This window comes from Thermodesulfobacteriota bacterium (assembly GCA_031082315.1).
GTDB lineage: Bacteria > Desulfobacterota > QYQD01 > QYQD01 > QYQD01 > QYQD01.
Genome location: JAVHLC010000014.1, coordinates 1 through 40,704, shown reverse-complemented (window position 1 = coordinate 40,704; position 40,704 = coordinate 1). Strand labels below are relative to the sequence as shown.

General features: G+C 49.5%; 35 protein-coding genes. 15 read left to right on the top strand and 20 right to left on the bottom strand.

The genetic code is table 11. From position 1 onward, the window contains the following. Nucleotides 1-187: 187 nt before the first annotated feature. Both gatC and gatA read left to right on the top strand, forming a co-directional pair. Nucleotides 188-472, top strand: coding sequence for an Asp-tRNA(Asn)/Glu-tRNA(Gln) amidotransferase subunit GatC (gene gatC, locus RDU59_11710; GenBank protein ID MDQ7839142.1), 285 nt, complete (start codon nucleotides 188-190; stop codon nucleotides 470-472). A 9-nt stretch (nucleotides 473-481) separates the two neighbouring features. Next, nucleotides 482-1,945, top strand: coding sequence for an Asp-tRNA(Asn)/Glu-tRNA(Gln) amidotransferase subunit GatA (gene gatA, locus RDU59_11705; protein ID MDQ7839141.1), 1,464 nt, complete (start codon nucleotides 482-484; stop codon nucleotides 1,943-1,945). Nucleotides 1,946-2,058: 113 nt separating this feature from the next. Here gatA and RDU59_11700 read toward each other — a convergent pair whose 3' ends face one another. The 4 genes from RDU59_11700 to RDU59_11685 form a co-directional block, all read right to left on the bottom strand. Then, nucleotides 2,059-2,349, bottom strand: a complete 291-nt coding sequence (locus RDU59_11700; protein ID MDQ7839140.1) for an integration host factor subunit alpha — start codon at nucleotides 2,347-2,349, stop codon at nucleotides 2,059-2,061. A 69-nt stretch (nucleotides 2,350-2,418) separates the two neighbouring features. After that, complete coding sequence (eno, locus tag RDU59_11695; GenBank protein ID MDQ7839139.1) at nucleotides 2,419-3,699, bottom strand: phosphopyruvate hydratase; 1,281 nt, start codon at nucleotides 3,697-3,699, stop codon at nucleotides 2,419-2,421. Between the two features lie 155 nt (nucleotides 3,700-3,854). Beyond that, nucleotides 3,855-4,634 (bottom strand): hypothetical protein, encoded by a 780-nt coding sequence (locus RDU59_11690; GenBank protein ID MDQ7839138.1) that lies wholly within the window; start codon nucleotides 4,632-4,634, stop codon nucleotides 3,855-3,857. 256 nt (nucleotides 4,635-4,890) lie between these two features. Further along, entirely contained in the window at nucleotides 4,891-5,799 is a 909-nt protein-coding gene (locus RDU59_11685; protein MDQ7839137.1) for a hypothetical protein, read from the bottom strand. 248 nt (nucleotides 5,800-6,047) lie between these two features. On the opposite strand from RDU59_11685, the gene RDU59_11680 reads away from it, so the two are divergent. The 7 genes from RDU59_11680 (at nucleotide 6,048) to RDU59_11650 (ending at nucleotide 13,714) form a co-directional block, all read left to right on the top strand. Then, nucleotides 6,048-6,785: an outer membrane lipoprotein-sorting protein gene (locus RDU59_11680; protein MDQ7839136.1), complete on the top strand. Its 738-nt coding sequence runs from the start codon at nucleotides 6,048-6,050 to the stop codon at nucleotides 6,783-6,785. After that, on the top strand, nucleotides 6,751-8,391 hold the full coding sequence (locus RDU59_11675; protein MDQ7839135.1) for a DUF1302 family protein: 1,641 nt from the start codon (nucleotides 6,751-6,753) through the stop codon (nucleotides 8,389-8,391). The genes RDU59_11680 and RDU59_11675 overlap by 35 nt, the downstream gene beginning before the upstream one ends. Before the next feature lie 40 nt (nucleotides 8,392-8,431). Continuing rightward, on the top strand, nucleotides 8,432-10,705 hold the full coding sequence (locus RDU59_11670; protein ID MDQ7839134.1) for an efflux RND transporter permease subunit: 2,274 nt from the start codon (nucleotides 8,432-8,434) through the stop codon (nucleotides 10,703-10,705). Then, on the top strand, nucleotides 10,702-11,580 hold the full coding sequence (locus RDU59_11665; protein MDQ7839133.1) for a ThiF family adenylyltransferase: 879 nt from the start codon (nucleotides 10,702-10,704) through the stop codon (nucleotides 11,578-11,580). Before RDU59_11670 ends, RDU59_11665 begins: the two co-directional genes overlap by 4 nt. A 152-nt stretch (nucleotides 11,581-11,732) precedes the next feature. Further along, complete coding sequence (locus RDU59_11660; GenBank protein ID MDQ7839132.1) at nucleotides 11,733-12,950, top strand: hypothetical protein; 1,218 nt, start codon at nucleotides 11,733-11,735, stop codon at nucleotides 12,948-12,950. Nucleotides 12,951-12,992: 42 nt separating this feature from the next. Then, complete coding sequence (locus RDU59_11655; GenBank protein MDQ7839131.1) at nucleotides 12,993-13,277, top strand: hypothetical protein; 285 nt, start codon at nucleotides 12,993-12,995, stop codon at nucleotides 13,275-13,277. Next, nucleotides 13,274-13,714 (top strand): type II toxin-antitoxin system VapC family toxin, encoded by a 441-nt coding sequence (locus RDU59_11650; GenBank protein ID MDQ7839130.1) that lies wholly within the window; start codon nucleotides 13,274-13,276, stop codon nucleotides 13,712-13,714. The genes RDU59_11655 and RDU59_11650 overlap by 4 nt, the downstream gene beginning before the upstream one ends. Nucleotides 13,715-13,894: 180 nt before the next feature. Here the strand turns inward: RDU59_11650 and RDU59_11645 are convergent, their stop codons facing one another. The 6 genes from RDU59_11645 to RDU59_11620 form a co-directional block, all read right to left on the bottom strand. Then, nucleotides 13,895-14,782 (bottom strand): PEP-CTERM sorting domain-containing protein, encoded by an 888-nt coding sequence (locus RDU59_11645; protein MDQ7839129.1) that lies wholly within the window; start codon nucleotides 14,780-14,782, stop codon nucleotides 13,895-13,897. A 527-nt stretch (nucleotides 14,783-15,309) separates the two neighbouring features. Beyond that, entirely contained in the window at nucleotides 15,310-16,038 is a 729-nt protein-coding gene (locus RDU59_11640) for a choice-of-anchor N protein (protein ID MDQ7839128.1), read from the bottom strand. 405 nt (nucleotides 16,039-16,443) lie between these two features. After that, on the bottom strand, nucleotides 16,444-17,316 hold the full coding sequence (locus RDU59_11635) for a hypothetical protein (GenBank protein ID MDQ7839127.1): 873 nt from the start codon (nucleotides 17,314-17,316) through the stop codon (nucleotides 16,444-16,446). Nucleotides 17,317-17,621: 305 nt separating this feature from the next. Beyond that, entirely contained in the window at nucleotides 17,622-18,341 is a 720-nt protein-coding gene (locus RDU59_11630) for a metal-dependent transcriptional regulator (protein ID MDQ7839126.1), read from the bottom strand. A gap of 154 nt (nucleotides 18,342-18,495) precedes the next feature. Continuing rightward, nucleotides 18,496-20,487, bottom strand: a complete 1,992-nt coding sequence (feoB, locus tag RDU59_11625) for a ferrous iron transport protein B (protein ID MDQ7839125.1) — start codon at nucleotides 20,485-20,487, stop codon at nucleotides 18,496-18,498. After that, nucleotides 20,465-21,037 (bottom strand): transcriptional repressor, encoded by a 573-nt coding sequence (locus RDU59_11620; protein MDQ7839124.1) that lies wholly within the window; start codon nucleotides 21,035-21,037, stop codon nucleotides 20,465-20,467. Before RDU59_11620 ends, feoB begins: the two co-directional genes overlap by 23 nt. Nucleotides 21,038-21,645: 608 nt before the next feature. Between RDU59_11620 and RDU59_11615 the strand changes: the two genes are divergently transcribed. Beyond that, nucleotides 21,646-22,503 (top strand): substrate-binding domain-containing protein, encoded by an 858-nt coding sequence (locus tag RDU59_11615; GenBank protein MDQ7839123.1) that lies wholly within the window; start codon nucleotides 21,646-21,648, stop codon nucleotides 22,501-22,503. An 11-nt stretch (nucleotides 22,504-22,514) separates the two neighbouring features. Here the strand turns inward: RDU59_11615 and RDU59_11610 are convergent, their stop codons facing one another. The 9 genes from RDU59_11610 to xseA all read right to left on the bottom strand — a co-directional run bounded on the left by RDU59_11610 (nucleotide 22,515) and on the right by xseA (nucleotide 31,597). Next, nucleotides 22,515-23,366 carry an HDOD domain-containing protein gene (locus RDU59_11610; GenBank protein ID MDQ7839122.1) on the bottom strand — a complete coding sequence of 284 codons (852 nt, stop codon included), beginning with the start codon at nucleotides 23,364-23,366 and terminating at the stop codon, nucleotides 22,515-22,517. Between the two features lie 15 nt (nucleotides 23,367-23,381). Next, entirely contained in the window at nucleotides 23,382-23,807 is a 426-nt protein-coding gene (locus RDU59_11605; GenBank protein ID MDQ7839121.1) for a hypothetical protein, read from the bottom strand. Nucleotides 23,808-23,923: 116 nt separating this feature from the next. Continuing rightward, the gene (pyrF, locus tag RDU59_11600; GenBank protein ID MDQ7839120.1) at nucleotides 23,924-24,640 is read right to left on the bottom strand and encodes an orotidine-5'-phosphate decarboxylase; all 717 of its coding nucleotides are present in this window, start codon (nucleotides 24,638-24,640) and stop codon (nucleotides 23,924-23,926) included. Further along, nucleotides 24,630-25,430, bottom strand: coding sequence for a TlyA family RNA methyltransferase (locus tag RDU59_11595; GenBank protein MDQ7839119.1), 801 nt, complete (start codon nucleotides 25,428-25,430; stop codon nucleotides 24,630-24,632). The genes pyrF and RDU59_11595 overlap by 11 nt, the downstream gene beginning before the upstream one ends. A gap of 192 nt (nucleotides 25,431-25,622) precedes the next feature. Then, nucleotides 25,623-27,611, bottom strand: a complete 1,989-nt coding sequence (dxs, locus tag RDU59_11590) for a 1-deoxy-D-xylulose-5-phosphate synthase (GenBank protein MDQ7839118.1) — start codon at nucleotides 27,609-27,611, stop codon at nucleotides 25,623-25,625. A gap of 214 nt (nucleotides 27,612-27,825) precedes the next feature. Continuing rightward, entirely contained in the window at nucleotides 27,826-28,716 is an 891-nt protein-coding gene (locus tag RDU59_11585) for a polyprenyl synthetase family protein (protein ID MDQ7839117.1), read from the bottom strand. Then, nucleotides 28,717-28,950: an exodeoxyribonuclease VII small subunit gene (locus tag RDU59_11580; protein MDQ7839116.1), complete on the bottom strand. Its 234-nt coding sequence runs from the start codon at nucleotides 28,948-28,950 to the stop codon at nucleotides 28,717-28,719. Between the two features lie 233 nt (nucleotides 28,951-29,183). Further along, nucleotides 29,184-30,260 (bottom strand): M23 family metallopeptidase, encoded by a 1,077-nt coding sequence (locus tag RDU59_11575; protein ID MDQ7839115.1) that lies wholly within the window; start codon nucleotides 30,258-30,260, stop codon nucleotides 29,184-29,186. Then, nucleotides 30,257-31,597: an exodeoxyribonuclease VII large subunit gene (xseA, locus tag RDU59_11570; protein MDQ7839114.1), complete on the bottom strand. Its 1,341-nt coding sequence runs from the start codon at nucleotides 31,595-31,597 to the stop codon at nucleotides 30,257-30,259. Before xseA ends, RDU59_11575 begins: the two co-directional genes overlap by 4 nt. Before the next feature lie 358 nt (nucleotides 31,598-31,955). Between xseA and RDU59_11565 the strand changes: the two genes are divergently transcribed. From RDU59_11565 to mgtA, 5 genes are all read left to right on the top strand, one after another. Beyond that, entirely contained in the window at nucleotides 31,956-33,032 is a 1,077-nt protein-coding gene (locus RDU59_11565; GenBank protein MDQ7839113.1) for a glucose-1-phosphate thymidylyltransferase, read from the top strand. 109 nt (nucleotides 33,033-33,141) lie between these two features. Then, nucleotides 33,142-33,624 carry a dTDP-4-dehydrorhamnose 3,5-epimerase family protein gene (locus tag RDU59_11560; protein ID MDQ7839112.1) on the top strand — a complete coding sequence of 161 codons (483 nt, stop codon included), beginning with the start codon at nucleotides 33,142-33,144 and terminating at the stop codon, nucleotides 33,622-33,624. Between the two features lie 5 nt (nucleotides 33,625-33,629). After that, the gene (rfbB, locus tag RDU59_11555; GenBank protein MDQ7839111.1) at nucleotides 33,630-34,652 is read left to right on the top strand and encodes a dTDP-glucose 4,6-dehydratase; all 1,023 of its coding nucleotides are present in this window, start codon (nucleotides 33,630-33,632) and stop codon (nucleotides 34,650-34,652) included. Between the two features lie 5 nt (nucleotides 34,653-34,657). Next, complete coding sequence (rfbD, locus tag RDU59_11550) at nucleotides 34,658-35,539, top strand: dTDP-4-dehydrorhamnose reductase (GenBank protein MDQ7839110.1); 882 nt, start codon at nucleotides 34,658-34,660, stop codon at nucleotides 35,537-35,539. A gap of 521 nt (nucleotides 35,540-36,060) precedes the next feature. Further along, entirely contained in the window at nucleotides 36,061-38,553 is a 2,493-nt protein-coding gene (gene mgtA / locus RDU59_11545; protein MDQ7839109.1) for a magnesium-translocating P-type ATPase, read from the top strand. A 194-nt stretch (nucleotides 38,554-38,747) separates the two neighbouring features. Here the strand turns inward: mgtA and lepA are convergent, their stop codons facing one another. Next, a complete protein-coding gene (lepA, locus tag RDU59_11540) occupies nucleotides 38,748-40,544 on the bottom strand; it encodes a translation elongation factor 4 (GenBank protein MDQ7839108.1) in 1,797 nt (598 codons plus the stop codon). Between the last annotated feature and the right edge of the window lie 160 nt (nucleotides 40,545-40,704).

The window sequence follows — 40,704 nt, the reverse complement described above, 5'->3', positions numbered from 1 at the left end:
GAGCAATACGCCGCAAGGAGGAGCGATCGAAGGCAACGCCGCAGATGATGTCTTGCCGGTGGATCAGGGTTAAACTCGAATCTTGTGAAATATACTAAGATATGTTATTAGACAGTGGCTCGCATCTGGCGGGTGAGTCGCTGGAATTGACGCCCCTGACATTTAAATAGCAAAGCGAGGGAAAAACGTGAAGATCAGCCGCGAGGATGTCCAGCATGTGGCCAAGCTGGCCAGGCTTTCTTTCTCCAAGGAAGATATCGAGCTATTTACAAATCAACTGAACCAGATATTGACTTACATGGATAAGTTAAACGAACTGGACACGGCACATGTCGAGCCCACACACCACGCCCTGGCCATCACCAATGCCTTCCGGGAAGATGCGATCCGGCCATCTGTGTCTAACGAAAAAAGTCTGGCCAATGCCCCGGCAAAGGCAGATGGATCATTCACTGTGCCCCGTATCATCTGAGGTCCTGCCATGCAACTCTATGCCCTGACCATCCACGCCTTAAGGGAATTATTACTCAAAAAGGAAGTTACCTCGGTTGAGATAACCGGGTCTGTCCTGGCGCGCATAAAAGAGGTTGACCATAAGGTTCACGCCTATCTTACACTTACACCGGAAGTGGCCCTGGAACAGGCCAGAGAAGCCGACCGCATCCTGCAAAAAGGCGAGGGCGGGCCCTTGACCGGCATCCCCATGTCTATAAAAGATGTTGTCTGTACGGAAGGCATACGCACCACGTGTGGTTCATATATTTTGAAGGACTTTGTCCCCATCTATGACGCTACGGTAATCAGAAGACTAAAAGAGGCCGGAGCCGTACTGCTCGGCAAGGTAAATATGGATGAGTTCGCCATGGGTTCGTCCACGGAAAACTCGGCCTTCCACATAACCAGAAACCCCTGGCGACTTGACTACATACCGGGCGGGTCAAGCGGCGGCTCGGCAGCCGCCGTGGCCGCAGATGAGTGCATAGCCTCCCTTGGGTCTGACACCGGCGGCTCCATCCGGCAGCCGGCAGCGCATTGTGGTGTGGTGGGATTAAAGCCCACCTACGGTACGGTATCGCGTTACGGGCTGGTTGCCTTTGCCTCATCGTTAGATCAGATCGGGCCGCTCACCAAGGATGTCACTGACTGCGCCCTGGTTCTAAATGCCGTTCATGGCCATGATCCCCTGGATTCAACCTCGGCCCCCCGTCCGCGAATGGACTATACAAAGGCGCTGGTTAAAGGAATCAAAGGGATTAAGATCGGCATCCCCAAAGAATACTTCGGCCCCGGCTTATCCCCTGAGGTTGAAAAATCCGTGCGCAATGCTATAGAGACGCTTTCCAGCCTGGGTGCGGAGACCGTAGAGATATCTCTTCCCCACACCGAATACGCGGTGGCTATTTACTATATAATTGCCCCGGCTGAGGCCAGCTCCAACTTGGCCCGCTACGATGGTGTAAAATACGGCTATCGCGATGCTGAGGCCAAGGAACTCCTGGAGATGTATGAGAAGACCCGGTCAGGAGGTTTTGGAGCCGAGGTAAAACGTCGCATCATGCTCGGCACCTATGCCCTCTCCTCCGGTTACTACGATGCCTATTATAAGAAGGCCTCGCAGGTACGCACCCTGATCGCGGAAGACTTCAAAAAGGGCTTTGACCGGTGCGACGTCATATTAACGCCGGTTGCGCCTACGCCACCCTTTAAAATCGGAGAAAAGGTAAACGATCCCTTCCAGATGTATCTATCTGATATTTTCACTGTACCGGCCAACCTGGCCGGGTTGCCCGCCATCTCTGTGCCGTGCGGATTCAGCGCGGAAGGACTGCCGGTTGGGATCCAATTGCTTGGTAATCACTTTGCGGAAGAAAAGATATTGCAGGTGGCCTACAACTTCGAATCAGAGACAGACTTCCATACAAAAAAGCCGGCTCTTTTATCTTGAGCAGTCAGCATTCAGCTCTCAGCTTTCAGGAAATGAAATAGCGCCTTAAACTGACCGCTGATAGCTGATGGCTGATCGCTATAACCCAGCAAATGGACTTTTTTACGAAGCCGTCATATCTTCTTATTATTTATTCTCTGCCGGAGGATGCTGGAAGGCTTAAATGTGACTACCCGCCGGGGGGATAGCATTAATTCCGCACCGGTCTGAGGGTTTCTGCCCCGTCTTTCCTTTTTATTCTTGACGTTAAATTTACCAAAACCGCTGATGAGCACGCTCTCATTACCAGCCAGGGAGGTCTTAATTATTTCTAATAAGGCTTCCATGGCCAGTACGGCTTCAGCCTTGCGAAGCTTGTTTTTTTCATAAATATGATTGACAAGATCAGCCTTAGTCAGGGTCATAAAACTAACCTCCGGGGGTAAATCTATTACTTTGTCAAAAACCAGACATGACGGCCATCCTTGTAACCTCTACCGGGCAAAGCTTCCCCGGCCCATAAACAGCGCCGCAGGGCCCAGTTCCTCTTCGATGCGTAAGAGCTGGTTATACTTGGCCACACGTTCTGAACGCGAAGGGGCGCCGGTCTTGATCTGTCCCGTATTTAAAGCCACGGACAGATCGGCAATAACCGCATCTTCGGTCTCACCTGAACGGTGAGAAATAACGGAACGATACCCGGCCCGATCTGCCATCTGAATGGCTTCTATAGTCTCGGTCAGGGTGCCGATCTGATTCAGTTTAATCAATATGGCGTTTGCCACGCCCTCCTGTATCCCCTTGGATAAGATACTGGTATTGGTAACGAAGATATCATCGCCTACCAGTTGTATCTTGCCGCCTAACTGGCCGGTAAGTTTCTTCCATCCCTTCCAGTCATCTTCAGACAAACCGTCCTCTATGGAAATAATCGGGTATTTTTTCAGCCAGTCTGCATAAAAACCGACCAGCTCGTCTGTATTTTTATTCGGATTTTTCTCAGCAAGCAGCTTATATGTGCCCTTGTCGTAAAATTCGCTGGCAGCGGGATCCAGGGCAATATATATGTCCTTCCCCGGCTTGTAACCGGCCTTCTCGATCCCTTGCAGGATAACCTCCATGGCCTCCTCATTCGACCTTAAGTTTGGGGCAAACCCGCCTTCGTCACCCACGGCCGTCTGATACCCCTTGCCCTTCAAGACACCTTTGAGGGCATGGAAGGTCTCCACGCCCATGCGCATGGCCTCACTAAACGAAGAGGCCCCGCAGGGTACGATCATGAACTCCTGGATATCCACGTTATTATCCGCATGGGCGCCGCCATTCAAAATATTCATCATGGGCACCGGTAGTACGCGGGCGGCAACACCGCCAAGATAGCGATAGAGCGGAATCCCTGATTCTTCTGCCGTAGCCTTGGCTACCGCTAAAGATACGGCCAGAATGGCATTGGCGCCCATCTTACCCTTATTATTTGTCCCGTCCAAGGCTATCATGTTCTTATCGATAAACGCCTGCTCGGAAGACTCAAAACCTATCAACACCGGAGCAATTTTCTCATTGACGTTCTTGACCGCCCTGGAAACGCCTTTACCCATATACTGGGTTTTAATCTTATCGCGGAGTTCCACGGCCTCTTTTTTGCCGGTCGAGGCGCCGGACGGGACGGCGGCCCGCCCCATATAGCCGGATTCCAAATAAACATCAACCTCTACAGTCGGGTTACCCCGGGAATCAAAAATCTGCCTGCCAAGTATATTAATAATTTCGCTCACTTATCCTCCATGGCAAAATAAAAATGAGCTGCCGTTCAGAAAATCTGGGCTAAACATAGCAAAACACAGATACCCTGTCAATACATATATTTAACGATCCAATTGGGCACGGGGGATACTGTATTCTCCAAAGGAAGGGCGGTCTTGTGATGGACCTAACAATAAAGTCTTTTATCAGGCAGGTGATAGAACTGGCGAATTTTCTCCATTGGCCATCCTTTCCTTAAGAAACAGGAAAGCGCCTCGTCGAGAACGATATTCTTTGATATGGTTTGTGAAAAGGGATGTTCCTGTTCACATACGAACCGGTAAAGATGTCTATTTTTTCTGCTTAATCTTTTCTCGAAAGTATGCAGATTTAATCGCTTACCCAGGGCTGGAGAGTTTCTGACACTGGAATAGAGTTTTTCATCACCCAGATGTTCAAATAATAAGACATTCTCGTAAAAAGACTCGTGCTTGGGATGGACAGCGATACAGAAATCATCAATACCCGCACTCCTGGCATAAAAATACACGAGTTTAACTAATGCCAGGAAGATAAACATCCCCTTGCCGCTCAAATCCTCGTGGACTGCCAGGCCGGAAAGCTCTGCCGCTTTTCTTCCATGATATCTCAGGAAGTCCATCTCAATGTTGTATATCTCATCCATGGGCAGTCCTAATAGCGAGTCCGGGATAAGGGTAAGGGTCATTATCACCAAGTCATCCTTCTTGGCGATAAACGTCCGGGTGTCAGGGAGTAAATTATAAATCCCTATTCTCATTTCAGAATGGTGCGGTTTAACATATCCTCGTGTTACATAGGCCTTGTAGATAAGATTATATGACTGCTCCAATTCATCCAGAGTATCAACTACCTTGAATTCTATATCCTCGGCGCTAACCGGGGATTTTGCTGAGACATCATCGTCTAAGATATCTAATGTTATCATAATACAGCCTCACCTATAATTTTTAATATAAGAGATCCTTGCAAAACTCAAGAAAACCGGCCCCCCGCCACCTGCGGCGGATAAACTACAGCGCGGGCCAGAATCTATTCAAAACACCGGATTCTCGCCTTCGCGGGAATGACGCCAGGAGATTTTTGTAAGAGACTTATAGTAAGTATAGCAAAAAAATATAAAAAGTGTGAATTTATTTTAACACTTCTTGTTCCAGCAGGAAGATTTATGCCCTAGTAGAGCACTATCTCGCAGAAAAATATCCGGGGGGAAGTACCTGGGTGAAGTCGTAGTCAGGATAGCATTTCCGGATGTAGGCCAGTTTGTCGTCGTCAATTTCCACAAAGAGATCGGTCTGTTCTACAAAAAAATACCGTATATCCTCCAGGGACATCCTGAGACCGCCAGTGGGATAGGACTTCCCCCATTCTGATTCATCGCCATTATTGGCCGTGAAGAAAAAGGTATAAAGATCACAGTCAAAATCCTCCATATTATAGACATCCGCAAATCGTGCGTGCGCTGTGCGCAGATCCATACGCTCCAAAATGGCCGGCGCATCCTTTACTGACGGGAAATATCTCAACTCTCCGATCGGCTCAAACAAAAGTATATCCTCATAGAAACGGGCATGCTTAGGATTTACGGCGATACAGATGTCGTCGGCCTGCACATACTGAGCGTAGGCGTAAACCACCTTAAAAAGAAGCATGAATATATTACTGCACTTAAATTCCTTTGCGGTGACCAGAGAAGAACCCTCGGATACCAGGCGGCCTTTGTTCCTTAACATATCCAGCTCTTTTTTATATATTGCATCGGATGGCAGTCCCAGGGGAGAATCGATAATAAGGGTGGCGGTGGCAACCGCCCTCCCCTCGGATCTGGCAGTAAATACCCGGGTCGAGGGTAATATATTTTGGATCTTCAGCCTCATCGTCGAAGGATCCGGATCCATGTAACCCAGTTCTACGTATCTATCATGCGCCAGAGAAAAGGCCTCGATCCATTCTTCCCGTGAAGTGGCGGTTTTAATCCGGTAATCAAGGGATTGTCCTACTTCGGTAAGCCGGGACCGCCTCAGTCTTATGGCCCTGCGACTCTCCGGGAGGTATTTTTTCTCTCTCAGAAGTTCTGCGTTTCTTATCAGCATCCGGCTTAACTTCTTTTGTTTAGTTTTTTTTTGTTAACGTTCTTATCGGCCCTATTCCAATTTTGATAAAAACTTCCCATAACGATACGGAACTCCTACAATTAACTTTTTTATTAAAATTGCCGATTGAAAAAGCAGAGATTATCTATTACGATCTTATTATTCTGATCGGAGGCAGAAAAAAGCCCATGTGTATTAAAAATATATGGTGTAAAAAGCTATTAACTTCGTTTCTCGCATTAATCCCTGTGTTATTAATATTAACGGATACATTTGCGGAGCAACAGCCCTCCGCGGAATACATCGCGCAAAGAATCTACGACCGGGATACCGGCCGCGACTCCCATGCCGCCGTACTTATGAAGCTTATTGAAAAAGATGGTCAGAGCCGTGTCAGAGAAATGGAGGTATGGCGAAGGGATTTTGGGGAGTTTAAAAAGACCCTGATCCGTTTTAACAGCCCGGCTGAGATAAGAGGAACGGGGTTCCTGACCTGGGAAAATAAGAGCCGGGACGATGACCAGTACCTGTTTTTACCGGAACTAAGGAGGAGCAGAAGGATTGTCTCAAGCCAGAAGGATCAAAAATTTGTCAACTCAGATTTTACCTATGAAGACATGCAAAGGAGAAGGGTCGAAAAGGATGTCCATCACCTTTTGGGATCGAAAATTCTAAGTGGTTTCAACTGCTGGGTGTTGGAAAGTACCCCAAAACCCTCTGCCGAGTCTCAATACGAAAAGTTCGTAGCCCTTGTGACCAGGGATAGCTATGTGCCTATTCAAATTGACTATTACAAGCATGGCCGGGTAGTGAAACGCTATACGGTGTTCAATCTCCAGAAGATAAGTGGTATATGGACGGATATGGTGGCCGAGATGGCCGACCTCCGTAACCAGCACAGGACAGTGCTTGAAGTCCAGAAAATTTCATATAACGTCAATGTTGACCCAAATGTCTTTACCGTACGCAATCTGGAAAAATATTAAGAAGGACGGCTTCGTAAAAAGTCCATTTGCTGCGTTGCGCGGCATCCTTCGTCACTGCGGCGTAGCTATGGAAATAGTTCACCGTTCACCGTTCACCGTAAGTGCATTGTTTATTGACGGACAACGGTCAACGGTCAACGGACAACGGATAATAGGATTTGCGCGCCTTGCAACTGAAGCTTTTTACTGTGCCGTCCAAACCTTGACTTTCTGCAAGATCATCAAGAAGGGCCGGACCTTATTCCTGCTTTTTGCCCTGGCTGCATTCCTGCGCCCCTTTCCCGCATACACTGCCTCTGCCCAGCTTTTCTCCCTGATCCGAGACTCCAAAGTCAGCGGCAACATATGGGCTCGCGGGACAGAAGACCTGCGGCACGACGAACCTTACGAAGACACACGCACCTTTAGAAACAAGTTATTCCTGGAAGGAAAGGCCCAGATTGAGGAGCATATCAGGATGGTTGCCTCGGTGATGTCGGATTACCTCTGGTTTCACAACGACGGCTCAAGGGATGACCTCAGCACTGAGATGTTTGAGGGTTATGTAGAATTCTCGGAACAAAAGTGGGATATAAGGGCCGGCAACCAGATTGTGCGCTGGGGCAAGGCAGACGAAATAAGTCCGGTGGACAATCTCAATCCGCAGGACCTGCGGGAGAGTATCACGTCAAGGCTGGAAGACAGAAAACTACCCGTATTTATGCTGCGGGCGCGTTATTTCTTGTCCGAAGGCACCATAGAGGGTATATATAAACCACACTTCCGCAGCGCCAAAACCGAGTTCTTTGGCTCAGACTGGGCCACCCTCAAGCACCTCAAAACCCAGGTAAGTCACTCCACGGCATTATCACAGGCGCTTAAAGACTACCTGACCGGCCTGGAGATAAGGGAAAAGGAATACTCCACCGGCCTTGAGAACGGCGAGGCCGGACTGCGGTTTACCGGAACAGTCGGCAACCTCGACTATGGAATCAGCTATCTTTACACAAGAAACCCCTTCCCCTTTATTGAAAGTTTTCCCATTAAAAATATTAATGTCAGCAGCCCATCGGCAGAGGCACTTTTGGGCCAATTGGCACAGGCCCAATTGCTTGACGAGGACATCATCGTAGCCTATGAGAGAAATCAGGTCATCGGGGCCGAAGTCGAGACCACACTGGGCCTCTTCGGTATCCGGGGCGAGGCGGCCTATATGACCGACCAGGTATTTTTAAAAAATGACCTCACCTCTACCGGCAAGCATATACTGCACTACGTCCTTGGCATCGACAGGACCTTTACCAACGACTGGTATGCAAATCTTCAATTATACCAGAGAAAGATATTCAGCTATGATGACAGGATCCTTTTCGACCATGAGTTTGAGTCCGGCCTTTTCCTTCGCATAAACAAAACCCTCTTCCACGACAAATTGCGCCTCAATCTTGATTCATTTTACAACCTTACTGACAACGGCTTCTATCTAAATCCAGAGGTTGAACTGCGTTATGTGGATAATCTATCTATCTTCGCGGGCCTGAATATTTTTGACGGAAAAGCCGATACATTTTTAGGGAACTACGACAGAAATGATCAGGGTTATCTTGCCGTCAGGTTCTCATTTTAACCCTAAAAGCCTTCGGACACTTTAGCGGTAAGCGATCCTTATGGAGAAAATAGCCCGGCTCATATTACGAAAACGCTGGCTGCTTCTGGCAACTCTCTGCCTCCTTACGCTCTTCTTCGCATCCATGATCCCCAGGACGAAGATGGAACATTCTGTAGAGTCTTTTGTCCTCAAAAACGATCCCGATCTCGTCTTCTTTGAAGGATTTAAAAGGCATTTTGGTACAGACGAATTCTTTGTCCTGGCCTTTAAGGATGAAAACATCTTCACCAATGAAATGCTGGCGAAGATCAAAGCGCTTACAGAAAAGCTGGAAACCATAGAAGAGGTGCGGGATGTAGTCAGTCTGACCGATGCCACGGACATCCGGGGCGAACAGGATAATTTTTATGTCCGGTCCCTGGTAGAAAAATTGCCGCTTTCCCCGGATGAACTAAACGCCCTCAGGGGAAAGGCCCTCCTCAACCCTCTTTATGTCAACAGGTTGATCTCCAGAGACGGCCGTACTACAGCCATTATCGTGAAAACCTTTGATCGCCCGGACGATGACCTCTATCGAACCCGTCTGCTCGAAAAGGTGGATGCTGTCATCAACGACGTCTTCCCCCAAGGCCGCCCCAAAATCTACAAGGCCGGCTGGACGGTAACCGATAACACCTTAAGCCGGTATATGATGGGCGATCTCACGACCTTTGTCCCCATCGTCTTACTCCTGATCGCCGCTGCCCTTTATTTGATCTTTAGAAGCCTCTGGATCATGTCCATTGCCACGGTAAATATCATAATCTGCCTTATATGGACCATGGGGTCGTTTCCTCTGGTCAACGCCACCATAAATAATATAACCACCATTACTGCCCCGCTTATCATGACCATCGGCATTGCAGTGGCTATTCATATCATCGATCAGTATCGGGAAGACCTCCCCCGGCTGCCCGATAAAAACTCCGCCCTTATATCTTCCATAAGGCTGGCCATTCTTCCCTGTTTCCTGGCGAGCTTTACCACGGTGGATGGCTTCATCTCGCTGAGCGCCAATGATATCCCGCCCATACGGGACTTTGGCTATGTGTCTTCACTGGGCATATCCTTTTCCTTTTTAGTATCCATAATGTTCATTCCCATTATGCTCTACCTCCTGCGCCATCGCCCCATAAATTTTAAGCCTCACGAAAATACCTCACAGACGAAGATCATTCGCTTTTTTTACACACTTGTGAACAATCATGAAAAAAAGATAATCATTCTTACCCTCTTTATAATGGCACTCTCAGTCTGGGGCGTATCCCGCATAAAAGTAGAGACAAACCTTTTGGAATACTTCAAAAAAGGCAGCGATGTCTATCAGGCCACAGATTTTGTCGAGAAAAATTTGGGTGGTGTAACTACCATCGAGATCTCGGTCAAAACAAAGGAGATGGACGGCATACTTGAACCATCGGCGCTAAAAAAGATAGACTCTGTGGAAGAATTTCTACGCGGGCAGGAAAAGATTGACAGCGTCATTTCTGTTGCAGATTATCTTAAAGACATGAATCAATCCTTCCATAACGAAGACCCGGCTCACTACAGGCTGCCGGCCGGCAAAAATCTGGCTGCCCAGTACATGCTGCTTTACAGCGCCGGGGATATCCGGGATTATATCGACCCTGACTGCAAGACCGCCCGCATCTCTGCCCACTTCAGAGAGCACAATTCAAGGCATATCCGGGCCATGATAGACAAGACCGATGCATTTATTAAACCCTTGCAAGGACCTGATCTTGAAATTCGGGTAACCGGCAAATCCCTGCTTACTGCCAACCTGATCGAGGCCCTGGTAAACGGCCAGATATATAGCCTCTCTCTGGCCATCTTCCTTATCTTCGGCATAATCTTTGTCATCCTCCGGTCGTTTTCCCTCGGATTTATAAGCATTATACCCAATGCTATCCCGCTTCTCATTAACCTCGGCGTGATGGGGTGGCTGGGCATCCCCCTCAATACCTCTACCGCCATGATCTCTACAGTGGCCATAGGTATTGCCGTTGACGATACCATCCACTTTCTCACCCGTTATAAGCACGAGAGAAGAATGGGCAAAGACAACTTCCAGGCCATTGCCATAACCATGCAGTCTAAAGGATCGGCCGTAATTTCCACCTGCATGGTAATTGTGATGGGTTTTGGCATACTGGTATTATCCAATTTTATCCCGACCATCCAATTTGGCTGTCTGACGGCCTTTACCATGTTAATCGCGCTCCTGGTGGAGCTGACCACGCTGCCTATCTTACTAAAAATTGTTAATCCGAGGATAGACAAGAAAAAATGAAAGAGAAGCAGACAAACCTTTGGTCATATGACGAGGCCTTTTGCCGAAACATAGGGCTCATATCTCCTGAAGAACAGCAAAAGATTAAGAAGGCCCGAATAGCCATTGCCGGAGTCGGCGGCGTAGGCGGCCACTACCTCCTCACACTAGCCCGCACTGGCTTCGAACAATTCAATATCGCTGATTTTGACCATTTTGAAGCGGCCAATTTCAACCGGCAGGTGGGAGCTACCATAGAAACCATCGGCATGCATAAGGCCGAGGCCATGAAAAAGATGGCCCTGGCTATAAATCCAGAGGCCGATATAAAAATTTTTGACCAGGGTATAAGCAAGGATAATATCACCGAATTCCTGAAGGACGCAGATGTCGTAGTGGATGGTATAGACTTCTTCAATATAGAAACCCGTCGTTTGCTTTTCAAAGAAGCCGGAGATCGTGGTATTTATGCCATTACCTCAGGGCCCATGGGGTTCAGCGCTACGTTGCATGTCTTTGCGCCCCAGGGTATGGGTTTCGATGAATATTTTGACATTGATGATAACCTGTCTGAAATCGATAAGCTCATAGCCTTTGGCCTGGGTCTGGCGCCAAGGGCCACACATCTTAAATACATTAAGTCATCATCAATAGACCTTACCAAACAAACCGGGCCTTCCTTAGGGCTGGCCTGCCAGCTCTGCAGCGCCCTGGTGGCCACTGAAGTCATAAATATCATCCTGAAAAGGAGAAAAATAAGGGCCGTCCCGCACTATTTTCAATTCGACCCCTATCTTCAGGTCTATAAACAGGGTTATCTACGCTGGGGAAATCGAAATCCTATTCAGCGATTGAAACGGTGGTATGTGAAAAAGTACTTTTTGGGACGCAGATGAACGCCGCAACAGAAAGAAACTTCACCGCAAAGGCGCAAAGGACGCAGAGAGAAGTTTTATTTCGACAGAAAAGGAAAAGAAATCCATCTTTGCGTACTTTGCGTCTTGAGCGACCTAAGGGAGCGGGCGGTGAATAAAGAGAATGTCATAAAATGATTCCAAAAGATATAATTCTCAAAATCGTTGAAGCCGGTACCTGGGCGCCTTCAGGTGACAACTGCCAGCCATGGCGTTTTATATGGGATGGACAAAAGCTCCTTCTCCTTAACGTGCCGGAAAGGGATACATCCCTTTATAATTCAAGACAGCGGGCCTCTCTCATCGCCCACGGCGCTGTCCTGGAAAACATGGACATCGCCGCCCGCTCCTATGGTTATTCCATGTGCCCTACCCTCTTCCCTGAAGGTGAGGGAAACCCGCTTGTGGCTGCCATCGAATTTCAAGAGTGCCCAAGGAAGGATGATCCGCTATTACCCTTTATTACCAAACGTGTCACCAACCGCAATCCGTATAAAAAACGAAAAACTATCGGCAAAGAAGTCATTGCCGCCCTTATGTCAATCCCCGAAAAGATGGATCTTGGGGAGCTATATCTAATCAGCAATAATCTCCCCTCACCCTTCACCCCCGAAATCCCCCCTAGCCCCCCTTTGCAAAAGGGGGGATGGGAGGATTTATATGTCCCCCTTGATAAAGAGGGGCATCCGTTAAGTCCCCCTTTGGAAAAGGGGGATACAGGGGGATTTTCGGGGCAAAGAAAACTCCTGGCCAGGACCGTAGCCACCCACGACCGGATGCTTTTCGAAGACGAAAAACTCCATCATTTCGTCTTCGAACACATCAGATGGTCAGAGAAAGAAAGCTTGCAAACAAAAGACGGCATGCCCATAAAAACCATGGGGCTCAATTCATTACAAATACCGGCCTTCAAACTGCTTAGGAATTGGGGCATGGTCTCTTTTCTGAACATCTTTGGCCTAAGCCACATGCTCCCGTTCCAAAGCTACAAACTCTGCCTCGGTTCTTCAGCCATGGGGCTGATCCAGATGCCGGGAACTACACCAGAGGATTTCGTCCTGGGCGGAAGGCTCCTGCAAAGAGTCTGGTTAACCGCTACAAAACACGGTCTGGCCTTTCATCCTATGACCGGCATTACGTTTCTCATACAGCGCCTCTATCTCGACAGAGAACCAGGTTTTTCAGAAGCCCATAAGAAGCTCCTCGAAAAGGCGTGGGGATACTTACGGAACGTTTTCCCTGTGGACAGATCAAAAGGGATAATAATGCTCTTCCGGCTGGGGTATGCACCACTGCCGTCAACGCGGGCCCCACGCAGAGCGATAAATGACGCCCTTTTTCTTATTGACTAAATCTTTCAAGGTAGCTACAATAGCTACCATAGAGGTGAAAATATGCAACTAGTTGGGATAAAAGAGCTAAAAAACAGGCTAACCTATTATTTAGGGCTCATAAAAGAAGGTGATAATATCATTGTAACTGACAGAGGTGTACCTGTGGCAATACTGCACGATCTTAATACCATTGAAGAAAAGGCCGGCGTCGAAGAACGCCTTGCATCACTGGCCAAAAGAAAATTATTAAGACTTCCGGTTAGAAAGAAAGAACTACACCCGATAGAGAGACTAAAAGTAAAGGGCAAACCGGTGTCCGAGACTATAATAGAGGACAGAAGGTGATATATTTTGACAGCAGCGCCCTGGTAAAGCGGTATGTAGAAGAAACCGGGAGCGATAGAGTAACCTCTATTTTGGCCAATGCCGGCATTATTGCTACATCGAAATTAACCTATCCAGAAATACTTTCTGCTTTTGCGAGAAGACATAAGGTGGGAGAAATTCCCACGAAATGGTACACTAGAGTAATTGAACGATTTGAAACCGAGTGGGAATATTTCCTCATAATAGAATTTCAAAACGAGCTCCTACCGTTCATCAGAAAGACAATAAAAGAACATCAACTCAAGGCCGCGGACAGTGTTCATTTATCATCTGCATTGTGGCTAAGGAATGCCGTTAAAGAAGATGTTATCTTTGTAGCTTCGGATGTAAACTTACTCAATGCGGCACAATCGGAAAGATTACAAATAATAGATCCTCAAAAGGGCGAAAGCTAAATACAGGTCTGCTCCTTAAAAGATAAGACCGGCTGGACATCATATCCCCCTCAAAAAGGAAGGGCGGGGATATTCCCCGCCCTTCCTTTTTTATTTCTGACTCCTGACTTCTTAAGCTTTCAGCCTTCTTGCATTCAGCCCTCCTGCTTTCATTCGGGGCTTTCAGCTCTCTTGCTTTTATTATTTTTTCTTCCCCAACTTCCTCCGTGCAGCCCCAGCGAGACCGATAAGGCCAGTGCCAAAAAGAAGCATGGTACACGGCTCAGGGACTGCGTACCTGGCCGAGCCGTCAACCTGCAGATTCAGATCATAAAGATCACCGCCTACAGTTTGACCCGTGTAACCTGTCCAGTTGCTGGGCAGTACGATATCAGGAACGCCATCACCGTTTATGTCCGCATCACTATTGGAATCCGTGAGGGCCGCCAAGAAAGGAAACGTGGAAAAATCCACACCGTCTTCCGTGAACATATAACCGGATAACACCCATCCGCTCACGAAATCAACATCGATATTCCCATCGAGCGTAGGGAAATTAAAATTTCCCCCCCCGGACATAAGGCCAAACGATGCTATCTGTGTGCCGTCCTTGTAGCCCGATATCGTGCCTCCGCCTAGACCTGGCTGCGCAAACGTTGCCGAATTAGTGTCCAGATAGAAATCAAGCGTCGCAGTGTTGAACACATATTGCGCATTACCTGCGACAACAGCCGTATGTACTCCCGTCATTGTAGCTACACCTGTCAGCTCAAAATCACCGCCACCTATAAAACTCCCGTCGCTGTACTTTATAATCGTACCCGTGGCGTCATTTTGGAGTCCTGAGCTTCCGACCTTAAAAGCCACCACATCCGTAAAAGGATCGCCTCCGTCTAAGCCATTTAGATCGGTATCCGTGATGTTTACATGACTGAGACCCGTGTAGGTCATATAGTCAATAGCCTGCACAGTCTTACCCCCCACCTGTAAACTCCAGTCGTCCAGTATTACAAGTGCCGCCGAAGCCTGAGCCACGTTTAAAGCGAGTACGCCCAGTAAACACAATGCTAAAACAAACCATTTTTTCATCTTCTTCACCTCCCCTCCTTTAAAATTTAAACTCTTTAAAAATCCTTTTCTCATCTTTTTACCTCCTCTTAAAAATAGCGTATAGCGATTAGTGAATAGCGTGTAGCATATAGGGCTTAGCGTTTAGGGTTAAAGATTGAAACTAGAAAAACGCATAGTGAGCCATCATTCACTTTGCCCGTCTGGAATAATTACAAGCAACCTCCATGCCAACAAACCACAAATAGCTTTATAATATGATATTTATAATACTATCCAATAGTTATAATTTTCACAGAACATTGGGCACAAACCGGTTCAGAGTGAAAAGTGGAAGTGAATTTCCACTCAGAGGAAATCTATTTCCACTATGGGTGGTAAAACTTTTCATATCCAAAATCTTTTCACCGTTAAGCACGCAGAGAAGAATTTTCTATTTAACCGGGACGCAGACTTGCGCAGATAAACGCAGATTCTTAAATTTGGAACTCAGGAACTCATGAAAAAAATACTGTTATATTTAAACGCTACACGCTACCTGCTAATCGCTATTTCTTAAACTTTCTCCTGGCTACACAGCCCAAGCTAATCAGGCCGGTTCCTACCAGAAGCATGGTTGCCGGTTCAGGGACACCGCTGCCGCCGCCGTCGTGGGAAAATGGACTAAAGATGCAGTGGGTTTTATGGTTGGCCTGGATATAATGGTCGTACGCCACTATATCGACCCAGGTATATCCATCCGCTGAAATATGAAACTTTTTCGTCTCCCCCTCGGCAAGGTCACCCCATTCATCACCAGGGATGTAATTCTGGACCGTCTCGCCCGTGCCAAAATCACCGATAACATATTCATAATACGAGGTGGGAAATACACCGTGGGGAGGTAATGTGTCGCCATCACCCATGACCGGCGTCCCATAATCGCAAAAAGAAATATAGGGATCAGCGACCCCTTCATCCAGCGTTTCAAAAAAATTCGGCTCTTTCACAATATTCCCATAATCATCAATCAACTGCCCCTTAAGCCAGGTAACATCAATCGTGCCGTTTTCATTAATAGGAACCGCTGCGGCAAACTTTATATCGTAAATATTCAAGTTTGCCCCAACGACCCAAAGGTCGTAGTCATAAGAATATATAGTCCATGTCTCCGTTACCGGGTCGTATGTAGCCCCGGGGATATATATCTGGAGATTGGGCACGGCCTGAACAGGGCCGGCCAGCCCCAGGATCAGTAAGGCTATTGCTATGGATGTGGTGATTGAACGAATATTCATTTCTGTCCTCGTACATTACCACAAGCAATATCTGTACCACTAATTGATTAATAGGTTTTGATTTAAAAAATAATGTGATATATTATATAATTATCTTATACGGGAAATTGACAGCAGGATAAGAAAGAGAAAAGGAATGTCATCTGAATGGAAAAATACTTCCACTATGTGTGTAAAGTTTTTCACATCGAAATTCTCCTGCTCACCGCAAAGAACGCAAAGAAAAAAATCTATCTTTTAAACAAGTTATTTTCATCCAGAAACCCAAAAGTTCTGGATGAGCTCTCAGCACTCAGCTATCAGCGTTCAGCTTAATGTGTTGTTTGTCTTAGTTTTTTGCTGACAGCTAATCGCTGATCGCTGAAAGCGTGAATCCGGAAACAGTAGTTTCCGGATGAACACCGGTTAAAACGAAAACTTCTGTCGCTGATAATGACGGAGGCAGGTCTTAAGGTTGGTGGCCAAGCCCTTTTTGCTGTTTACTATAAAAAGGTTGTGGTTTATGTGAAAAAGTTCTTCCTTGAGCCGCACTACCGGCCTCTGTTTTCTGCCTTCCACCCCGTAAAGACGGCTTATTTCCTCCTCAAAAAGGGGGACAATCTTATCTTTCATACGAAGCTCGGTATCCACCAGAAAGAAAGCCAGATGCGGGGATAAATCCTCCAGGCGTTGATAAAAGGCCCGAACGTCCGCGGCCTCCACGCCCTTCGGCGGAGAGGATTTTACTTCTCCATAGGCCATGCGGTTATCCAGACCGGCAATAACATCATAATCCCCACCATGGGGGGTCTCTCTGAACTTTACACCGTAGATAGCCGGGGCCTCAAATTCCCGGATGAATACCTGGGCCACAAACCATTCGAGGGTGGGGCCTATACTTGATACCGATTTTATGTCCAGGGCATAGCCGCCTCGATCCAGCCTGGTAATGAGTCCTATCTCCTCAAGAAAACGTAGGTAGTCGGCAGCGGTGCGTGGTGAACAATACCGGGTCAGGTCTTTTAAAGTAAAGTGCTTCTGATGCGCTATGAGATCACGCAAAAAAAGCCGGAAGGAGTAACGCCCCATCAGGCGATAAAAATATCCCTCTACCCTGGCATCCGCCTCAGGGGATAATAATAAGCCTCTATCCGGATTATACTGGATCAGGTTAAACCCTTTTTGCCGGAGGATAGAGACCACGGTCACATCCTGGCGGGCCAGACGATGCTCCAGGTGGAGAATTTTATCCTTTAGGCGGGCAATCTCTTTCTTCAGCCGCTCGATTTCTTTTTCCATAATCTCAGCTATCAGCCTTCAGCCTTCAGCCTTCAGCTTTCAGCTTTCAGCACAAACAACCAAAGGCTATATAACGGCATTTAACTACATGAATTCGCAAAATCCCCCTGTATCCCCCTTTTCCAAAGGGGGAAGCGTTTCTCCTCCCTTTGGCAAAGGGAGGTTGGGAGGGATTTAAGAATACTCTTTCAAACAGCTAACCTGATACAAAAGACTAAATATCTCATGGCTGACTTGCTGACTGCAGATCCGCCTTTGGCGTGACCTGCGGCTACCCGCTAATCGCTAAACGCTACTCGCTATACTCACACCGCCTTTACATAAATATCATGTATGATCTCCGGATCGACCGCCACCGTAGTCTCACCCACCTGTATAATAGGGGAAGGCTTCTTCTGCCTCACCTTGATTATACTTCCCGGCGCCACACCCAGGGCGCTCAACTTATCCAGTCTGGCCGGGAAGTTGGTAGAGATGAAGACAATACGCCCTTCGGCGCCCGGATCAAGGTCATTAAGGGGCATAACCAGGGGCTTTACACTCTTTTCAGGGGCTGTGCAGCATTTTCCCGGCGGAATAGGTTTGCCGTGCGGACAGACCGGGGGATGGCCAAGGAAAGTGCAGACACTGTCTGTGACCTCCGGGCTCAAAATATGCTCCAATTTACAGGCCTCTTTTTCTGCCTCCTCCTCCGAAAGTTCAAAGATCTCCATAAGCAGCCGCTCGGTCAGGCGGTGCCTCCTTATAATCTCACGGGCCTTTTCCTCTCCTTTTTCTCTTAGATAGACCTTATCCCCTTCCCTGGCAAAAAGTCCTTCCTGCTCCATGTAGGAGAGTATATTCCTGGCCTCGGGGTCCGATGCCTCGCGCTGGAGATCAGCCACGTCTGAGACCCCATTTTCGCGCAGGTTCCAGATAAATTCCAGCAGTTCATCGATGGCCCGGTCACGGGTTTCTGCCTCCCTGTGACAAAACGGCCCCCGGATATGACAATGTGGTTTTCTCTTTCCCCAGTTAAATTGCATAGGCACCTCCTCCGTATAGCGATTAGCGTATAGCGGGTAGCGTACAATGGTCAGCTATCAGCATTCAGCCGTTAGCTTTTCGGTATTGTTTTGGATTTTGAATCTTAATTTATTAATCGCTGACCGCTGATAGCTGATTGCTGAACGCTTAAAATTATATTTTAAAACCAGTGATTTTTAAAATTAAATTCAGCAGCCCCCCCACAGTAAAAGCCACAGTCAGGATAAAGCCGCTGATGGCCGCACCAATTTTCCAGCCCCTTTCTTTGACAATGACCAGGAAATTCGCCAGACACGGGACGAACAAGGTCATAGTTACCAATGCCACCAGGATCTGCTCGGCGCTCAGCGTATGCGCCCGCGCCAGGGCCAGAAGACCGGCCGCACCATAGTCACGACGCAAAAAACCGATGAGAAAGGCCTGAGTGGTCTCTACCGGAAGTCCTAGTACGCCTTTAATAAGCGGTGAGGCACCCTTTTCGATATTTATCAATATCCCGGTCTTATCCATTATAAAAAGTATGAATGTGCTCAGGGCAAAGAGGGGTACGGCCTCTTTAAGGTACCACTCTATGCGGGACAGGGTCTTAATGAGGATATTCCCGATCCTGGGAAGTCGGATGGGCGGGAGCTCCAGGACAAAATCTGAAGATTCGCCCGGCAGATAGCGGGCCGCCAGGTAGCCGACCACCGCCAGGACAAGACCTACGACCCCGGCCCAGAGCACAACCATCATGGGAGAAAATCCGGAGAGCATGCCGAAAATAACGGCCATCTGCGCCGAACAGGGGACGCCCAGGGCCAGGAGCAGGGTAACGATAATCCTGTCCCGCTTGCTTTCCAGGATGCGGGTCGTAAGCGTAGCCATAGTGGCACACCCCAGCCCCAGAATCATAGGCAGAATGGCCTTACCATTAAGACCGATTAACCGAAATATCTTATTGCTCATGACCGCCAGCCGGGGCAGATAGCCGGAATCCTCCATCAGGCCGAAGGCTATGAAAAAAAAGGTAATAATGGGCAGGATCAGGGCAAAGGCATAGGTCATAGCCATGGTCAGAAGGCCATACTGGCCGACCAGCAGGTCCCTCAGCCAGGCCATCGGCACCAGTCGCCCGGTCCATCTCATGAAAAACGGGTTGATATACTCTCCGAAAACCGTCTTTTCCATAAAGTCAACGGCCACGCCGGCCCCAAAAACGCCGATTACCTGATATAGTAAATAAACCACGCCTATCAGAATAACCACGCCCCAAAACGGATGTACGGATAGTTCGCCAATGCGGGTGGAGAGCCGCTTTCGTTTGATAGGCTTAATCATGGTCACCAGGCGCACAATTTCATCCACCTTTTCCAGGCGGACCTGGTTAATCAGATAGCTTATGGGCTGATCGAATCCGGCCTGGCATGATCTTCGGATCGCCTCGATCTCGTTGATTCTGGATTCCGGCAGGCGTGCATGCAACCATCGTTTAAGGCTTTTATCCCCGGAAAGGAGCATGATAGCGATGGAACGGGGGCTTATATTCTCTTCCGGCAGGAACTCCGCTATCTGAGAGATGGCCTCTTCCAGGGCCGGAGGGTAACTTATGTTCAATGTGGCCTCTCTCAGATCACCAAGCTCTTCCGTTATCTTTTCCAGATTCTTTTTCTGGGTAGCTACGGTGGAAATGACCCTGGCGTCGGTCAGCGAATAAAGCTCCTGATAATTTATTTTGATGCCGCGTTCGCGGGCCTCATCCTCCATATTAAGCACAAGAAGAAAAGGCAACCCCATTTCAGACAATTGGCTGGATATAAGGAGGCTGCGCCGCAGGTTCTTGGCATCAGCCACCTGGACAATCAGGGCATCCTTTTCGTTCAACAGGATATTGCGCGTAACTATCTCATCTTCAGAGGTGGGCAGCAGGCTGTTTACGCCCGGCGTATCCAGCACAGTGATATTTTTACCCCTCCATTTAGTCGTACCATGTGAAACCTCTACGGTCGTCCCCGGATAGTTTGAAACCACGACGTATTTACCGGTCAGGTAGTTGAAGACAACGCTTTTACCGACGTTCGGGTTGCCGACCAGTATTATTTTCTTTGTTGACTTCCGGTTAATATCCTTACTCTCCATGCCCCTATTTTTTCCCCGCTTTCTCATCTGAAAATCCCCCTGTATCCCCCTTTTCCAAAGGGGGAATATGATGGTGCTCCCCTTTTTTCAAAAGGGGAATGGATGGGTTCCCGTCTTTTCCCAAAAGGGGTCTGAACATACTCCCCCCTTTAGTAAAGGGGGGTTGGGGGGGATTTTTCTCTTTTTTCAAGCAATCCGCACATGCACCGTATATCTCTAATCTGTGATCTTTGATAGCGAAATGATGGCGCGCCGCTATCTCCTCCTGCATCTTTTCGATGCGGTTATCCGTGAATTCAAGTATCTTTCCGCAGGAGAGACATATCAGATGGTCATGATGCTCCCCCTGATCAACATTCTCATAACGGGTCTGTCCGTCGGCAAACTTCCTCTCAATCGCCATCCCGCACTCTGTCAGCAGTTTTAGGGTTCGATAGACGGTGGTATAACCTATCCGGGAATTGAAGCGGGCCGCATGCCGGTAAAGCTCATCTAAGTTTACATGGCCCTTCATACTGAAAAAAATCCGGGCTATCTCATCCCGCTGACGTGAAGACTTGAGCTTCTTCTGGGCGATATATCCTCTAAGGATACCCTGCTTTTTATTAACAGCTTTCGTGGAAACGCCCTCCCCTGCTTTTTAGAATCGAACCAGCAGCACCTGCAAGCCTTCCCTTAAAAATGAAAATGAAATTCATTTTCATAATCTATTTAAGACATCCAGCAGGTCTTGTCAAGGGGAATAAGCGCTTTTACCGCAAAGGCCGCCGAGAACGCCGATTAAAGGAATTTGCAACTATTCAGCCACTAAGACACCAAGCCACTAAGAGTATCCCTTTGTGTCTTGGTGCCTTGGTGGCAAAAGTTTATCTCTGCGGACTCTGCGTACTCAGCGGTGAAAAGGCTTTTTTACGAATTGGTCAATCTTGGCTGTTGACTTTTATGCGCAGTTGACTTAGCTATAAGGGCCTATATTGTTACCTTAAATCTCAGACCTAATACCAGGATAAGAAATGCCCTGTAAGACATGCGGCGGCCGGCTCTCCATCGTCAGGACTTGAAAGGATGTAACCCTGCGCTGTAAGGTTTGCGGCCGTAAATACACAGTTAAAGAACTGCTTGGCGAACTGGATGAAGATTTACTGGAGCGGATCGCCATGATCCGGTGCGACCGGGTCTGATTCCATGAACAGCCCGAAGACCAAAAGCAGCCTGCCGGTAATCCCTTCCAATATGGACGGAGATTTGCACCACATGGAAAACCTGCATGGCGCTGATCTGGTACTCTTTGTGGCCGGGAATCAGTTTATGGTCATGCCGGAACTCCTGGCCGCCTTTCAGCAACAATACCCGGAGATAAAAACGATATTTTATGAGACCCTGCCGCCCGGTATGGAACTAAAACAGATACTGGCGGGCGGGGCTATATTCCAGGATAGAGTAATCGATGTTATACCCGACATCTATGCCTCCGTCAATGAAAGTGCTATGCACTCTTTAGAAGAGGCAGACCTTATCGAAAAAGAAAAATATTTTCTCTACTTACACAACCGGATAGTACTTATGGTTCCCGAAGGTAATCCGGCCCGAATTGCCTCTGTCCATGACCTGGGCAGAGATGAGGTCAGGATCTCCCAGCCTAACCCGGAAACCGAGGATATTGCCTTTCACATCATCGGGATGTACCGGGAGGCAGGCGGCGAGAACCTGGTTAAAAGGATCATGGAGGAAAAACGGGCGGAAGGCACTACTATCTTCACGATTGTCCATCACCGGGAAACCCCCTTACGCCTGAAAAAGCGGACGGTGGATGTGGGGCCGGTATGGGCAACCGAATATATAAATGCACGCCGGGAAGGCTTAATGTTCGAGTGTATTGAGCCAGGCCAAGACCTGGATCAGCGAGATAAAATAGATTACTTTATAACTGTGCTAAAAAACGCCCCTAATCCTTCAAATGCCGCAAAATTTCTCGACTTTATAAAATCAGACCTCGCCCGTAATATCTATAAGAAATATGGCTTTGTCCCTCATCCGGCATAATGCCTCCCACATCAGCCGCTAAATGAGCGCAACGCATCCTCAATTTCAGAGAGCAATTTTTCTGTTACCTCTTCCATTCCTTTCTCATCCAACCCGCAAACATCCAGCGATTCCTTATGAAAAACATAGTTAAGCCCGTCCGTCCCGGCCCCGATCCCCAGCATCATAGAAATGGCATCAGCCACGTGCACAATGTGGGCAATCTGCCCGTCATTTTTACATAGAGATGGATTATGGTGGTAACGGATAGCTATGCGCAGGTTATCGGCTAATTTCCATTTGGCGGCAATCTTTTCACCCAGCTCGGTATGGTCAAACCCCAGGACCTTCTGCTCGGCCTCATTAAAGGAAATCTGTTCTTTTTCTACGGCTTCTATTATTTTTTCGAACTCTTCCGATACAAATTGAGCAAGGATCAACTTACCCACATCGTGCAAGAGGCCGCCTGTAAAGGCAGTATCTTTTAAGGCACGATACCTTTTTTCAGCGATAATTCTGGCCCCCAAGGCCGTAGCAACGGAATGTTTGTAGAGTTCCCCACCGTCTAACTGGTAACCATCAACTTTTTTATTCAGGATACCACTTGTCGCCTGGGCAGCGGCAATACCCTGGATGGCTGAAAAACCCAGATATGACGCACCATGTGCTACGGAGGTAATTTCACTCCTTAAACCATAAAAAGGCGAGTTGCATACCCTTAAAATACGCATGACCATCGCCTGGTCCAGGGATATTACATCCACCAGATCTTTCATAGATGCATTGGGTTTTCGGGACAGCTCCACGATTTTCATGAAGGTGGTGGGAAGAGGAGGGAGATCATCTACCCGTCTCACTATCTTATCAATTCTGCTTTCCTCCATTATTATAACCCTCCCCTATATCTTCTTTTCTCCGGATACTGAGACGACCTTCGTCTCTCCACTGGCTAAGACGGTTATAAGTGTCCTTTTCTCCTTCCCGCCCAAATCTTTACCTGAGACCTTAATGCCCATCTGACCACAGGCATCCATTACGCTCTGGCTGATACGGCTACCCATTGCCGATTGAAGAAAATCGGCACCCCCGGCCAGCTTGGCAGAAATACCTCCAGCAGTAGCCCCTTTTTCCTCCATCTTGCCCAGCATATCTTTCATAATTTTCTGGACAACGGGTGGAAGGACAATAACGCTCCCTGTCCCCACCTTTTTTGCCTGGTCAAAAAAGAGAAGACCGACTCCGGCCGTAATATTTGGAATCTTTATGGTATCTGCGACACCTCCAACTACAACCTTGCCCGGCGCATCAACCTCAAGCATGCCCATAAGACCCCTCCCCCTGTATTAAGATTTAAATTCTAAAGGCAGTCTACGGGAAACATCGTCACTATCTTTTAAAAACTTTAGTAAAGGGGAATTTTTATAAGTTGGAGGGCGAAATATCAGCAGACTTGATCCATCTCTTCAATTATACGGCGGGCAGCTTCTATAGGATCTTTAGCGGTTCGGATAGGTCTTCCCACTACTATATAATCGGCGCCGTTAAGGATAGCCTCACGGGGAGTGACAATCCTTCTCTGGTCATCATCGGATGTAACACTCCAGGCCGGCCGTATGCCGGGAGTAACGATGAGAAAATCCCTTCCTAACCGTTCTCTTATAGCCTTAACTTCCTGACCGGAAGATATGACGCCGCTGCATCCCGCTTCTCCGGCTGACATGGCCCTCTGCACCACAAGGCGGGAAACATCATCGATAAACTCCCCGGACAAACCCTGGACAGCTAGATCATCTCTTCCTATACTGGTCAGAAGGGTAACCCCGAGCACCTTTGTCCCGGCGCCCGTAGCTATGGATATGGCCCCGGCCAGACGTCTGCCCGCATCACAGTGAATGGTCACAAAGTCAACGCCGTATCCGGAGATAACGGATAAGGCCCTTTTTACCGTCTCCGGTATGTCGTGGAGTTTCAGGTCGAGAAAGATTCCGGCCTCTGTCTCTTCTTTGATTTTCTTCAGGATAGAAGGGCCTTCCGCGATAAACAACTCCAGCCCGATCTTAAATACACCAACTGTACCGGCAAGAAGACGTACATATGTCGAAGCCTCTTTCCAGGAAGGAAAATCCAGGGGAAATATGAGTCTGTCTTTATCTCTCATATCCCTTCTTCAAATACAGGAGAAATTCTCTATTGCCTTTGGCGCCCAGGATGGGCGACTCAATAAGACCTATGGAGATCAAGCCGATGTCTCCCGCAACTGTCTGTATTTTTTCAGTTGCCTGCGCCTGAAGCGCCGGGTCACGGACTATGCCCCCCTTACCCACCTGTCCTTTTCCGACCTCAAACTGAGGTTTGACCAGCGCTACTATCTCCGCCTGCTCTTTCAGCAGGGTGACGACTACCGGGATAACCTTCGACAGAGAGATAAAGGATACATCTATGACCGCTATGTCCGCTTTTTCGCCTATGTCTTCCGGCCCCAAGTAACGAATATTTTTTCGCTCCAGAGAGACGACGCGCTCGTCCTGTCTGAGCTTCCAGTCGAGTTGGCCATATCCCACGTCTATGGCATAAACACGGCAAGCCCCATGCTTCAGGAGGCAGTCCGTAAAACCGCCTGTCGAGGCCCCCACGTCAACGGCCACCTTGCCCTGGACATCTAAATCAAAGGCCTTTATGGCCTCCTCTAACTTCAGACCGCCCCGGCTGACATAAGGTATGTCAGGCTCTTTCAATAAGATAGAAGCATCCACCGGCACCATAGCCCCGGCCTTGGTTACCGGGACTCCATTGATCAGAACCGATCCCGCCATTATCAGAGCCCGGGCCCGCTCCCGGCTCGAAACCAGACCTTGATCCACAAGTATCTTATCCAGCCTCTGTTTATGGAGATGTTTTGACAGGCGTTCAGCCATCAGCTCTGTAGCCGCAGGCTTTAGCCTGCGCATTGTATCCGTTCACCGTTATCAGTTCACCGTTGTCCGTAAAAAATTATAAGAGTCGAGTCTATGCGACCCGAAAAGCGTTTTTTCGGTGAACAGTCGATGGTGATCGTATTTTCCGTTAACCGTTATCTTGTCCCTCAAAAACGTGAAAACCGTCTTTTTCGGGAACGGTCAACGGTGAACGGTTACTGCGCATTAGCCCTTCAGCAGGGATAACGCGGCCTCAGCTATGGATTCAGCAGTCAAGCCATATCTCTCGCGAAGCTTCTTTTGACTGCCATGCTCCACAAAACGATCCGGAACACCTATCCGTTTTAAGGGCTTATCCAAGATATTGCGGCGTTCAAATAGTTCCAGGATGGCGCTGCCGAAGCCACCGTCCAGGACGTGTTCTTCTACGGTCAGCACGGCCTTGCTTCGCTGAGCCTTTGAGATGATAAGTTCCTCGTCCAGTGGCTTTACAAACCGGGAGTTGACCACAGTGGCGCTAATCCCTGATTCTGCCAGTAACTTTGCGGCTTGAACAGCCATATTTACCGTGACCCCGATGGCCAGTATCAAAAGATCGTCGCCTTCCCGCAAGACTTCGGCCTTGCCGATCGGTATGATGTTCAGGCGCTGATCCAAGGGGATGCCCTCACCGGCCCCCCTCGGGTAACGCACGGCGGCTGGACCCGGATGTTTAACGGCGGTATAAAGCATATGCTGGAGTTCATTCTCATCCTTAGGGGCCATAACTACCATATTAGGCAAGTGCCGCAGGTAAGCAAAGTCGAAGAGCCCATGATGAGTAGGCCCATCTTCGCCTACAATCCCACCCCGGTCCAGGGCAAAAGTTACCGGCAACCTGGAAAGGCAAACGTCATGGGCTATCTGGTCATAGGCCCTTTGCAGAAAAGTAGAATAGATAGCCACAACCGGCGACAGGCCCTCAGAAGCCAATCCGGCCGCAAAAGTCACGGCATGCTGTTCGGCGATACCCACGTCAAAAAATCTCTCAGGAAATTTCTCGGAGAAATCATTCAGCCCGGTGCCCTCCGGCATGGCCGCGGTAATAGCCACAATTTTTTTATCTTCAGACGCCAGTCTTATGAGCGTATTTCCAAAGACCTTGGTGTAACTCATAGGACAGTTGCGGTTGACTTGAATTTCCCCGGTCTCAATATCAAAAGGTCCCACGCCATGGTAAAGGTCCGGTCTCTCCTCAGCCGGTTTGTACCCTTTGCCTTTTTTCGTCAATACATGCACCAGCACCGGCCCCTCAAGATGTTCCAGGTTGCGTAAGATCGGAATGAGTTCTCCAAAATCATGACCGGAAATGGGGCCGATGTATTCAAACCTCAGGGCCTCAAAGAGCATCCCCGGCGTGAAAAAGCCCTTGAACGAGTCCTCTACCTTCTTAAGGACATGGATTATGTTCTCTCCCACCCCGGACAGTGATTTCAGCCTCCGCTCCACGTCTTTTTTAAACCGTACCACGGTGCGTCCGGTAAGTTTACGGCTGAGATACGCAGAGAGGGCCCCGACATTTTTGGATATAGACATCTCATTATCATTCAGGATAACTATCAGGTTCTTATCCAGGTGGCCGGTCTGATTCAATCCTTCGAAGGCCAGCCCGGCGGTCATAGACCCATCACCGATGACGGCAATAACCCTGGCCTTTTCTCCTTTGAAGCATTTAGCCGCCGTAATGCCTAACGCCGCCGAAATGGAGGTACTGCTATGACCGGCATCAAATGTATCATAAACGCTTTCGGCCCGCTTGAGAAACCCGCTGATCCCTCCATCCTGGCGTAGTGTATTAAACCGGTCCCGGCGGCCGGTGAGGAGCTTGTGGGCATAGGCCTGATGGCCCACATCCCAGATGATCTTATCGCGCGGGGTGTCAAAGACATAATGCAAGGCGACGGCCAGTTCCACAGTCCCAAGACTTGAGGCCAGGTGGCCGCCATTCTTGGAGACCGTTCGGATTATCTCTTCCCTTATCTCCTGGGCCAGAAGGATTAGTTGATTCTCGTTGAGGGACTTCATGTCTGCCGGGCTGTTAATGCGAGGGAGTATCGGAGATAGAATCACTTCCGCCTCCTTTTCATTGTCGATCGGCCTGCCTTTAGCGGAAAGTGTTTTTACCCGCTCTTGAGAGACACCTTGCTTTAAATCCATCCCCCGTGCTACCGCCATCTCTCCCACCTACCTTTGACGGCTTCGTAAAAAGTCAATTTCTCACGCAAAGGCGCAAAGACCGCAAAGAAAAATGAAAATCTGGAAATCAAGAAATCAGGAGTAAAAGATTTTTTCATGAGTTTCTGAGTTCCAAATTTTATTCTTTTTTGGGCTTTGCGTGATATTTTGGACCTTTTACGAGTTCATCAAACTTTGACTTTTTACGAAATCATCACTTTTTTCTATCTAAAATATAGTGGGCTATGGCCCGAAGGGGCTCGGCCTCGGCCCCAAACCCACGCAGGCTATCTATGGCCTCTTCAACGAGCCTACTGGCTATGCCCCTGGATTCCTCAAGCCCATAAACAGATGGATAGGTAGCCTTCTTTTTTCTTATATCACTACCCGTAGCCTTACCCATCTCTTTTGGATCACCCTCGATATCCAGAATATCATCGACTACCTGAAAAGCCAGTCCCATGGCCTCTCCATAACGCCCCAGCGCCTTTATCTTATTCCGGCGGCCGCCCGCTATCAAGGCCCCGGCCCGAATCGAACCGGCGATAAGGGCTGCGGTCTTATGCGTATGAATGTACCGGACGGTCCCGGCATCCGCGTCTTTGCCTTCGGAGGCCATATCCACCACCTGGCCGCCCACCATACCGTGCACCCCGGCGGCACGGGCTATCACCTGGGTGACCTCGAGGGGATTGGACTTACGCCTCCCCGCATTATGTGAGACACCGGACAATAATTGAAAGGCAAAAGTAAGAAGGCCGTCACCGGCCAGTATGGCCATAGCCTCTCCAAAGACCTTGTGGCAGGTTGGCGCCCCGCGGCGATAGTCGTCATCATCCATAGCCGGCAGGTCATCGTGAATGAGCGAATAGGTATGAATACATTCCAGGGCACAGGCCACAGGTAACGCCTGTTCTATATCTCCGCCCATGGCCTCGCAGGCGGCCAGGCACAGGATTGGCCGCACCCGTTTGCCACCGGCAAAGACGCTGTAGCGCATAGCCCGCATAACCTCCCCGGCCGGACCTTCTTCCTTCGGCAGGCACCTGTCCAGGGCCTGGTCAACCAACGCCCTGCGCTCAGCAATATAGGTCTTTAAATCCACTTACACATTCCCTTCCGGATCAAAGGGCTTGGTCAATAACTTACCGCCTTCACCTTTTACCAGAAGTTCAATCTTCTTCTCTGCTTCATCAAGTTTACGGAGACAAAACTGTGAAAGCTTAACCCCTTCTTCAAATTTTTTCAACGATTCTTCGAGAGATAGATCGCCGGCCTCCAGCGCCCGGACGATCTCTTCCAACTTCTGCATGGCCTCTTCAAAATTCTCTTTGCCCATGGGATCCCCTTAAAAAATTTCAAGTATTGTCAAAAAATCAACCACAGAGGCCACAGAGAAAATAAAAATATCGATAAATTAGAACATATTTTATTACTTCCCTCTGTGATCTCTTAATATCCTATTTCGTGGTTCCCCCACATATCTCCGGAACTGTCCTGGAGAGCACAGAGGTTAACTAAGCGCTCAGAGACCTGGTCTTTAAAACTATGCTCTCATTTTCTTCTTGTCTCTTAAAAATTCTCTCTTTCCTCAGTGTGCTCTGTGGGTTGTTTCTCTTTTTCTGCAACCATAGCCGTCACCTCGATGAGGGATAGCGGGTCCACCCTTGTGCCACAAATAACCGCGCCCCAGTGCAGATGCGGCCCCGTAGCCCTTCCTGTAGCCCCTACTTCACCAACCAACTCCCCTTTGGCCACCTGCTGCCCTTCTTTCACCGCCGTTTTTGAGAGGTGGCAGTATATAGTAAACACCCCCTGGCCATGATCCAAAATAACCGTACTACCCATGAGATAAAAATCACCGGCCAGGGCTACACGTCCACTATTCGCACAACGGATCGGCGTCCCCTCTTTTCCCCGGATATCAACACCCAGATGGCGACTACGCTCCTCGCCGTTTAAGATGCGCCTGCTGCCGAATAAACCGACCATATCGCCCTCCACGGGTTTAATAAAACCTCCGTTCCAGAGCAGAGACGCACTGGTTTTTTCAAAAACCGCATCTACGGCCTTCCTTTCATCCTGTATGCGCTTAAGTATTTCCGCTGGAAACGTGACCATCTTTTCAGGCAAAGTAAGTTCCTCTACGGGAAACTCATAGGGGTGCACCTCCACCTGGATGGTTATCACCTTCTTTGTGCCGTGGTGGATGTGCTGATACTCGATGGTGAGCGGATATTTCCCCGGCGCTGTGGATATGTCCACCGGTAGTAAGGCCGCCAGCCTTCCCGAACTGGCATGAAAATAAACCGGACGATTAAGAAAGGTGGCGGTCATTCGGGTAGCAGGTATTTCGCTAATAGAAAAGAGACCTGCCTGCCCTATGGCCAGTTTAGCCGGATGGAGAGTCCAGGCGGGACTTTCATCGGCATAAGAAACCGTCCCCGAAAAACCAATCGCCATAAAACAACAGAAAACAAAAATGATTAATTCGTAAAAAAGCCTTTTCACCGCTGAGCACATAACCAGCAACGTAGGGGCGCTGCTTGCTGCGCCCTTATTGGGCAGGGCAAGCCCTGCCCCTACGCCAACCTTGGCGACCTGGTAATTTTGACTTCTTACGAAACCGTCAAAAATAAGCGCCTTCATTCCGTAACCTTTTCCACCCGGCAGAACAACTTCCCTTTAGAAAGCCTCACCCTGACCTGGGAATTAATGGCTACGTCTTTTGTATCGCGCAGGATTTTTCCATCCGGCCATAATTCGGTTATGCTGTAACCCCGGCCAAGGATGGCCATAGGGTTAGCGCCTTCCAGACGAGCCGCGAGTTCCCGAAGAGAGGCGCCCTGTTGTGCCAGATGTTGCCCTGTTTTTACCTCTAATTCTCTTCTTAAGACATCCACTCTAAACCGGGCCGTCCGTATCTGTTCACGTGGATGGCGCTCCCCAAGGCGAAGGGAATAGCTGTCAAGCAAGCGGCGCAGGCCTTGTATCTGACTTAAAAGATTATGCCTCATCTCCAGGTAAAAGGTATCTACCTTCAGGCGGCCGTCCTGAATGCGGCCCCTTACCCTGGCCAGTCTCGTTATAAAATGGGCCAGCTTTTCTTTAAAAAGGGCATGTTCTCTCCCCGCCGCCCTGGTAAGCCGGAGCTGCAGCATGTCGATCTTATAACTTAAATCATCCTTTCTGGGGACGACAAGTTCGGCCGCAGCCGTAGGGGTAGCCGCCCGGACATCGGCCACGAAATCGGCTATGGTAAAGTCGATCTCATGTCCCACGGCAGAGACTACCGGAATTTTCGAGGCAGAAATGGCCCTGGCCAGGATATCCTCATTAAAGGCCCATAGATCCTCAAACGACCCGCCGCCGCGAGTCAGTACTATGACATCTATACCCTTCAACCTATTAAGGCCCAAAATAGCCTCAGCCATCTCCTTCGCCGCCCCTTCACCCTGCACGCGGGCGGGATAAATGAGGATATTCACATTGGCGAAACGGGCGCAGGCCGTGCGCAGGAAGTCATAGAGGGCCGCGCCGGTAAGCGAGCTTATGACGGCTATACGGTCAGGAAGTAGCGGCAGTTTCTTTTTCCGCTCTGCGGCAAAAAGGCCTTCCTTTTCCAGCCGTTCCTTGAGCTGAAGAAAGGCCTGCTGCAAGGCGCCGACCCCTCTTGGCTCTATGTGGTCAATGATTAGCTGATACTCCCCGCGCGCCTCATAAACGCTAACGCGTCCCTGGCAGACCACATACATCCCATCTTCCGGTTGAAAACGGAGATAGCGCCTGTTGATCTTGAAGAGCACCGCCCTTATCTGGGCGGTTTCATCTTTTAAGGTGAAATACGTAGTGCCGGACGAGATTTCTCGCAGATTGGATATTTCACCTTCTACCCATACAAAGGGGAAATTTGCCTCGACCAGGAACTTAATTGACTGTGTTAAGGCAGAAACGGTTAAAACCTTTTTTTCCGGTCTCTCGATCATGGAGGAAAACTAGCATAAATCATCCTCTATGGCAATGTAATTGCCCTTTACTGAAAACTCCTAAGTGCCGATTTTAAAAAATGAGGTTATTTTTTTATTTAAATTAATGTATAATCTCAGACCGTGAGATTATTTAGTTTTCATCCGGAAACTACTGTTTCCGGTCGTGCCATAGGCAGATTCGCTGGGGAGGACTTCATGCTTTCAGCGATTCCGCCTCAGGCGGATCAGCAAAAAACTAAGATAAGCAACACATTAAGCTGAACGCTGATAGCTGACTGCTGACCGCTCATCAGGAATTTTTGGGTTTCCGGATAGACACTATTTAGCTCCTAAATGTAAGCTAGCTGAGGAGATCATGGGAAACATAAAGGCATTGGTGCTTTCCGGCGGTAAGGGAACCAGGCTGCGGCCGCTTACACACACCATGGCCAAGCAGCTTGTGCCCGTGGCTAATAAACCCATACTGGGCTATGTCTTTGAACATATTAAGGAGGCCGGCATAAGAGATGTCGGGGTTATCGTGGCCCCCGAAACCCAGGCAGAGGTAAAGGCCTATCTGGGCCATGGAGAAAAATGGGCTGTGAAGATTACCTATATTCTCCAAAAAGAACCTCTGGGTCTTGCCCATGCCGTAAAAACAGCGCAAAAATTCCTTAAGGACTCGTCTTTTGTCATGTATCTGGGTGATAACCTCCTCGGTAAAGGCATAAAAGAGGCCCTGGACAAGTTTCGTAAGACGGCATCCGATGCCCTCCTGTTCCTGAAAAAGGTCCCTAACCCAAAGGCCTTCGGCGTGGCCGTGCTCAACGGTAAGGGACGCATTAAAAAACTCATTGAAAAACCCAAAAACCCTCCCTCCGACCTGGCCCTGGTGGGCGTCTATCTCTTTTCCCCGCGCATACACGAGGCTATCGCTCGTATCCAGCCTTCCTGGCGCGGTGAGTTGGAGATAACCGATGCCATACAGGAGCTCATCCACATGGGCGCGCGGGTGGAAGGAGAGGTCCTTGACTGCTGGTGGCTCGACACCGGCAAAAAAGACGATTTTCTGGCCGCGAATACGACCGTACTCGATGACTACGTTAAACGCCAGATCGACGGTTTTGTCGATGAGAAGAGCGAAGTCTCAGGTCGCGTCCACGTCGATGCCACGGCCAGGGTAATAAACAGCGTCATACGCGGGCCGGTCATAATAGGACCGGGGGTCGAGATTGTCGATTCCTTCATCGGTCCTTATACGAGTATAGGCGAAGGAACCCGTATCACCAATTCGGTTATCGAGCATTCCGTTATTCTTTCCCATGTCATTGTTGAAGGTGTCCCGCGCCTGGAAGACAGTATCCTGGGCCGGGAGGCAAAAATTATCAAAAATCAGACCCGGCACAAGGCCCTGCGCCTCATGGTGGGTGACCAGTCACTGGTGGAGGTATGAGCTTCAGAAGGCAAGAAAGCCAGAGAGCCAGAAAGCAGGAAAGCTATGAGCCATGAACCATGAGCTAAGAGCTAAGAGCTAAGAGCTAAGAGCTATGAGCGGGTGGAAGATGACAGGTTTTAAGAACGGAATCATCGAAGGGGTCACAGTAAAGGATATTAAAAGGCATGTAGATGAGCGCGGCTGGCTGGTGGAGTGTTTTCGCCACGACGAAGTACCCCCAGTGATTCGTCCAGCCATGGCCTATGTCTCAATTACCCTGCCCGGCGTTGCGCGCGGTCCGCATGAACATGTCGAACAGACAGACTATTTCTGTTTTCTTGGGCCGGGCGATTTTAAGGTCGTCCTCTGGGATAATCGTAAGGAATCTCCCACGGTTAACGTTAAACAGATCATCTTCGCCGGTGAAGATAATCCAAAAATAGTCATTGTCCCTCCCGGCGTAGTGCACGGATATAAAAATATTGGAAATGCAGATGGACAGGTATTGAACTTCCCTAATCGGCTTTATGCCGGTCCGGGGCGTACACAAAAAGTGGACGAGATACGCCACGAGGCGAGCGCTTTATCCCCTTTCAAAATGGACGAGTAAATACTATGCATATACTAATAACCGGTGGCTGCGGATTTATCGCAAGTAATTTTGTTCATTACCTCCTTGAGCGTTATGATTATCGCATCATTAACCTGGACGCCCTGACCTATGCGGGTAATCCGGAAAACCTAAGGGAGTTTGAAACCAACCCTCGCTATAAATTCATCCATGGCCGCATCGAGGACGTAAAGGCCGTCAAAAAAGCCCTCCGCGGGGTAGACCGGATTGTACACTTTGCGGCTGAAAGCCACGTTGACCGTTCTATAACCAATGCCCAGCCCTTCATACAGACCAACGTAGCCGGCACACAGGTGCTCCTGGATGCCTGCCGGCAGGCAAAAATCGACCGGTTTATCCATGTCTCCACGGATGAGGTCTATGGAAGCCTCGGCGATAAGGACCGCTTTACGGAAACCACCCCGCTTGCCCCCAATAGCCCTTATGCCGCCTCCAAGGCTGCATCTGACCTCCTGGTGCGGGCAACCGCTAAAACCCACGGCCTTCCGGCCATAATCACCCGCTGCTCAAATAACTACGGCCCTTACCAGTTCCCGGAAAAACTCATCCCCCTTATGATCACCAATGCCCTGGAAGACAAACCGCTGCCGGTCTATGGCGACGGACTGAACGTGAGGGACTGGATACACGTAACCGATCACTGCGCAGCCCTGGATACCGTCCTCCATAGAGGGATAGTAGGCGAGACCTACAATATCGGCGGTGAGTCGGAACGAAAAAATATTGATGTGGTAAAGACTATCCTCCGTTTACTTAAAAAATCCGAGTCCCTGATCACCTTTGTTGATGACCGGCCCGGACATGACCGGCGCTATGCCATGGACATAAAAAAAATCAAACGCCAGCTCAAGTGGAGCCCTGCGGTCACCTTTGAAAAGGGCCTGGAACTCACCATAGACTGGTACCGGCGAAATGAAAAATGGTGGCGCCGGGTCAAAAGCGGCAGGTACAGACAGTATTACCGGAAAATGTACGGTCAGAGGCTGGCAGAAGGCAAGAAGCCGTGAGAATCATGGTCCTGGGAGCGGCCGGTATGCTTGGTACCGATGTCGTCAGAGTTTTGGCCGATGCTCACCATGTACTACCGCGCACTCGTAATGACTGGGATATAACCGACCCCGTGGCCTGCCGGGCAGATATTACCGCTATAAAACCTGATGTGGTCATAAACTGCGCGGCATTTACTAAGGTAGATGACTGCGAAAGCCGGCCGGATAAGGCGTTTTTGGTCAATGGCGAGGCAGTAAGGCATATTGCCGGGGCCTGCCAGGCAGTCAAGAGCCGCCTTGTCCAGATCAGCACCGACTATGTCTTCGACGGCGCCAAAGGCACGCCTTACCGGGAGGAAGACACACCTAACCCCATCAACGTCTATGGCTGGTCAAAATTAAAAGGCGAAGAATACGCCTTGAAAATCGAAGGATCCCTGGTTATTCGCACCTCCTGGCTCTATGGCCGGAACGGTCCTAATTTTGTGGATACTATCCTTCGCCTGGCAAAAGAAAAGAAGGCGCTTACCGTGGTGGATGACCAGTTCGGGTCTCCTACTTATACCTCTGACTTGGCCGGGGCTATCGCCAGGCTGGTGCAAAAAAAAATAACCGGCATCATCCATGTAACCAATAGCGGCATCTGTTCCTGGTATGAATTTGCCGGAGAGATATTGAAAATTGCCGGCAAAAAGGATGTCTCCATTGCGGACATAAAAACTGCCGGGCTAAGTCGCCCGGCGAAGCGGCCTCAGTTCTCTGCACTCGATAATAGCCGTTATATCTCTGTAACCGGTCAGTCTCTCAGACCCTGGCCGGAGGCGTTGGCTGAGTACCTTTTTACCGCAGAGGTCGCCGAGAACGCCGAGGTAAGGAATGAAGGTATTCAAGTAACAAACAACTAATAACCAATAACGAAAAAGAAGTTTTCTCTGCGGGCTCTGCGTACTCAGCGGTAAAATGGCTTTTTTACGAATTGAAGCTCCCCGCAGTCCGCCGATAGCGGACGGGGAATCTCCGTATGCAAGGTAAAATGCATCGTATGCGCTCGCTATGCATGTTCACCGGGCTTGCTTCGCTGGATTTTCTCAGGGCAGGGAAGATTTTTATGGACAAGCCGCCCCTTCTTTTCACAATAAATAGCCTGAAAAGTACGGCATGAACTAGCCCCATCCACGGCCTCATCTTTAGGCCAGGACGCATATTCACATTGCATATCACAAAACTTCAATCATCCGACCCTTATCTCCGGTAACCTTTTAATCGTATTATTAACCAAATTCCAAAGATATTCTACGGAAAAGAAGCCACAGGGGCGGCCTCTTGTTTTCGTTTAACTTTTCCGGCCGTCTCTGATATACTTCAGTCATAAAATGTAACCGCCTATCATGCTATCCCGGATCAAGAATTGAAACCATTTTCGAGCATGCCTGTTGCCGAGCTTTTCGGGCAATTACAAACCACGCCGCACGGCCTGACGAACGACGAGGCCCGGCAGCGTCTCCAGACCTACGGACCGAACCTCCTGCGTCCACAAAAGAGAATAAAGGAACTCTCACTCCTCCTGGCCCAGTTCAAGAGTCCGATCACCCTCATCCTTCTTTTTGCCGCCGGATTGTCGATATTTCTGCGTGATCCCACAGATGCCTTCATTATCCTGACGATCATCGTTATAAGCGCTTTCCTTGGATTCTGGCAGGAACGGGGGGCAGCCCACGCGGTGGAGAACTTGCTGGCTATTGTCAAGATAAAAACAAGGGTGCTTCGGGATAGCCGGGAGAAAGAGATTCCGGTTGATGGGATCGTGCCCGGTGATATTCTTCTCCTCACAGCCGGCGATATTATCCCGGGAGACGGTATTATCCTTGAATCCAGGGATCTTTTTGTAGATGAGGCCACTCTGACCGGTGAAACCTATCCGGTGGAAAAAATCGCCGGTCCATTACCATCGGATACGCCGGCCGGCCCGGCGACCAATACACTTTTCATGGGAACCCATGTGGTGAGCGGCACGGCGAAGGCAGTGGTTGTGCACACCGGCCAGGCCACTGAATTCGGTAAAATTTCCGAACGCCTGAAACTACGGCCGCCGGAGACGGAATTCGAGCGTGGCGTCCGGCGGTTCGGGTATTTTCTTGTAGAGATTACGCTGGTGCTGGTGATCGCCATCTTTGCTATCAATGTCTATCTGGCGCGGCCGGTGTTGGATTCCTTTCTTTTTTCCCTGGCCCTTGCGGTCGGCCTGACGCCGCAACTTCTGCCGGCCATTATCAGCGTCAACCTCGCCCACGGCGCCAGGCGCATGGCCTCCCAGAAGGTGATTGTAAAACGCCTGGCCTCCATTGAAAACTTTGGCAGCATGAATGTCCTCTGTTCCGATAAAACCGGCACCCTCACGGAAGGTGTGGTGAAATTAAGCTCTGCGCTTGATGTCGAGGGCAATGAAAGCGAGAAGGCGCTCTTCTATGCCTATCTCAACGCCATTCATCAGACCGGCTTTGTAAACCCCATCGATGAGGCCATCCGCACCTATCGCCGGTTCGACGTATCCGGTTACCAGAAACTGGATGAAGTCCCTTATGACTTCATCCGTAAGCGCCTGAGCATCCTGGTGGACAAAGACGGCGTACATCTGATGGTTACCAAGGGCGCATTCAAGAATGTGCTCGCGGCATGTTCGTCGGTGGAAACTTCCGGCAAAGGGATCGTAGATTTAGAAGATATGCGGGAGCGGATTCAGCAACTCTTTGCGAGGCTTAGCGCCGAAGGATTCCGGGTTCTGGGGATTGCTTACCGCGATGTAGGCCCTGGCGTTACTATCACCAGGGAACATGAAACCGATATGACCTTTTTAGGGTTGCTGGCTCTCTTTGATCCGCCCAAAACTGGAATTATTGAGACCATCAGCCATCTGAAACAGCTCGGCGTTTCGCTTAAGATGGTCACCGGCGACAACCAACTGGTGGCGGCCAGTATCAGTAAAGAGGTGGGCCTGTCAAATTCAGAAATCCTTACCGGTCAGGACCTCCGTGAGATGAGCGACGAGGCCCTTCTCAACCGGGTAAATGATGTACATGTCTTTGCAGAAGTCGAGCCCAATCAGAAAGAGCGCATCATCCTGGCCCTGAGGAAGGCCGGAAATGTCGTGGGTTATATGGGAGACGGGATCAATGATGCCTCAGCGCTCCATACTGCGGATGTCGGCATCTCCGTGGATACGGCCGCAGACGTGGCCAAAGAGACGGCAGATATTGTGCTCCTTGAAAAGAACTTAGGTGTTCTGGCGCAGGGTATCCGCGAAGGGAGAAAAACATTTGCCAATACCCTCAAGTACGTCTTCATGGCCACCAGCGCCAACTTTGGCAACATGTTCAGTATGGCCGGGGCATCACTATTTCTGCCCTTTCTCCCCTTGCTGCCCAAACAAATCCTGCTCACGAACCTAATGACTGATTTCCCCGAAATGGCTATCGCTACCGATAGCGTGGACAGTGAGATGATGGATAAGCCCCGGCGATGGGATATCAAATTCATCCGCAATTTTATGATTACTTTTGGTTCTCTGAGTTCGGTATTTGACTACCTTACCTTTGGGGTACTGCTGTTCGTCCTGCATGCCACTACGGATCAGTTCAGAACCGGCTGGTTTCTGGAGTCTGTTATTTCGGCCGCGGTGATTGTGCTCGTGGTCCGGAGCCGTAAGCCCTTTTTCAAAAGCAGGCCCGGAAGGCATCTTCTTCTGGCCACGTTGCTCGTGGCCGGTATTACCCTTGTCTTACCATTTACCCCGGCCGGGAAGGTCTTCGGACTCGCTCCGCTTCCAGCTTCATTCCTCTGGCTGATGGGCATAATCGTTGTGTTTTACGTTATTTCCGCGGAGATATTGAAGACGATCTTTTACAAAAAGGTGAGGTTTTAAGAAACCGTATTATTGCTGTCCAAGTTGCTGATTCATGTGCTGTGGCCTTCAAATCTTATTTTGGACAGATGTGAAACTGTATGAGGATAACCGAAGAGAAAAGGCCGGCAAGAATTGAAGCTTCCCGCAGCAAGCTACGGGGAATCTCCGTATGCAAGGTAAAATGCATCGTATTCGCTCGCTATGCATGTTCATCATTCATTTTCGCTCTTTAATACGGCCACAAAGGCGCCCTGGGGGATCATAACCGAGCCGACCATCTTCATGCGTTTTTTGCCTTCTTTCTGCTTTTCCAGGAGCTTTCTCTTCCGGGTAATATCCCCTCCATAGCATTTGGCGGTGACATCCTTCCGGAAGGCGGAGATAGTGGAACGGGAGATGATCGTACCGCCGACAGCGCCCTGGATGGCTATCTTGAACTGATGCCGGGGAATCTCTTCCTTGAGCCGTTCACAGGCCCGCACCCCCATTTCCCTGGCCCGTTCGCGATGGACGATCATGGAGAGGGCGTCCACCTTCTCGTGGTTCACCAGGATATCGAGTTTCACCAGATCGCTCACCCGGTAGTCGATCATTTCATAGTCAAACGAACCGTATCCCTGCGTAATCGTCTTCAGTTTGTCGTAGAAGTCAAAGACGATCTCGGCGAGCGGCATATCGAAGGTGATTTCCACCCGCCCGGCCGTTGGGTAGCTAAAACGCGAGTTGACGCCGCGGCGCTCCATACATAATTGCATTACCGCGCCGACATAGCGTTCCGGGATAAGGATGCCCGCCTTGATAAAGGGTTCCTCCCCTGTCTTGATCCGGGTGGGATCAGGGTAGTATTGGGGGTTATCGACCGTGACTATGGAATCGTCCGCCAGGGTAAACCGGTATCGGACGCTCGGCGCCGTCATGATAATAGACTGACTAAATTCCCTCTCAAGGCGCTCCTGCACGATTTCCAGGTGGAGCAGGCCCAGAAAGCCACAGCGAAATCCCTGGCCGAGGGCGGCGGAAGAGTCCTTTTCATACACCAGGGCGGCGTCGTTCAGCTTATACCTGGCCAGCGCATCCACCAGGGAAGGATAATCATCAGAGGAGATCGGGTATATGGAGGAAAAGACGACCGGCTTGGCCTCCTTGAACCCAGGGAGCGGATGGGGGGCCGGATGGGCATCCAGGGTGATGGTGTCCCCGACCCGGGTATCGCCTACGGTCTTTATCCCGGAGATGATATACCCGACCGACCCGGCAGAAAGCTCCTTTCTCCGTTCCTGGACAATCCGGGAAATGCCCACTTCTTCTACCTTGTACGCGGCCCCATTGGACATAAAACGAATAACGTCACCGGACCGGACTGCCCCGTCAAACACCCGGCAGTTGATAACGGCGCCCCGGAAGGGATCGTAATGGGCGTCGAATATGAGCGCGGAAAGCGGCTTTTCTCTACTCCCGGAAGGAGACGGGATCTGTTCCACAATGGCCTCAAGCACATCTTCAATCCCTATTCCCTCTTTGGCTGAACAAAGAACGGCCTTATCCGCATCCAGTCCCAGCTCATTTTCTATCTGCTCCCTGGTGCGTTCTACGTCGGCGGAGGGGAGATCGATCTTGTTGATCACCGGAATGATAACCAGGTTGTGCTCCATGGCCGCGTAGAGATTGGCCAGGGTCTGCGCCTCCACGCCCTGGGAGGCATCTACCAAAAGGAGCACCCCTTCACAGGAGGCCAAGGCCCGCGACACCTCATAGGAGAAATCCACATGTCCCGGCGTATCAATAAGGTTGAGTTCAAACTCTTCTCCCTTCCGGCTGGTGTAAGGGAGCGTAACGGTCTGGCTCTTGATGGTGATACCCCGTTCCCGTTCGATGTCCATGGTGTCCAGCATCTGATCGCGGAAATCCCTCAGCGAGACCAGACCGGCGTGCTGAATGAGACGGTCGGCCAGGGTGGATTTACCGTGATCGATATGGGCGATGATGCTGAAATTCCGAATTTGGGGCATAGTGTTCCAGACCTTCAACTATTGACTTTACAACGACAAGATAAACATTTCGGTTTAAACTTGCAACAGGTAAGGTGGAGGCGAATTGCCTCAAATTAAATGTTACCCAGCGAGTAATTAAAAGGGGATCGTTGACTCATAATTAAGTGTTACCGAACGC

Coding starts and splice junctions, on each gene's coding strand:
- gatA (MDQ7839141.1), top strand. CDS start 482: ATGCAACTCTATGCCCTGACCATCCACGCCTTAAGGGAATTATTACTC.
- RDU59_11700 (MDQ7839140.1), bottom strand. CDS start 2,349: ATGACCCTGACTAAGGCTGATCTTGTCAATCATATTTATGAAAAAAAC.
- RDU59_11690 (MDQ7839138.1), bottom strand. CDS start 4,634: ATGATAACATTAGATATCTTAGACGATGATGTCTCAGCAAAATCCCCG.
- RDU59_11685 (MDQ7839137.1), bottom strand. CDS start 5,799: ATGCTGATAAGAAACGCAGAACTTCTGAGAGAGAAAAAATACCTCCCG.
- RDU59_11675 (MDQ7839135.1), top strand. CDS start 6,751: ATGTCTTTACCGTACGCAATCTGGAAAAATATTAAGAAGGACGGCTTC.
- RDU59_11670 (MDQ7839134.1), top strand. CDS start 8,432: ATGGAGAAAATAGCCCGGCTCATATTACGAAAACGCTGGCTGCTTCTG.
- RDU59_11665 (MDQ7839133.1), top strand. CDS start 10,702: ATGAAAGAGAAGCAGACAAACCTTTGGTCATATGACGAGGCCTTTTGC.
- RDU59_11660 (MDQ7839132.1), top strand. CDS start 11,733: ATGATTCCAAAAGATATAATTCTCAAAATCGTTGAAGCCGGTACCTGG.
- RDU59_11655 (MDQ7839131.1), top strand. CDS start 12,993: ATGCAACTAGTTGGGATAAAAGAGCTAAAAAACAGGCTAACCTATTAT.
- RDU59_11645 (MDQ7839129.1), bottom strand. CDS start 14,782: ATGAAAAAATGGTTTGTTTTAGCATTGTGTTTACTGGGCGTACTCGCT.
- RDU59_11640 (MDQ7839128.1), bottom strand. CDS start 16,038: ATGAATATTCGTTCAATCACCACATCCATAGCAATAGCCTTACTGATC.
- RDU59_11635 (MDQ7839127.1), bottom strand. CDS start 17,316: ATGGAAAAAGAAATCGAGCGGCTGAAGAAAGAGATTGCCCGCCTAAAG.
- RDU59_11630 (MDQ7839126.1), bottom strand. CDS start 18,341: ATGCAATTTAACTGGGGAAAGAGAAAACCACATTGTCATATCCGGGGG.
- feoB (MDQ7839125.1), bottom strand. CDS start 20,487: ATGAGAAAGCGGGGAAAAAATAGGGGCATGGAGAGTAAGGATATTAAC.
- RDU59_11615 (MDQ7839123.1), top strand. CDS start 21,646: ATGAACAGCCCGAAGACCAAAAGCAGCCTGCCGGTAATCCCTTCCAAT.
- RDU59_11610 (MDQ7839122.1), bottom strand. CDS start 23,366: ATGGAGGAAAGCAGAATTGATAAGATAGTGAGACGGGTAGATGATCTC.
- RDU59_11605 (MDQ7839121.1), bottom strand. CDS start 23,807: ATGGGCATGCTTGAGGTTGATGCGCCGGGCAAGGTTGTAGTTGGAGGT.
- pyrF (MDQ7839120.1), bottom strand. CDS start 24,640: ATGAGAGATAAAGACAGACTCATATTTCCCCTGGATTTTCCTTCCTGG.
- RDU59_11595 (MDQ7839119.1), bottom strand. CDS start 25,430: ATGCGCAGGCTAAAGCCTGCGGCTACAGAGCTGATGGCTGAACGCCTG.
- dxs (MDQ7839118.1), bottom strand. CDS start 27,611: ATGGCGGTAGCACGGGGGATGGATTTAAAGCAAGGTGTCTCTCAAGAG.
- RDU59_11580 (MDQ7839116.1), bottom strand. CDS start 28,950: ATGGGCAAAGAGAATTTTGAAGAGGCCATGCAGAAGTTGGAAGAGATC.
- RDU59_11575 (MDQ7839115.1), bottom strand. CDS start 30,260: ATGAAGGCGCTTATTTTTGACGGTTTCGTAAGAAGTCAAAATTACCAG.
- xseA (MDQ7839114.1), bottom strand. CDS start 31,597: ATGATCGAGAGACCGGAAAAAAAGGTTTTAACCGTTTCTGCCTTAACA.
- RDU59_11565 (MDQ7839113.1), top strand. CDS start 31,956: ATGGGAAACATAAAGGCATTGGTGCTTTCCGGCGGTAAGGGAACCAGG.
- RDU59_11560 (MDQ7839112.1), top strand. CDS start 33,142: ATGACAGGTTTTAAGAACGGAATCATCGAAGGGGTCACAGTAAAGGAT.
- rfbB (MDQ7839111.1), top strand. CDS start 33,630: ATGCATATACTAATAACCGGTGGCTGCGGATTTATCGCAAGTAATTTT.
- rfbD (MDQ7839110.1), top strand. CDS start 34,658: ATGGTCCTGGGAGCGGCCGGTATGCTTGGTACCGATGTCGTCAGAGTT.
- mgtA (MDQ7839109.1), top strand. CDS start 36,061: ATGCCTGTTGCCGAGCTTTTCGGGCAATTACAAACCACGCCGCACGGC.
- lepA (MDQ7839108.1), bottom strand. CDS start 40,544: ATGCCCCAAATTCGGAATTTCAGCATCATCGCCCATATCGATCACGGT.